Consider the following 57,444-nt stretch of genomic DNA (forward strand, 5'->3'; position numbering starts at 1 on the left):
ACCTGCACCTGCACCTGCACCTGCACCTGCACCTGCACCTGCACCAAGATCCGGGTGATCAGGGAGTTTTCACCACGACACACCGACGACACGCACGACTCAATCCCTGATCACGCGGATCTTGCCGGGGCGGGGCAGGGCGAGGAGCGGCGGGGCGGGGGCGGGGGCGGGGGGTTAGGGGAAGCGGGTTCTTACTTCGGTTTGGGTGGGCATGGCGGCGGCGCCGCCGGGAGACTCGCAGACCAGGCCGGCAACCCGCAGCGCGAAGTCGACCCGTACCCGCCAGCCGGCCAGGCCGGCCGGCAGCCCGTCGCGGAGCAACCCTTCGATCAGCGCCGCCATCACCGAGTCACCGGCACCGGTCGCGTCGACCGCGTCGACCACCGGGGCCGCCACGTCCACGGTCTCCGTCCCGTACGCGACCAGTGCTCCCGCCGCCCCGCGGGTGACGACGACCACCTCGGCGCCGAGCCCCAGCAACCGGGACGCGACCTGCCCCGGATCCTCGCCGTAGAGCGCGTCGGCGTCGGCGGCGCTGAGCTTGACCAGGTGGGCGGTGGCGGCGAATTCGGCGACGACGGCCCGCTGGTGGTCCCAGGCGGCCTGGTCGGGCAGCAGCCGGGGCCGGATGTTCGGGTCGAAGACGCGCAGTCCGCCGGTCAGCGCCCAGGCGCGCCGGGCGGCGGCCAGCGCCGGCGGTTGGAGCAGGACGATCGACCCGCAGTAGAGCACGGCCGCGCCGGTCACCAGGTCGGCGTCGAGCGCGTCGGCGTCGATCAGCCCGTACGAGGCGGGTTCGCCGTAGAAGCGGAAGTCGGGTTCGGCACCGGCGAAGGTGGCGACCGCGAGCGTGGTCGGCGCCGCGACGGTGACGGTGCCCCGCTGCCCGACTCCGGTGGCGGTGAGGAACTCGCGGATCCGGTCGGCGAGCACGTCGTCGCCGAGCGAGCCGGCGAACTCGACGGTGCCGCCGAGCCGGGCGACGCCGACCGCGACGTTGAGCGGCGCGCCTCCGATCACCCGCCGGTAGACCGGTTCCCCTTCGCATTCAGCTTCGAGCAGGTCGACCAGGGCCTCACCGAGCACCACCGCGTACCGCATGCGTCTCCTCACCGGTCGACCTGTCCACTATGACCGACGCGCCGGCCCGGCAGCCTACCGGCGCCGCGCCGGCACCGCACCGCCGGCCGAGCCCGCCCCGTCCACCGAGCCCGCCCCGTCCACCGAGCCCGCACCGCCGGCCGGCACCGCGCCGCCCACCGAGCCCGCACCGCCAGCCGAGCCCGCACCGCCAGCCGGCACCGCGCCGTCGACCGACACCACGCCGCCCACCGGCGCCGGGTCGGTACGGTGCGGGTCGAGGCGCCACTGCAACCGGCGCAGCGGGGCCGGCGCCCACCAGTTGGCCCGGCCGGCGAGACGCATGAAGGCCGGCACCAGGATCGCCCGGATGATGGTGGCGTCGACGAGGACGGCGATCGCGACGCCGATGCCGACCATCTGGAGGTACATGACCTCGCCGGTGGCGTACAGCGAGAACGACAAAGCGAGGATGACCGCGGCGGCGGTAACCAGCGGCGCGCTGCGCTGGATGCCTTCGAGGACGGCCCGCCGGTTGTCGCCGGTCGCCGCGTACCGCTCCTTGATCCGCGACAGCATGAAGACCTCGTAGTCCATGGACAGGCCGTATGCGACGCAGAAGATCAGGATCGGGAAGGTCGGGTCGACCGTACCGATCGGGGTGAAGCCGAGCAGGTCGGCCAGCGCCCCGTTCTGGAAGATCACGACGAGCGCGCCGAACATCACCGCCAGGCTCAGCAGGTTGAGGACGGTGGCCTTGACCGGGATGAGCAGGCTGCCGGACATCAGGAAGAGGATCACGAAGGTGACGACCAGGATGAGTACGCCGACCAGCGGCACCCGGTCCATCAGGGTGGCCCGGAAGTCGGTCAGCTCGGCCGGGTAGCCGCCGATCAGCAGCTCGCCGAACGGCGCCGGTACGGCACGCAGCCGCTCCATCAGCCCGGTGACGTCGGTGCCGGCGAGCACCTCGCGGGTCGGGATCGCCTCCAGCCGCTGGCCGTCGGCGCTGGTCAGCCGGTCGGCGGCGGGCTCGGCGGAGACCCGGTCGCCGGCGACGAAGACGCCGGCGGTGGAGTTGACCTGCCCGATCCCGGGCACCCGGGACAGTTCGCCGGCGTACCGGGCCACCGCGTCGGCGGGGGTGGCCCGGCCGGCCGGGGCGACGAAGTGGATCGCGTCGTTGGCCTCGTGGGCGAAGTTGGCCCGCAGCTCGTCGTACGCCTGCCGGGTCGAGGCGGTGGGTGGCAGGACCCGGTCGTCGGGCAGCCCGATCCGCAGGCCGAGCGCGGGTGCGCCGAGTGCGCCGACCAGCACCAGGCCGGCGGCGGCGAACAGGACGGGCCGCCGCATCACCCGGGCGCCGAGCCGGTACCAGAAGCCGCTTTCCTCGGCGGTCGCGGTGGCGGCCGGCCCGCGGCGCAGCGCGCGGGGTCCGAGCACGGCCAGTGCCGCCGGCAGCAGGACGAGGGCGCCGAGCACCGCCATGACCACGACGAGCACCCCGGCGTATGCGAACGAGCGCAGGAACGAGTACGGGAAGGCGAGCATCACCGACAGTGCGGCGGCGACGGTCAGCCCGCTGAAGATCACGGTACGGCCGGCGGTGCGTACCGTGGTCACCACGGCGTCGGTCACGGTGGCGCCGCGGGTGAGTTCCTCGCGGAACCGGGCGATGACGAACAGGCTGTAGTCGACGCCGAGCCCGATGCCCATGACCAGGGTGATGTTGGCGGCGAACGTGGAGATCTCGGTGATCTCGGCGAGTCCACGCAGCCCGGCGAGGGTGCCGAACACCGCGAACAGGCCGACGCCGAGGGTGAGCAGGGCCAGCCGTACCCGGCGGTAGAGCACGACCAGCAGCACCGCCATGAGCGGGATGATGAGCAGTTCGGCGCGGATGAAGTCGCGCGACGCCTGTTCGCTGACCTGGCTGGACACCGCTTCGGAGCCGGCGACCTGGACGCTGACCGGCCCGGACGTGCGGGTGTACGCCGGCAGCAGCTTCTCGCGGATCTCGGCCCGGGTGGTGGTCGCGTCGCCTTCGACGTACGCCAGGACGAGCGCGTGCCGCTGGTCGGTGCTGCGCAGTGTCGGGTCACCGGGCCGGGACCAGTACGACCAGACGTCGCCGACCATGGGTTCGGCGCGCAGTTCGTCGGCGAGGGCGGTGCCGGCGGCGGCGACCGGCGCCGTGTCGACGGTGCCGGTCTCGGCGGTGACCAGCAGGACGAGGTTGGCGTTGCTGGTGCCGAAGTCGCGTTCGAGCAGTTGGCGGGCCTGTACGGATTCGCTGCCCGGCGCCTCCCAGCGGTTGAGGACCAGGACTCCCATCGCGGTGGCGCCGACGCCGGCGAGGGCGAGGGCGAGCAGCAGTCCGGCGATCAGGACGCGGCGCCGGCGGTGGGCGGTGAACGCGCCGAGCCGGGCGAGTGGTGACATGGTGGTCCCCTTGTGTCGTCTGCTGTTAGCGTCAGAAACACGAGCAATCGCCCGCGTTTTGCAAGATACGAGTGATCGCTCGCATTAGTCAAGGAGGTAGGAGCGGTGGCCGAACCCCGCCCCGTCCGCCGGCAGGCCCGCGGCGAACGCCGGATCGCCGAGATCCTGGATGCCGCGCTGAGCCTGTTCGCCGAGGTCGGCTACGAGGCCGCCACGACCAACGCGATCGCCGCCCGGGCCGGGATCTCCCCCGGCTCGCTCTACCAGTTCTTCCGCAACAAGGAGGCGATCGCGCAGGCCCTGTCGGCCCGCCTGGTCGAGGGGACCCGGGACGCGCACGCCGCCGCCTTCGCCGACCGGCCGGTGGCCACCCTGCCGCTCGACGAACTCGTCGACCTGATGCTCGACCCGCTCATCGAGTTCAACGTGTCCAACCCGGGCGCCAAGTCCCTGTTCGGCAACACCGACATGCCGGCACAGCTCGCGGCGGCGACCCGGCCGCTGCACGAGGCGGTCACCCGGCGGGTCACCGCCGTGGTCACCGCCCGCGCCCCGCACCTGTCCGCCGTCGAGGCCGCCCGGACGGCGACCGTGGTCGTACAGATCGTCAAGGCCATGATGCCGCCCATCGTCGCGGCGGAAACCGAGGAGCGGGCCGCTCTGGTGACCGAACTCAAGCGGGCCATCCGCGGCTACCTGGCACCGCTCGAGGACGCCACCACCTGAAACATCGAAGTACGGCTATTGTGTCGGGCGCCGATCCGTGGTGCGATAGCCAGGCCGACACGGCGCGGGGGCTAACGCGCCGACAGGCGCCCTTGAGCCAGGCGCCGACAGGGCGCCCGCGAGCCGGGCGCCGACAGGTGTCCCGGCAGCCAGGCCCCGACAGGTGCCGGTGAACCGGGCGCCGACAGACCGGCACGCACGGAGCCACGCGAAGACCCAGGTCCGACACCGGGCCGCCGTTCGCGTGCCCGCCGAGCCGCCCCGCTTCCGACCTCCCCGGAGCAGCCGCTCGTCACCGCACACGACACCCGGTGCCGGTCCGCAGCACACCCGCGAACCGATGGAACCGTGCCGTCGGCCGTCCGGCCACCCCGCCGCGGTTCCGGCCTCGAAGGAGAACGTCGTGAGACTTCTACGCAAGGTGGCGGTGCTCTCCGCCGCCGCCATGCTGACCGCCGGCGTCGTGTCGGTCGTCAACCAGACCGCGGCCTGGTCGCACGGCGCCGCCATGGCGCCCGGCAGCCGCACCTACCTGTGCTGGAAGGACGGCCTCAGCCCGCAAGGCAACATCCAGCCGATCAACCCCGCCTGTACGGCCGCGGTGAACCAGGGCGGCGCCAACCCGCTCTACAACTGGTTCAGCGTGCTGCGCTCCGACGCGAACGGCCGGACCACCGGGTTCATCCCGGACGGCCAGCTGTGCAGCGGCGGCAACCCGGTGTTCTCGGCGTACGACGCGGCCCGCACCGACTGGCCGCTGACCCACCTGACCGCCGGCGCCAACTTCAACTTCCGGTACAGCAACTGGGCGCACCACCCGGGCACCTTCTACTTCTACGTGACGAAGAACAGCTGGAGCCCGACCCGGCCGCTGGCCTGGAGCGACCTGGAGGAGCAGCCGTTCCTCACGGTGACCAACCCGCCGCAGAACGGCGCGGTCGGCACCAACGAGGGCCACTACTACTTCAGCGGCAACCTGCCGTCGGGCAAGAGCGGCCGGCACATCATCTACTCGCGCTGGGTGCGCTCGGACAGCCAGGAGAACTTCTTCGGCTGCTCGGACGTGACCTTCGACGGCGGCAACGGCGAGGTCTCCGGCCTCGGCCGCGGCGGCAACGGCCCGAACCCCACCACCCCGCCGCCGAACCCGACCACTCCCCCGCCGAACCCGACCACCCCGCCGCCGGGCGGCTCCGGCTGCTCGGCGACGCACACGGTGGTCAGCTCCTGGAACGGCGGCTACCAGGGCGAAGTCAAGATCACCAACACCGGTGGTTCCACCATCGGCAACTGGACCGCGAAGTGGAACCTGGCGGCCGGCCAGAGCATCGGTTCACTCTGGAGCGGCTCACACACGGTGAGCGGTTCACAGGTGACGGTGACCAACGCGGCCTGGAACGGCAGCCTGGCACCGGGCGCCTCGACCACCTTCGGCTTCACCGCCGGCGGCAACGCCGGCTCACCGGCGGTGACCTGCACGGTGTGACCGTGACCGGATAAGGCGGCGGCCCGGACCGATTCGGTCCGGGCCGCCGTACGTTCCGAAGACGGGTCAGTGCACCATCGAGCCGACCACCGGCTTGGTCAGCAGCGCCGACTGGTTGCGCTGGATTCCGGGGTCGAGCGTGCGCGCCACGAAGATCGCGTGCCAGATGCAGAAGATCAGCACCGTCCACACCTTGCGGGAGTGGTCGGCCTCCTCCCGCTTGTGCTCCTCCAGCAGCCGCATCGCGTACGACAGGTCCAGCAGTTCGCCGGCGCCGGACGTGGCCAGCACGTGGCGGGCCCACTCGTACATCTCGCCGCGCAGCCACACCCGGGTCGGGGTCGGGAAGCCGAGCTTGCGCCGGTTGACGATCGCCGGCGGCACCACCCCCTGCAGGGCCTGGCGCATCGCGTACTTGGTGGCGTCGGAGCGCGGCGGCAGCTTCAGGTCGACCGGCACCGTCGCGGCGACCTCGAAGACCTCCTTGTCCAGGAACGGCACCCGGACCTCCAGCGAGTGCGCCATCGAGATCCGGTCGGCCTTGACCAGGATGTCGCCGCGCAGCCAGGTGTAGAGGTCGACGTACTGCATCTTGGTGACGTCGTCGAGTTCGGTGCACTCGGCGTAGATCGGGGCGGTCACGTCGGTGTAGCGCACGTTCGGGTCGTAGCGGCGCATCAGCTTCTGCTTCTCCGCCTCGGTGAACATCCGCGCGTTGCCGTAGTAGCGCTCCTCGATCGGCGTGGTGCCGCGCTCCAGGAAGCTCTTGCCCTTCACCCCCTGCGGGATGACCTTCGAGACCGCGCGCAGCCCCTTCTGCATCGGGTCCGGCAGCCCGTTGACGGTGCCGAGCGACAGCGGCTCGCGGTAGATCGTGTAGCCGCCGAAGAACTCGTCGGCGCCCTCGCCGGACAGCACCACGGTGACGTGCTCGGCCGCCTTCTTCGCCACGAAATAGAGCGGCACCAGCGCCGGGTCGGCCACCGGGTCGTCGAGATGCCACACGATCTTGGGCAGCGCGTCGATCATGTCCTGCGGACCGATCTTCGTCGGGATCGTGGTCACCTCGAGGTGCCGGGCCGACTCCTGGGCGACGTCGATCTCCGAGTAGCCGGGCACGTCGTAGCCGACCGTGAAGGTCAGGATGTTCGGGTTGAACTCCCGGGCCAGGGCCACCACCGCGGTCGAGTCGATGCCGCTGGACAGGAACGAGCCGACCGGCACGTCGGCCCGCATGTGCATCCGTACGCTCTCGCGCAGCACCTCACGGATCTCGTCGTAGAGCCGCTGCGGCTCGGGCTGCGGGGTGGGCCGGAACACCGGTTGGTACCAGCGGCGCACGTCGACGCTGCCGCCGCCCGTCACGCTCCAGGTCAGGCACTCCCCCGACCCGATCCGGTGGATGCCCTGGTGCAGGGTGCGCGGCTCGGGGACGTACTGCAACGTCAGGTAGTGCGACAGGTTGGCGGCGTCGACACCGGCGTCCCCGGCGTACGCCGAGTGCGCGAACGGCAGCAGCGCCTTCTTCTCCGACGCCAGGTAGATCCCGTCGGGAGTCTGCAGGTAGTGCAGCGGCTTGATCCCGAAGTGGTCCCGGGCGCCGAACGCCCTGCGCTCCAGCCGGTCCCAGATGACGAACGCGAACATGCCGCGCAGCTTGGTGAGCACCCGCTCACCCCAGAAGTGGTAGCCGGCGATGATCGCCTCACCGTCACCGAGGGTGCTGAACTGGGCACCGAACTCGCGGGCCAACTCCTCGCGCAGCTCGATGTAGTTGTAGATCTCACCGTTGAACGTCAACAGGTAGCGGCCACCCGCGTACGGCAACGGTTCCTGGCTGTGCGCCACGTCGATGATCGACAGCCGCTTGTGGGCGAACACCGCGTCGGCGAACTGGCCGGTGGCGTCACCGATGATCTCCACACCGGTCTCGTCGGGCCCCCGGTGGTGGAGGCATTCGAGGGCACCGGCGATCGCGTCGCGGTGGGCGGCGGCGTCGCCGCGCGCGCTGAAGAAGGCCAGAAGTCCGCACATGGCGGCCATCTTTCCACGGTCCCGCCCGCCGTACGCCGGCACCGGCCCGACACCTGACGTATATCGCCGGACACCGGCGACCCACCCCCACCCGCGCGCGGTACGGTCGTCTACTGCGGGGACGGACCGCAAGCAACGTAGTGGGGAGGCGTCATGGGCGACGACCGGGTCGAAAACACGCAGGCGACACGCACCGAGTCACACGACCCGGACTTTCCGGAGAAGCTCCTCCAGTTCATGCGCGAGGGCTGGCGGGACGACCCGCTGCACGCCGGCCCACGCCCGGAGGTGCCCAACTACGCCAAGCGCCGGGCCGCCCTGTCCGCCGCCTTCGCCGGCGAGACCCTGGTCATCCCGACCGGCCGGGACAAGGTACGCGCCAACGACACCGAGTACGCCTTCCGGCCCGGCAGCGACTTCGCCTACCTGACCGGCGACTACGACCCGGGCAGCGTGCTGGTGCTGCGCCCCAACGGCGGCGGCCACGACGCGATCCTCTACACCCGGCCGCAGGCGGCCCGCGACCGCGACGACGAGTTCTTCCGCAGCCGCGACGGCGAGCTGTGGGTCGGCCGCCGCCACACGCTGGCCGAGAAGGCCACCGAACTGGGCCTGGAGACCGCGCCGCTGACCGAGCTGGCGGCCGCGCTGGCCGACTGCGCGCCGGGGCGTACCCGGGTGCTGCGCGGGTTCGACGCTCGTGTCGACGCCACCGTCCGGCCGTACGACCCCAAGCGGGCCGGCGCCCGCGACCGGGAGCTGGCGGCGGTCCTGTCCGAGCTGAAGCTGGTCAAGGACGAGTGGGAGATCGCCCAGCTCCAGGACGCGATCGACGCCACCGTGCGCGGCTTCGAGGACGTGGCCCGGATCCTGCCCGCCGACCGGCCGGTCAGCGAGCGGCTGGTCGAGGGCGTCTTCGGGCTGCGCGCCCGGCACGACGGCAACGACGTCGGCTACGCCACGATCGTCGGCGCCGGCGCGCACGCCACGATCCTGCACTGGACCCGCAACACCGGCACCACCCGCCCCGGTGACCTGCTGCTGATGGACATGGGCGTGGAGAACCGGCACCTCTACACCGCCGACGTGACCCGCACCGTCCCGGTCAACGGCACGTTCACCCCGCTGCAGCGCCAGGTGTACGACGTCGTCTACGCCTCACAGCAGGCCGGCATGGACGCGATCAAGCCCGGTGTGAGGTTCCAGGACATCCACCTGACCTGCATGCGGGTCCTCGCCCAGGGCCTCGCCGACCTGGGCGTCCTGCCGGTCAGCGTCGACGAGGCGATGGAGTCCGACTCGTCGGTCTACCGCCGGTGGACGCTGCACGGCTTCGGCCACATGCTCGGCATCGACGTGCACGACTGCGCCAACGCCCGCAAGGAGCACTACCGCGACGGCACCCTCGCCGAGGGCAACGTGCTGACCGTGGAGCCCGGCCTCTACTTCCAGGCCGAGGACGACCTGGTGCCCGAGGAACTGCGCGGGGTCGGCGTACGCATCGAAGACGACGTGCTGGTGACCCCTGCCGGCGCGGTCAACCTCTCGGCGGGCCTGCCCCGGCGGTCCGACGAGGTGGAGAGCTGGCTCGCCACCCAGCGGGAGGCCGGTCACCGACTGCCCGGCTGACGCCCGTACCGAGCTCGAACGAGGCGCCCGGCGACCTGCCGGGCGCCGCACCGTGGTGCCCGGATGGATCCGTGCCACCGCGGTGCACGACCGTGCCGTCCCGCAGGGGGTGGGGCGGCACGACCACGAGGAGGTTTCATGCGGGTCCGCAGAGTCGCGGCCTGGACCACGGCGGCGCTGGTCGTCGCCTTCGGAGCCAGCGCCTGCACGGGCGGCGACGACGTGCCGGCGGACACGATCGTCGTCGGGCTGGCCGAGCCGGCGCACCTGATCCCGTCGAACACCGTCGAACCCAACGGGGCGCAGGTGCTGGCCGCGCTGTTCACCCCGCTGGTCGGCTTCGACGCCGAGCACCGGCCGGTGCCGCTCGCGGCCGAGTCGGTCGAGTCCGAGGACAACCTGGAATGGACGGTCCGGCTCAAGCCCGACTTCACCTTCCACAACGGCGAGAAGGTCACCGCCGACAGCTACGTCAACGCCTGGAACCACGCCGCGTACGGCCCGAACGGGCAGGCCGGCGGCTACCTGTTCGAGAAGGTCGACGGCTACGCCGACCTCCAGAAGATCGACCCGGACGGCCCGGACGGCGAACGACCGGCCGCCGAACCCAAGGCCCGTACGCTCACCGGCCTGGCCAAGGTCGACGACCTGACGTTCACCGTCCGGCTCTCGGCGCCGTTCGCCGAGTTCCCGTCGGTGCTCGGGCACCGCGCGTTCCTGCCGCTGCCGGCGTCGGCGTGGCAGGCCGAGGGGGTGCTGAAGCCCGACTTCGAGCAGGCCGTGGTCGGCCAGGGGCCGTTCCGGCTGAAGGGCACGTGGCAGCGCGGGGCGCCCATCGAGGTCGAGCGCTACGACGCCTACCCGGCGGAGAAGCCCCGGCTGCGCGGCGTGCAGTTCCGGGTCTACGACCAGCTCTCGGCCGGTCTCGCCGACGTCACCGACGGCGAGACCGACCTGATCCGCAACATCCCGGCCGCGAGCGTGGACGCGGCGCAGGAGGCGCTCGGCGACCGGCTGCGCAACGGCGCGAACTCCGCGTACCAGTTCCTGGCGTTCCCGACGTACGAGCCGGAGTTCGCCTCGCCGGAGGTGCGCCGGGCGATCTCGATGGCGATCGACCGGGACGCCGTCGACGGCTCTGGTGACCAGCAGGCGCCGGCCCGCTCGTTCGTCTCCCCGCTGGTGGCCGGGGCCCGGCCGGACACCTGCGGCGAGGCGTGCGTGTTCGACGCGGCCAAGGCCAGGGCGGCGTACGAGGCGGCGAAGGGTCCGGCGGCGCTGCGCATCACGTTCAACGACGACGGCGGCCACCGCGAGTGGGTCGACGCGGTCTGCGGCCAGTTGCGCACCAACCTCGGCGTGGAGTGCGAGGCGGTGGCCGAGCCGACGTACCGCGACGTGCTGCGCAAGGTCGACGCGCGGCAGCCGGTCGGCCTGTTCCGGCAGTCGTGGTCGATGGACTACCCGTCGATGGAGAACTACCTGGGCCCGCTGTACGCCAGCGGCGGCTCGTCGAACTACTCCGGGTTCAGCGACGCCGGCTTCGACGCGCTGCTGCGCGAGGGTGGCCGGGCCGCCGACCAGGCCGCCGCGATCACCAAGTACCAGGAGGCGGAGGCGCTGCTGGCCGAGCAGGTGCCGGTGCTGCCGCTGCGCTTCGGCCGGGAGAGCTACGGCCACTCCGAGCGGGTCCGCAACGTCGAGACCGACGCGTACGGCCAGATCGACCTGTTGAAGATCGAACTGACCGGCTGACGGCCCGGCCCGGTCTCGGGGCGCCCCACGGCCCGGGGACATGTTGCTGTTCGCGGCCACAGCGAATTCGATGTATCCACACCGAATTCGCTGTGGCCCGCGACAGCTACCCCTTCCCGGGGGCGCGGCCCGTCAGCGCTTGCGGGCGAACCAGACCTCTTCGCTCGGCCACCTACGCGCCCAGTCGAGGCCGACGAAGTCGTACGCGGTCTGCGCGCCCTCCGGCGCCCGCACCTCGATCAGGTCCTCGACCTCGAAGCCGCAGCGCCGCAGCAGCCGGATCATCTCGCCGTGCGGCAGGTGGAACTCGACCCCTTCGTCCGGCCACTCGAGACGGTGCATCCCGAACAGCGGGCGCAGCAGTGTCTCGCCGGCCGCGCCGACGTCGGGCATCGTCAGCATCAGCTGCACGGAGTTGGCCAGGAAGATCAGCCGGCCGCCGGGGCGCAGTAGCCGGGCCGCCTCGGGGATCCACCGGTACGGGTCGCACCAGATCGCCGCGCCGTACTCGCTGATCGCCAGGTCGGCGCAGGCGTCCGGGAGCGGCACCTCTTCGGCGTTGGCCAGGATCAGCGGGAAGTGCAGGTCGAAGCGTTCCTGCATGGCGCGGGCGGTGGCGAGCTGGCGGGGTGAGTTGTCGATGCCGATCGGGCGCGCGCCACGGCGGGCCAGCCAGGCGGAGACGTAGGCGGTGCCGCAGCCGAGTTCGACCGCGTCGAGTCCGTCGACGTCGGCGGGCAGGACCGGCAGCTCGGACTGCGGGATCTTCCAGATGCCCCAGTCGGGTTCGTCGGCCGCCCAGTTGGTGGGGGCCCGCTCGGCGTACCAGTCGGCGATGTTGTCCCAGACCTCACGGTTGGTCTGTACGTGGTCGGTGGTCACGGCTAATTGCACGCCGCGTGGCCCCGCCCCGGCAACGGATTTCACCGAACCCCCGCGATCTTGCACTTGTCGCCCCCCATAACAGACGAACGGAGGAGACAAGTGCAAGATCGCGGGGATGTCGGGGGTCAGCGTTCCACGTACACGGCCACGCTGCGGGCCGGAACGGTGAAGGTGCCGGACGCGCGGTCGAAGGACGCCGTACGCAGGACCGGGTCGGCCGAGCCGGCCAGCACCGGGTGCAGGGCGACGTTCGCGCCGCGCAGCCCGTCGACCTTCTGGGTGGCGGCCCCGGGGCCGGCGTTGAAGACGACGGTCACCGACTTCCACTGCCGGTCCAGGCCCCGGCCGTCGAGCCGCATGGTGATCACGCCCGGCGTCTCGGCGGTGCCGGAGAGCGGGAACGTCACCCGCTTCTGCACCTCGGCGGCGGTCGGCAGCCCGAACACCGGCGACGACTCCCGGATCCGCAGCAGTTCCCGGTAACGCGCGTCGGTCAGCCCGACCGCGGCACAGTCCGGCACCAGCGCCGCGTTCGCCAGCAGCGGCCGGGCGTACGACCACTTCTCCTGGTTGTCACCGGCCGGCGGCAGCCCGATGCCGAAGCCGTTGCCGTCGGCGCAGTCCCAGCGGATCTGGTTGAACCAGTCGCCGGAGTTGTAGGAGTTGCGATCGAGCGACTTCGACCGCAGCCGCTCGGTGCCGGTGGTGACGAACCCGGTCCCCTGCCCCATCACGACGGTGGCGAGGGCGAGGACCTGCATCCGGGCCCGGTCGGTCATCGAGGTGCCGGTCGGCAGCTTGTACACCAGCGCGTCGTACAGGATCTCGTTGTCGTGCGCGTCGACGTACGTGACCGCCTCGCCGGGCGCGGCGGTGTAGCCGGCCGGCGATCCGTTGTAGTCGACCTGCCGGCCGGTGACCGGGGTGCCGGCGGTGGAGGTGAACCGGTAGTCGGCGAGGTTGCCGGTCAGGCCCACCTTGATCTGGTCGTGCTGGTGCAGCAGCCGGGCCCGCTGCGCGGCCTCGTCACCGTTGACCGGGTCACCGTTCGGGTCGGTGAACAGGCCGCTGGCGAACCCCTGCACGCGCGGGTTCTCGTCGAACGGGCCGCCGCCGCGTACGGCGTCGCGGAGCCGGTCGTTGAAGGTGCCGATGCCGGTGCCGGCCATGTTGAACTGGGTGGCCTGGACGAAGCGGGCGTTGCCGGTGACCTCGCCGAAGTCCCAGCCCTCGCCGTAGAGCAGGATCGCCTTGCCGTCGACCCCGTCCTTGCGAACGGTCAGTTCGTCGAGGGCCTTGCGTACGGCGAGCATGTTGGCCTTCGGGTGGTGGCCCATCAGGTCGAACCGGAACCCGTCGACCTTGTACGCCCGGGCCCAGGTGACGACCGACTCGACGATCAGCTTGTCCATCATCGCGTGTTCGGGTGCGGTGTTGGCGCAGCAGGTGGAGTTGGCGACGGCGCCGTCGTCGAGCAGCCGGTGGTAGTAGCCGGGCACCACCTGGTCGAGGACCGACTTGGGGTCGGCGCCGGCGGCCGAGGTGTGGTTGTAGACGACGTCCATGACCACCCGCAGGCCGGAGTTGTTGACCCCGGCGACCATCTGCCGGAACTCCCGCGTGCGGGCGGCGCCGGCCGGGTCGACGGCGTACCCGCCCTCCGGGGTGGTGTAGTGCAGCGGGTCGTACCCCCAGTTGTAGCCGTCGGTGTCGGCGACGGCGGCGATGCACGCCTGCTGCTGCTCGGAGTCCGGCGGCAGGGCGGCCAGGTCGCAGTCCGGCTGCGCCTGGTCGGCGCGACGTTCGGGGATGGTGGCGAAGTCGAACGCCGGCAGCAGGTGCAGGTGGGTGACGCCGGCGTCGGCGATGCCCCGCAGGTGCGTCATGCCGGCGGTGTTCGGGTCGGTGAAGGCGAGGTAGGTGCCGCGCCGGTCGGCGGGCACGGTGTCGTCGGCGATGGAGAAGTCGCGTACGGACAGTTCGGTGATCTGGGTACGGCTGGACGGCACCGCGGCCGGCTTGCGCAGCTTGTCCCAGCCGGCCGGGGCGAGGCCGGGGTCGGCCAGGTCGACGATCTGGGTGTGGGTCGAGTCGGCGGCGAGCGCCACCGAGTACGGGTCGGTGACCGAGGCGGTGACGATCCGCTGCACGGCCGGCTGCCACGCCTCGATCCGGTAGCGGTAGTAGCGGCCGGTCCAGTTCTTCTCGCCGGTCACCGACCAGACGCCGGTGCGGTCGTCGCGGCGCATGGTGACCTGTCGCGGGGTGCCGGCCGGGGTGTCGAAGAGTTCGAGGCCGACGGTGCGGGCGGTCGGTGCCCAGACGGCGAGGGTGGGCCGGCCGCCGCGGAAGGTGGCGCCGAGGTCGGCGTCGGTGGCCTTGGCGTAGAGGTCGTCGAGGACGCCGGGGATCTGCACCCCGGTGGCGGAGATCAGGTTGCCCTCGTGGTCGCGTTCGGTGACGACGAGCTGCCCGCGTAGCGCGGCGGCGAGCTTGCCGTGGTCGCGCTTGTCGACCGCGAGTGCCTCGTACGCCCACAGGTGCGGGAACTTCGCGCGCTGCGCCTCGGTGAGCCCGTTGGGGGTGGCCCGCAGCGGGATCGTGGTGTGTTCGCCGACGAGTTCGTCATCCACGATGGACAGTCCGCCGGCCGGCGCGGAGACCAGGTCGTAGCGGCGGCCGTCGGTCGGGCCGACCTGCCAGGCGATCGTGGACCGGTCGATCCAGTGCGCCCGCTGCTTGCTGATGTCGAGGTCGCGGGTGGCGCCGGCGGACACCGGCAGCAGCCGGCCCGGGGTGGCGGCCAGCAGCCACGCCTCCCGCCCGGCGGTGGCGAAGTCGAGCCGCTGGTCCTCGGGCAGGTCCTTGGTGTCGCCCTTGTGGATGATGTAGCTCAGCCCGGTCGCGCCGGCGGACAGTGGCACCCGGAAGGTGACCCCGAAGGCGTCGGTCTGTGCCGGCGGCAGCGGCGCCGACCAGTCGGTGGGGTTGGCCGCGCCGTCCCAGACGTGCAGCCCCCAGCCGTCGTAGTCGCCGGCCGGCCGCCGGTAGTGCAGGACCGCGGTGTTCTCGTCGACGGGCGGATCCGGCTGCCCGGTGGCCGCCTGGCGGGTGGGATAGATGGTCGGGTCTCCCTGTTTGATCCAGATCTCGCCGGTCTGGCTCACGTCGATGGTCCGGTCGGCGTCGACGTCCTTGACGCCGTCGTCGTCGACCACGATGAAGCCGACCTGCTTGGCACCGGGCTTCAGTTTGACCCAGGCGAAGCGGCCGTACGGATCCTCCCCGGCGAACGGCTGCCCGGCCGGCCACTGCGTGACGTACGCCGGGTCGATGTCGCCCCAGGCGTAGAGGTTCCAGTCGTCGTAGCCGCCTTCCGGCCGCTGGTAGTGCACGACCGCCCAGTCCCGGGACTCCGCGACCGGCGGGGTGCCGACGGTGACGACGCGCTTGGCGGCGGCGGTGCGGCCCCGGCTGTCGCGTACCGCGGCCTTGTATTCGACGCGGGTGCCGGCGGCCAGGCCGTCGAGGTCGTGGTGGACGGTGTACGGGGCCCGGTCGGCGGTGCCGACCAGCGTCCATTTCCCGTCGCCGACCTTGGCGGCGACGGTGACCGTGGACAGCGGGTCGCCGGTGACGTCGGCGACGACGGCGGCGCGGGTGGCCACGGCGGCGTCGGCGGCCGGGGCGCTGATCGTCACGGCCGGCTTGGCGCCGGGCTGCGGGACGGCCTTGTCGGCGCGCAGGGCGACGGCGGACAGCGGCGGCACGGTAATGGTGAGCCTGCCGTCGGCGCTGGCCCGGGTGGTGACGTCCGTGCCGTAGACGCCGTGGAAGTTCGCCCCGGCCGACCAGGTGTCGACGGTGACGGTCTGCGCGGTGCCGGCGTTGTTGACCGCGGCGACGTACTCGATCCGCTGCTTCGGGTCGACGCGGGAGAAGGCGAAGACGCCGGGCCCGTCGGCGGCGTACCGGGTGACCTGGATTCCGTCCCGCAGCGCCGGGTGGTCGCGGCGCAGCTTGCCGAGGTCGCCGATGGTCCGGTAGAGCGGGTGGCGGGTGTCGTAGTTGTCGGTGGCGTGGGTGGCGTCGGTGCCGATCAGGTCGTCGTCGAGGTAGTCCGGCGTACGGCTGGCGAACTGGGTCTGCCGGGCGTCCTTGTCGCCGCCGGGGCCGGTGAAGCCCTGCTCGTCGCCGGCGTAGACGACCGGCTGGCCGCGGGTGAGGAACATCAGCTCGTGGGCGAGCTGGTCGCGGCGTAGGTGGGTGGCCGGGTCGGTGGAACCGCCGGCGATGAAGGAGCCGATCCGGCCGACGTCGTGGTTGCCGAGGAAGGTCGGCAGCCGGCCGGCGCCGGTGTCGCGGGCGGCGTAGAGGTCGTCGCGGGCGTAGAGGTCGGCGAGCGTACGCGCCGACGCGTCGGCGGCGACGTAGCCGCGGGTGGTCTCCTGGAAGGCGAAGTCGAGGGTGGCTTGCAGCTCGCCCTGCCGGACGTAGGTGGAGGTGACCTCGGGGTCGCCGCTGTAGACCTCGCCGAACATGAAGAAGTCGGGCTTGCCGGCGCGCTTCGCGGCCTGCTCGATGCCGCGGCTGAACTGCGGCCAGAAGTCGAGGTTGGTGTGCTTGACGGTGTCGAGCCGGTAGCCGTCGACGCCGGTCTCGGCGATCCAGTCGGCGAAGATCTTCGTCATGCCGCGGACCACCTCGGGACGCTCGGTCCACAGGTCGTCGAGGCCGTAGAAGTCGCCGTACTCGCTGTTCTCGCCGGCGAAGGTGCTGTCGCCGCGGTTGTGGTACATCGTCGGGTCGTTGAGCCACGCCGGCACCTTGACCCGGGCGTCGGCGGGGGTGGCGAAGGCCGGCGTGTACGGGAACGAGTCGGTGTTCACCTTCGGGAAGTCGCGGCTGCCGTCGGCGTAGTTGCGGTCGTCGAACGGCCGGCCCTGGGCGTCGCGGTACGGCGCGGTGGCCTTGTCGACGTAGGTGTACTGGTCCTCTTCGTACCTGATGACGTCGGCGGTGTGGTTGACGATCACGTCGAGGTAGATCTTGATGCCGCGCTGGTGGGCCAGCCTCACCAGCCTCTTCAGGTCGGCGGTCGTGCCGAAGTGCGGGTCGACCTGGGTGAAGTCGGTGATCCAGTAGCCGTGGTAGCCGGCCGACACGTCGGCGCCGGTGCCCTGCACGGGCCGGTTCTTGAAGACCGGGGCGAGCCAGATGGCGGTGGTGCCCAGACCCTGGATGTAGTCGAGCCGGTCCATGACGCCCTTGAGGTCGCCGCCGTGGTAGAAGCCCTTGTCGGTCGGGTCGTAGCCGGTGCCGAGCCGGTCGCCGGACAGGCCGCCGCGGTCGTTGCGCGGGTCGCCGTTGGCGAACCGGTCGGGCAGTACGAAGTAGAACTGCTCGGCGCGGGTGGCGCCGGGGCGGGCCTTGGCGAGTACGTCCGCCGACGGTTCGCTGTTCCACTGCTGGGCGCCGGCGGGGGCGGCGGCGTGCGCGGGGCGGGCGCCGGTCGGGTACACCGCGACCGGGGTGCCGACGAGGGCGAGCGCGAGAAGGGCGACGAGGGCGAGCGGGGCTGGGCGCGTGCGTGGCGGGGGTTTCATCGACGGCCTTCCTAGGGTCGCGGATTCGCACGCACGCTAGCCTTTGCGGAAACCTTCTGCAAGACCTTGCAGACCCCAGCGTTCGCCATGCATCATCTTGCGCAAGTAACACCCCCGAAACACGCCCGCGATCTTGCAGTTATCTCCCCCCTTTGCCCTTTATGGGGGGCGACAAGTGCAAGATCGCGGGAAAGCGCCGGGCGAGCAGCGCGGCGAGGCAGGGCGGAGCGGGCGGGTCAGCCGGCGCGGATCACGGTGCAGATGACCGGACCGCTGGGTGTGGTCCGCAGCAGGTACTGGTAGGACTCGCCGGGCACCGCGCGGCCGGCGCTGTCGAGGTATTCCCACTCGACCGCGACCAGGGTCAGCGCCCCCGACAGCCACTGCACGTCGCGGATCTGCGCGTGCGCGGCGACCAGTTGGCGTTCCCGGTAGTCGGGCGCGGCGCCGACGAACGACAGCGCGACCGCCGCCGGCGAGGTGAAGGAGAAGCTGTAGGAGTCGGCGACGACCAGCCCCGGCAGCGCGTAGCAGGCGGCGATCGCGGGTACGTCGGCAGCGGTCAACGCGGCGCCGTACCGGTCGAAGAAGTCGGTCAGCGTGTCCAGATCGATCGAGGCGCTCACGAGGATGAGGATTTCCTGCCCGGAAGGTCGGCAAACCCCCCGACCCCGGTCGACTCGCGCCGCCCCGGCCCGGCCGTACGCCGGTCGACCGCGGTGGTGACCCGCCAGAAGACGAGGTTGACCCCGACCAGCACCAGGAGCAGCCCGCCCTTGCCGGCCAGCGGCCGGTCGACGGAGAACGCGGCGGTGCCCAGCGCCAGCGCGAGCAGCCCGACGAGCAGCCAGGGCGTACGCCTGCGTGGGGAACCCTCGCCGACCATGCCCGCCATCCTGACCGGTCGCGGCCCGATCGACCACCGGGTCACAGGTCCGTCTCAGCGATCATGGCCCGCCTCGACGGCCGGCGCCCGTCGCGACGGTCACGGTCCGTCCCGACGGTCACGGCAGCGGGGCGAGGAACTCCAGCCGGTTGCCGTGCACGTCGTGGGTGTGGAAGCGACGCATGCCGGGCAGCTCGCCGTCGCCCCAGGTCACCCCATGGCCGGCCGCCTCGAGCCGGGCCGCGAGGTCGTCGAGGTCGGGCCACAGCAGCCCGGGGTGCGCCTTGCGGGCCGGCCGGAAGTCGTCCTCGACGCCGAGGTGCAGCTCGATGCCGTACCCGGTGAACCAGCAACCGCCGCGGGCCGCGAGGGCCGGCGGCTTGGGCTTCTCGACCATGCCGAGCACGCCGGCGTAGAAGGCGCGCGACAGGTCCTCGCTGCGCGGCGGGCAGGCGAGCTGCACGTGATGGATCATGGCCGGACCTCCTCGTCCCAGAGCCTGGCACGAGGTTGCGACTTTAACAAGACGGACGTACGGTTTTGTTGAAACCGGAGCAGCGACAGAGGTAAGTGTTACCTAACCGGCCAGGTGCGGTAACGGGTAGGAAAGACTGCTGCTCAGGTCCTAGACGGTCGCTGGTGTAAGGGAGTACGGACGTGGCGAGCCTCGACACCTTCGGTGCGAAGAGCCAGCTACGCGTCGCTGACGCGAGCTACGAGATTTTCAAGATCAGCCAGGTCGACGGGCATGACCGCCTGCCGTACAGCCTGAAGATCCTGCTGGAGAACCTGCTGCGCACCGAGGACGGCGCGAACATCACCGCCGACCACATCCGCCAGCTCGGCCAGTGGGACCCCGACGCCGACCCGAGCGTGGAGATCCAGTTCACCCCGGCCCGGGTCCTCATGCAGGACTTCACCGGCGTGCCCTGCGTGGTCGACCTGGCCACCATGCGCGAGGCCGTACGCGACCTCGGCGGCGACCCGACCAAGGTCAACCCGCTCGCCCCCGCCGAACTGGTCATCGACCACTCCGTGATCGCCGACCTCTTCGGCCGCGAGGACGCCTTCGAGCGCAACGTCGAGCTGGAGTACGGCCGCAACAAGGAGCGCTACCAGTTCCTGCGCTGGGGCCAGACCGCGTTCAACGAGTTCAAGGTCGTCCCGCCGGGCACCGGCATCGTGCACCAGGTCAACATCGAATACCTGGCCCGCACGATCATGGAGCGCAACGGTCAGGCCTACCCGGACACCGTCGTCGGCACCGACTCGCACACCACGATGGTCAACGGCCTGGGCGTGCTCGGCTGGGGCGTCGGCGGCATCGAGGCCGAGGCCGCCATGCTCGGCCAGCCGGTCAGCATGCTGATCCCCCGGGTCGTCGGCTTCAAGCTGCACGGCGAGATGCCGACCGGCACCACCGCCACCGACCTGGTGCTGACCATCACCGAGATGCTGCGCAAGCACGGCGTCGTCGGCAAGTTCGTCGAGTTCTACGGCCCCGGCGTGAGCGCCGTACCGCTGGCCAACCGGGCCACCATCGGCAACATGAGCCCCGAGTACGGCTCCACCGTCGCGATCTTCCCGATCGACGCCGAGACGATCAACTACCTCCAGCTGACCGGCCGCGACGAGAAGCAGGTCGCGCTCGTCGAGGCGTACGCCAAGGAGCAGGGTCTCTGGCACGACCCGGCCGCCGAGCCCAACTACTCCGAGCGGCTCGAACTCGACCTGTCCACCATCGAGCCGTCGCTGGCCGGCCCGAAGCGCCCGCAGGACCGGGTGCCGCTGGACAGCGCCAAGACCCTCTTCCGCTCCGCGCTGACCGACTACGTCGCCGACGTCACGCCGGCCCTCGGCGGCCCCGCCGACGAGGCCAGCGCCGAGTCGTTCCCGGCCAGCGACCCGCCGGCCGCCGACGGCCTCAACGATCCCGCCGACAAGCCGCGTGACCTGGTCACCGCGGCGGTGGGCGCCGGCGGCCGGGCGTCCAACCCGATCCGGGTCACCGGCGACGACGGCACCGAGTTCGAACTCGACCACGGCGCGGTCGTCATCGCCGCCATCACCTCGTGCACCAACACCTCCAACCCGCAGGTGATGATCGGTGCGGCACTGCTGGCCCGCAACGCCGTCGAGAAGGGGCTGTCCCGCAAGCCGTGGGTCAAGACCACCCTCGCCCCCGGCTCCAAGGTGGTCATGGACTACTACGAGCGGGCCGGCCTGACCCCCTACCTGGAGAAGCTCGGCTTCCACCTGGTCGGCTACGGCTGCACCACCTGCATCGGCAACTCCGGCCCGCTGCCCGAGGCGGTCTCCGCCGCCGTCAACGAGGCCGACCTCGCCGTCGTCTCGGTGCTGTCCGGCAACCGCAACTTCGAGGGCCGGATCAACCCCGACGTCAAGATGAACTACCTGGCGTCGCCGCCGCTGGTGGTCGCGTACGCGCTCGCCGGCACGATGGACATCGACGTCGCCAACGAGCCGCTCGGCGAGGGTGCCGACGGGCAGCCGGTGTTCCTGCGCGACATCTGGCCCAGCGCCGCCGAGATCGAAGAGGTCATCGCGGCGTCGGTGGCCAGCGAGATGTTCAGCCGCGACTACGCCGACGTCTTCGCCGGCGACCAGCGCTGGCAGTCGCTGCCCACCCCGACCGGCGACACGTTCGCCTGGGAGAACGAGTCGACGTACGTCCGCAAGCCCCCGTACTTCGAGGGCATGGCGCAGGAGCCGGCCCCGGTGGGCGACATCTCCGGCGCCCGGGTCCTGGCCCGGCTCGGCGACTCGGTCACCACCGACCACATCTCGCCGGCCGGCTCGATCAAGGCCGACTCCCCCGCCGGGAAGTACCTCGCCGAGCACGGCGTGCCCAAGCACGAGTTCAACTCGTACGGCTCCCGCCGGGGCAACCACGAGGTGATGATCCGCGGCACGTTCGCCAACATCCGGCTGCGCAACCAGCTCGTGCCGGGCGTCGAGGGCGGCTTCACGGTCAACCACCTCACCGGTGAGCAGACCAGCATCTACGACGCCTCGGTCGCCTACCAGGAGGCCGGCGTGCCGCTGGTCATCCTGGCCGGCAAGGAGTACGGCTCGGGCTCGTCGCGGGACTGGGCGGCCAAGGGCACGATGCTGCTCGGCGTCAAGGCGGTCGTCGCCGAGTCGTACGAGCGTATCCACCGCTCCAACCTGATCGGCATGGGCGTGCTGCCGCTGCAGTTCCCCCAGGGCGAGACGGCGGAGTCGCTGGGGCTGACCGGCACCGAGACGTTCTCGATCAGCGGGGTGACCGCGCTCAACGAGGGCAGCACCCCGCGCACCGTCAAGGTCACCACGGACAGCGGCGTCGAGTTCGACGCGGTGGTCCGGATCGACACCCCGGGTGAGGCCGACTACTACCGGCACGGCGGCATCCTGCAGTACGTGCTGCGTCGCATGATCGCGAGCTGATCCGAGGTTCGCGCCGCAGGGGCGGGCTCCCGACCGGGGCCCGCCCCTCGCCGTGTCCGGGCCGGGTGCCCGGCCGGCAACGTGGCCGGCGTGGGGCGAAGGCGGACGGCGGGCGGCGGACGGCCCGGTGTGACAGGCTCTCAGACATGGACGACAGGACGATTCTGGGCCGGATCAACGAGCTGGTCGACGAGGAGCACCGCCTGCGTACACAGGTACAGGCGGGCGGCATCTCCTCGGAGGAGGAGCAGACCCGGCTACGCGAGCTGGAGGAGTCCCTCGACCAGTGCTGGGACCTGCTGCGCCGGCGCCGGGCCGCCCGCGACTCCGGCGGCGACCCCGACGCCACCAGCCCCGCCAGCCGCAACCAGGTCGAGCGCTACCTCCAGTAGCCGTTCCCCACGCCGCACCCCTCCCGCGATCTTGCACATATCTCCCCCTTTCGCCTGGATTGCCGGGCGACAAGTGCAAGATCGCGGGCAACGACGGGGCCGGTCAGCGCATCCCCGCCTCGGACAGCAGGCGGGCCGTCAGGGCGGCCGGGTCGGCCAGGTCCGTCGACAGGCCCTTGGCGGCGAACCAGGTGCTGACCACCCGTACGTCACGGGCCAGGAACTCCGGCCCCTGCGGGTTGGCGACCACGTCGACCACCTGCGGCAGGTCGATCAACACCAGCCGTCCATCGTGGACCAGCAGGTTGTACGGCGACAGGTCGCCGTGCGCCAGGCCCGACCGGGCCAGCACCATCAGGGCGTCGACGAGCTGCCCCCAGAGGCGCTCCAGGGCCGCCGGTTCGGGGCGTACCTGCGCCAGCCGGGGCGCCGCCGTACCCGACTCGGCGTCGCCGACGAACTCCAGCATCACCTCGGTGCCGCGCAACTGCACCGGATACGGCACCGCGACCGCCCCCAACTCCACCCCGACCTGCCACAGCCGGGTCAGCGCGGAGAACTCGGCGGCGGCCCACTGACCGGCGATCATCTCCCGGCCGAACGCCGTACGGGCCGCCATCGCCCGGTTCTCCCGCGAGCGGCGGACCCGGCGACCTTCGAGGTATCCGGCGTCGCGGTGGAAGAGCCGGTGCTCCGGGGCCCGGTACCGCTTCGCGGCGAGCAGGCAGGACCGGTCGGTGTCGGGTACGCCCCGACGCACGAGGTGCACGTCGGCTTCCTTGCCGGTCTTCAGCACACCGAGTTCGGTGTCGACGGCGGCCAGTTCGGTGACCAGCCAGGCCGGATGCGGCTCCGGGCCGCGTTCGGCGTCGTCCCAACTGGACCAGCGGTCACCGGTCTCCGGCTCGTCGGTGTCCGTGTTGGTGTCGAAGCCGCCCGGCGAATGCCGGGAGCGCTTCAGGAACTGCGGCTCGTCGTCGTCGAAGCGACGGTTGCCGCGGGTGCGGCGCTCGCGCGCCGATGGTGCGTATTCGTGCTCGCGCACAGCAGGGATCCTTTGGTCGAGGTGAAAGAAGGCGGCATGAGGCGCACAGCGATGACAGCCATCTGCTCAACTCCCTCCACTCGACCGGGCACACCCGGTGCTCACACGACGCGGGAAGTCTGCCGCCGGACCCGCCGGGGCGTCAACCCATTTCTTACCGGCCTCAGGCCCCCAGTACGGCGGCCAGTGCCGGCAGCAACCCGCCGACCGTACGGGTCGGGCTGAACCTCGGCTCCAACCAGTTGCGCCCCCGGTGCAACCAGACACTGGGCAGGCCCATCGCGGCCGCCCCGGCGATGTCGGCCTCCGGGCTGTCACCGACGACCCAGGCCCCGGCCAGCCGCATCCGCACCCGCTGCGCGGCCATCGCGAAGATCCGCGGATTGGGTTTGCTCACCCCGACCTCGTCGGCGACCACCCAGTCGGCGACGTAGCGGTCCAGCCCGGTCCGCCGGATCTTGGCATCCTCCTGCCGGCTGGTCCCGTTGGTCACCACGACCGGCACCCAGCCGGCGTCGTCGGCGATCCGCAGCGCGCAGGCGACCAGCGGATCGAGCCGGATGCGCTCCATCACGCCCTCGTGCAACGCGTCGACCAGGTCGATCGACGGGGTCCGCAACTGGTAGCGGGACCGGATCGCGTCGGCGACGTCCCAGCGGTCGGTCAGACCGTCCGCATCGACGGACAGTAGCCATTCGATGTCTTTGGGCGGTGCACCGACAGCCGCCAGGAACCCCTCGGCCCACGCGCGAAACGGCCCGCCGCGATCGAGCAGAGTGTCGTCCAGATCGAGGAACAGGAGTGGCACCCGCGCACCTTATGTGATGTCGACCATCCGACAAAACCCCTGTCCCGTAAACATTATTTGCCGTTGAACAAATGGCGTCGACCGATTCGCGACTCAGGCGGCGATCGATGCCCGCGGTCCACCCTGGTCGGACAGCCGGTCGGCGAGCATCGAGTGGGTGGCCCGCACCCGGACCAGCTCCGCGGGGTCGCAGGCGGTGACCACGACCGCCTCCCCGTCGTCAGCGGCCCGCACCAGCGGCCGGCCCTGCGGATCGTAGACGGCGGCACCGCCGTTGAACCGCCACCGGGTGGCGGCACCGACCGGATTGGCGAAGACCACGTACATGCCGTTGTCCAGCGCCCGGGCCGGATAGTAAAGATCACGGCGGTGCTCCGAACCGCGTTCGTATCCACTCGGGCAGAGATAGGCGTGGGCACCGTCGGCCGCCGCCGCCCGGCCGTGCTCGGGAAAACAGCCGTCGTAACAGATGCCGAGCCCGAGCCGCCAGCCGTCGACGGTCAGCGTCGCGCCGCGTACGCCCGGGGTGAACAGCGCCTTCTCGTACGGGCCGCACAGATGCTGCTTGTCGTAGCCGGCGTTGACCGTCCCGGCCCGGTCCACGACCAGCGCCGAGCAGGTACGCCGGTCGTCGGGGTGCCGTACCGCCGCCCCGACCACGACCACCGCGCTCCCGTCCCGGGCGGCCGAACGCAGCGGCTCCAGCCGGGCGTCGTCGACCAGCCCGACACCGTCGGCGGCGACATCGGTCGCCGGATCGGCCAGCGTCGGCGGATGGTAGGCGGGCAGGAAAAGCTCGGGGAGTACGACGACCGTCGCGCCCCGCGCGGTCGCCTCCCGGACCAGCCGGGCCGCGGTGGCGGCGTTGCCGGCCAGGTCGCCGGGCACCGCCTCGGCCTGCCCGGCCGCCACGGTCAACGCCTCGGCCGGCACCGGATGAGCGGGGGCGCCCATCGGCGCGGAGGCGGTCACGCCGACAGGATATCGACGCAGGTCCGCCGCGCCGCGCCCGCGCTGCCAAGCCGTACGTACGGATTGCATGGTGACCCACCGGCGTGACACGATCGTCGCGTGCCCAGGGTGAGCCAGGACCAGCTCGACGCGCGCCGCCAGGAGATCCTCGCCGCGGCCCGGGCCTGTTTCGCCCGCCTCGGCTACGAGGGCGCGACGGTGCGCCGGCTCGAAGAGCAGACCGGGCTCTCCCGCGGTGCCATCTTCCACCACTTCCGGGACAAGGACTCGCTCTTCCTCGCCGTCGCCGAGGACGACGCCGCCGAGATGGCCGAGACGGTCGCCCGCAACGGTTTGGTGCAGGTGATGCGCGACCTCCTCGACCGGGCCCAGTCACCGGACACGACCGGCTGGCTCGGCACCCAGCTCGAGGTGTCGAGGCGGCTGCGCACCGATCCGGCCTTCGCCCGGCGGTGGGCCGAACGCTCGGCCAGCATCGCCGGCGCCACCCGCGAAAGGCTCGCCCGCCAGCGCGACGCCGGCGTGCTCCGCGACGACGTGTCGATCGAGGTGCTGGCCCAGTTCCTCGAGCTGGCGTACGACGGGCTGGTGCTGCACCTGGCGATGGGCCGGCCGGCCGGCGACCTCGGCGCGGTCCTCGACCTCGTCGAGGAGGCCGTCCGCCGGGCGTCGGTGAAGGGCTGACCCGGACCGGGGTGGCACGGGCCGGACACAATGAGGCCGCGGACCCCTGACGCGACTGGAGTTGCACGATGGAAGTTCCAGCCACCCCTGCTGACACCTGGGGCATCCCGAGTACCACCTTCCTGCTGATCTTCTTCTTCACCGCGACCACGCTGGTCACGCTCGCCGTCGTACACCGGCTGATCCTCTTCGCCGGCCGCCGGGACGTGCCGCCCGCGCAGCTCGGTCCGCAGCAGGCGGCCTACCTCAACGGCGGCGACCGGCTCGCCGTCTACTCGTCGCTCGCCGCCCTGCGCAGCGCCGGCGTGATCGGGGTGGCGAAGGACCGCACCCTCGCCGTCGGCGGCCAGCTACCGCTCGGCGCCACGCCGCTGGACACCGCCGTCTACAACGCCGCCCAGAAGCGGATCAAGTCCCGGCAGCTGCTGGCCGACAGCTTCGTCGCCCGGGCCCTCGACCAGCTCCGCGAGTCGCTGGAGCAGCAGGGGCTGGCGCCGAGCGCGGGCACCCGCCGGGCCGCCCGGATCGTTCCGGCGGTCATGCTGGCCCTGGTCCTCGTGGGCGTCGTCCGGATCTTCGCCGGTCTCGCCAACGACCGTCCGGTCGGCTTCCTCATCCTGTTGACGGTGCTCTACGCGCCGGTCGCGATCGTCTTCCTCAGCGTCGTACCGCGCCGCACCCGGGCCGCCCGGGCCGCGCTGAGCCAACTGCGGGTCCAGCACGTGCACCTCTCGCCCAGGACCGCCCCCGCCTACGCCACGTACGGCGCGGCCGGCGCCGCGATGGGGGTCGCCCTCTTCGGGGCGGCGTCACTGTGGGCACTCGACCCGGCATTCGCCGCCGACGCGGAGATCCAGCGCAACTACGCCAGCGCCGGAGGTGGCAGTGGCTCCTCGTGCAGCGGCGGGTCCTCTTCGGACGGTGGTGGCGGCGGCTCGTGCGGCGGCGGGGGTGGCTGTGGCGGATGCGGAGGCTGCGGCGGATGACCGGGGCGTACGGCGTCGGCATCGGCTGGCGGCCGGAGATATCCGGGTTCGTCGCCGGCCTGCCCGGCCTGCGGTTCGTCGAGGTCGTCGCCGAGTCGCTGCCCCACAGCGGACCGGCCCCGGCCGCGCTCGCCGACCTGCGGGCCCGTGACGTCGCCGTCGTCCCGCACGGCGTACGACTCTCCCTCGGCGGCGCCGAACCCGTCGATCCGGCCCGGGTCGCCCACCTCGCCCACGCCGCCGCCCTCGTCGACGCACCACTGGTCAGCGAACACATCGCCTTCGTCCGGGCCGGCGACGTTGAGGCCGGTCACCTGCTGCCGCTGCCCCGCAGCCGGGAGGCCGTCGCCGCGGTGGTCGGCAACGTCCGCCGTACGCAGGCCGAACTTCCCGTACCCATCGCCCTCGAACCGATCGCCGCCATCTTCGACTGGCCCGACGACGAGCTGACCGAGGCGCAGTTCATCACCGAGATCCTCGACCAGACCGGCGCCCTGCTGCTGCTCGACATCGCCAACGTCTACGCCAACGCCCGCAACCGGGACACCGACCCGGTGGACCTGCTCGACCGGCTGCCGCTGGACCGGGTCGCGTACGTGCACGTCGCCGGGGGCGCCGACCACGGCGGCGTCTACCACGACACGCACACCGATCCGATCCCGGCCGAGGTGCTCGATCTGATCGGCGAACTCTGCGCCCGGCACCGGCCGCCCGCGCTGCTGCTCGAACGCGACGGCAACTACCCGGCCGGTGACGTGCTACGCGCCGAACTCGACGCCGTCGCCACCGCCTCCGGCTATCCCACCGTCACATGACCGCCGGCTCCGTCCAGCCGGGTGGCGGCCCCGCGCCGCTGCCGCCACCCGCGCCGGCAGCGTCCCACCCACCGGGATCGGTCCAGCACGGCGACCTGGCCGCCCGGCAGGCCGAACTGGTGGCGGCTCTGGTCGCCGGGGCGCCCGTACCGGCGGGGTTCGACGAACGGCTCGTCGGCATCGCCCGCGGCGCGCTGCTGCGCAAGCGGGCCGGCGACGTCGCCCGGCACTGGCCGCTGCTCGCCGCCGGGCTCGGCACCGACTGGACGGCGACGTTCGCCCGCTTCGCCGCCACCCGGCCGACCCGGGGCTCGTTGCGCGACGGCTGGGACCTGGCCCGGGACCTGCACGCCGCCGCTCGGCTCACCGGGCCGGCCCGGGACGAGTTGGCCGCCCGCGAGGCGACCTGGCACTACCGCGGGACCGACGCCCCCCGCCCGCGCCGGCTTCCGGCGCTGCGCCGCGGCGACGGCACCGTCGTAATCCAGTTCGCCGGTCGGGTGCACACCCTGACACTGCCCGGCGCAACGGATCGGTCGTCATGATCGTCTGCTGTTCAGGCACCTCCGGGGCGGCGTGTCGACTGTCTGAACAGCAGACGATCGAGGCCACCCGGCCGCCGGGTGGCGCAGCGGGTCCGGCCACCGGGTGCGCGGTCAGCCCGGCCGTCAGCCGCCGGGGCAGCGGTTATCGCTGCCGCTGAGCGGCACGCAGTGACCGGGCGGCGGAGGCGGTGCCTGCGGGCCGGGATCGGCGTCCCGCACGGTCAGGGCACAGCCGGCCAGGGCCAGCCCGGCGAGCGGCACCGCGACGACGCCGTACCCGATGGCGGTGCGGCGCAGCCCACCGACCGCCGCCACGACCGCGGTGAGGACGGGCCCCACGAAGAGGGTGAGACAGAAGTACATGGCGAGCGTGTAGCTGCGCTGGACACGGTCCGCGGCGGCGGCTTCGTCGGCGTCGTTGTAGCTGGCCGCCCAGGACTCCAAGCCGACCCCGATGTACAGGTAGGCGACCAGCACCAGCGCGGCCAGCCAGGCCAGGGTCAGGAGCAGTACGGCGGCGCCCGGCCATCCCGGACGCTGCCGTACCCCCGTCGGCATCCCATCCATGCCGCCGACGCTATGTGGTGCCCGCCGACCGGCACCGCCGCACCGCGCCCCGGCGGCACCGGGTACGCGTACTCTTGCCCGGCCCGGCGGCTACGAGGTCGGGCCGAGGGCGTCGCCGGACACGTAGTCGCGGGTCGGGACGGTGACCACCGGCTCGGGGTCGTCGACGTAGCGCGGCGGCGAGTCGGCGACCGCGAACTGGGTCCGGTAAAGCTCGGCGTACAGGCCGCCAGCGGCCACGAGTTCATCGTGCCGGCCACGCTCCACGATCCGGCCCCCGTCGAGCACCAGGATCTCGTCGGCCTCGCGCACCGTCGACAGCCGGTGTGCGATCACCAGCGCCGTACGCCCCGACAGCGCGGTCGTCAGCGCCCGCTGCACGGCCGCCTCGGACTCCGAGTCGAGGTGTGCGGTTGCCTCGTCGAGGATCACGATCGACGGGGCCTTGAGCAGCATCCGGGCGATCGCGATGCGCTGCTTCTCGCCGCCGGAGAACCGGTAGCCGCGCTCCCCCACGGTCGTCTCGAGGCCGTCGGGCAGGGAGCGGACGAGGTCGGCGACCTGGGCGCCACGTAGGGCGGCCCACATCTCGTCCTCGGTGGCGTCGGGTTTGGCGTAGCGCAGGTTCTCGGCGATCGACTCGTGGAAGAGGTGCGCGTCCTGGGTGACGACGCCGATGGTGTCGCGCAGCGAGTCGAGCGTGGCGTCGCGCACGTCGACCCCGCCGACCAGGACGGCACCGTCGGTGACGTCGTAGACCCGGGAGACGAGCATCGAGGTGGTCGACTTGCCGGCGCCGGACGGGCCGACCAGGGCGACCATCCGGCCGGGCCGGACGGTGAAGCTGACCCCGCGCAGCACCGGGTCGGACTCGGTACGGTCCAGCGCCGCGACGCTCTCCAGCGAGGCGAGCGAGACCTCGGCCGCGCTCGGGTAGCGGAACCAAACGTCGCGGAACTCCAGATGCCCGGATCCGGCCGGGATCTCGGCGGCGTCGGCCCTCTCGGCGATGGCCGGCTTCAGGTCGAGCACCTCGAAGACCCGGTCGAACGAGACGAGCGCGCTCATCACGTCGACGCGCACGTTCGACAGCGCGGTCAGCGGCCCGTAGAGGCGGGTGAGCAGGAGGGCGAGGGTCACCACGGTGCCGGCGCTGACCGAGCCGGTGACGGCGAGCCAGCCGCCGAGGCCGTAGGTGAGCGCCTGCGCCAGCGAGGCGACCAGCAGCATGGCGACGAAGAAGGTGCGGGAGTACATCGCCGACTGGATGCCGATGTCGCGGACCCGTTCGGCGCGCTGCTCGAAGCGTCGCGCCTCGATCTCGGGCCGGGCGAAGAGCTTGACCAGCAGCGCGCCGGCGACGCCGAACCGCTCGGTCATCGTGGCGTTCATCTTCGCGTCCAGGTCGTAAGACTCCCGGGTGATCTCGGCCAGCCGGCGCCCGACCCGGCGCGCGGGCAGGATGAAGATCGGCAGGAGGACCAGGGACAACGCGGTGATCTGCCACGACAGGGTGAACATGACCGCGGCGGTCAGCACGAGCTGGATGACGTTGCTGACCACGCCGGACAGGGTCGAGGTGAAGGCCCGCTGGGCCCCCAGTACGTCGTTGTTGAGCCGGCTGACCAGGGCGCCGGTCTGGGTGCGGTTGAAGAACTGCAACGGCATCCGCTGCACGTGGTCGTAGACCCGGCTGCGCAGGTCGAGGATGATGCCCTCGCCGATCCGGGCGGAGAACCAGCGCTGCACCAGTTGCAGGACCGCGTCGGCGATCGCCAGGCCGGCGATGAACAGCGCGAGCCGGACGACCGTGGCCCCGGCCTCCGGGCCGCCGCCGGTGATGGTGTTGATGACGTCGCCGGCGAGGACCGGGGTGGCGACCCCGATGACGGCGGCGATGACCACGGTGACCAGGAAGACGGTGATGTCGACCCGGTAGGGCCGGGCGAAGGCGACAATGCGTCGGGCGGTCCCCCGGGTCAGCCGGTGCTTGTCGACCGCGTCCTTGTCGCGCATCGAGCGCAGCATGTTCCAACCGCCCATGCCGCCGCCCGCCCCGGACATCGCGTGGGTCACCGGCACCTCCGTCGTCTGTGGGTCGGGTCCAGTTTTCCCGACACCTACGACAACCCGGGAAACAACCCGTTCCTTCCGCATCCGCCCTGTCGGCATGATCACGCACCGCTGTCCGGCCGTGGCTAGACTTGCCACCCGCCCGAGCCATCGCCCTGATCCCGTTGGAGACCCCGTGACCGACCGCGCCGCCGGTCTGGGCGCGCTGTGCGTCCTGGCGGCCTCGCTGCTGTGGGGCACCACCGGCACCGCGGCGAGCCTCGCCCCGGCGGTCGGGTCGCTGGCCATCGGTGCCGCGGCGATGGGCGTCGGTGGCCTGCTCCAGGCTCTCGTCGCCGCCGGTCACCTGCGTCGCGACCGGATGCGGCTGCGCGCCCGGTGGCCGGTCGTGCTGGCCGGTGCGGTGTCGGTCGCCGTCTACCCGCTGGCCTTCTACACCTCGATGCGGCTGGCCGGCGTGGCGGTGGGCACCGTCGTCTCGATCGGCTCCGCGCCGCTGGCCTCGGCCCTGATCGAGCGGGTCGCCGACGGCCGCCGGCTCTCCGCGCGCTGGCTGGCCGGGGCCGGGCTGGGCCTGGCCGGAACGGTGCTGCTCTGCGTGGCCCGGGCGGCGGGCGGCGCGGACGCGACGGCTCCCCGGCCGGTGGCCGGGACCGTACTCGGCCTGCTCGCCGGGCTCACCTACGCGCTCTACTCGTGGACCGCGCACCGGCTGATGGCCGGCGGCCTCTCCTCGCGGGCCGCGATGGGGTCGACCTTCGGCCTCGGTGGGCTGCTGCTGATGCCGGTCCTGGTCGCGACCGGTGGCCCGTTCCTCGACTCGGGTCGGCACCTGGCGGTCGGCGCCTATCTGGCGGTCGTGCCGATGTTCGCCGGCTATCTGCTCTTCGGCTGGGGGCTGGCGCGCGTACCGGCCAGCGCCGCGACGACCCTGTCGCTCTTCGAACCGGCGGTCGCGGCCGTGCTCGCGGTGCTCGTCGTCGGCGAGCGGCTGCCGGGCCCGGGCTGGTTCGGTGTCGGCCTGGTCGGCGCCTGCCTGGCCGTGCTCACCGTCCCGGTCCGCCGGCGGCGGGTCACCGGTACGGCCGCTCCGGCGGTGGAGCCGGATTCCCGGCCGGAACCGGTCCGCTGAGGGCCGGGGCGCACCCGCTAGTCGGCGGTGCCGGCGAGATCGCGCAGGCGACGGGTCTGTGCCTCCCGTTCGGCCCGCTGCTGGTCGGCGGGTGACCGGCCGGCCGCGCCGGCGAGCAGTGCCTTGATCTCGACGACCGCGTCCCGGTTGCCGGCGAGGATCGCCGCGGTCAGGTCGCGTACGGCGGCGTCGAGGTCGGCGCGGGGCACGACCACGTTGGCCAGGCCGAGCCGGTCGGCCTCGGCGGCGTCGATCCGCCGCCCGGTCACGCAGATCTCCAGGGCACGGGCATAGCCGACCAGGTCGACCAGTCGCTTCGTGCCGGCCAGGTCGGGTACGAGCCCGAGGGTGACCTCGGCCATCGAGAGCTTCGCGTCGTCGGCGAGGACCCGCAGGTCGCAGGCGAGCGCGAGCTGGAATCCGGCGCCGATGGCGTGCCCCTGGACCGCCGCGACCGAGATCAGGTCAGGGCGGTGCAGCCAGGTGAACCCGGCCTGTAGTTCGGCGATGCGGTCGGCGCACGCCTCGGGCGACATCCGGGCCAGTTCGGCGAACGAGCCGCCACCGGAATCAGGGTCGGCGCCGCCGGCCACCGACAGGTCGAGGCCCGCGGAGAAGGCCCGGCCCTCGCCGCGGACCACGACCACGCGTACGTCGCCGGCGAGCTGCCGGGAGAATTCGCGCAGCGTCTCCCACATCGCGGGCGTCTGCGCGTTGAGCACGTCGGGCCGGCACAACGTCACTGTCGCGACCGGCCCGTCGCGGTCGAGTCGCACTCCGCTCGCTGTGCTCACCGGGGGATCCTGGCGTGGGCGGAGGCGGGAGAGGCTGAAGAGCTGGTCACGCCTTCTTACGACGACGGGCGCCGCCGCGCTGACGCAACTGCACTCCGGACTCGGTGAGCACCCGGTGCACGAACCCGTAGGAGCGGCCCGTGGAGACCGCCAGGGCACGAATGCTCTCTCCCGAGGTGTACCGCTTTACAAGGTCCTTGGCGAGCGTCTGACGCTCGGCCCCGACGATCCGGCGACCCTTCTCAGTGCTGGTGGCTGTGCCAGTGGCTGCCATGTTGGAATCCTCACGTCCCAGACTGTGCGGTTCGATGCGGTCCCACCTATTAGACCGCCTCGAACGATCATGCGCCAGATACCATCTGTTCGCCAACCGACACGCGCGTCACTGTCGGCTACCCGATACCTGTATCGCAGTGAGCGCAAGTGTGCCCACCCCACTGAAATTTCACCAGACACACGGTGGTCACCCACATCCCGTACGCGGAACGCTCCGGTCAGGCCAGCTCCACCAGTTCCAGCAGGTCGTCGCTCCAGGCGTCCTCGTCACCGTCGGGCAGCAGGATGGCCCGGTCGGGCTTGAGCGCCGTCACCGCGCCCGGATCGTGGGTGACCAGCACGATCGCCCCCGGATAGTTGGCGATCGCGTCCAGCACCTGTTCCCGGCTGACCGGGTCGAGGTTGTTGGTCGGCTCGTCGAGCAGCAGCACGTTGGCGCCCGAGCAGACGAGCGTGGCCAGTGCCAGCCGGGTCTTCTCACCGCCGGACAGCACCCCGGCGGGCTTGTCGACGTCCTCGCCGGAGAACAGGAACGCACCGAGGATCTTGCGAAGTTCGGTGTCGGTCTGCTCCAGCGCCGCGCTGCGCATGTGGTCGAGCACCGTACGGTCGACGTCGAGCGTCTCGTGTTCCTGCGCGTAGTAGCCCAGCCGTAGGCCGTGCCCGGCCCGTACCTCACCGGTGTCGGGCTCCAGCAGGCCGCCGAGCATCCGCAGCAGGGTGGTCTTGCCGGCACCGTTGAGCCCCAGGATGGCGACCCGGGAGCCGCGGTCGACCGCGACGTTGACGTCGGTGAAGATCTCCAACGAGCCGTACGACTTCGACAGGCCGGTCGCGGTCAGCGGGGTCTTGCCGCAGGCGGCCGGGGACGGGAACCGTACCTTGGCGACCTTGTCGGAGACCCGGACCTCCTCCAGCCCGGACAGCAGCCGCTCGGCGCGCCGGGCCATGTTCTGCGCGGCGACGGTCTTGGTGGCCTTGGCCCGCATCTTGTCGGCCTGCGCCATCAGCGCGCCGGCCTTCTTCTCGGCGTTGGCCCGCTCGCGGCGGCGCCGCCGCTCGTCGGTGTCGCGCTGCTCCAGGTAGGTCTTCCAGCCGACGTTGTAGGTGTCGACCACCGACCGGGTCGCGTCGAGATACCAGACCCGGTTGACCACCGCGTCCAGCAGCGACACGTCGTGGCTGATCACCACCAGGCCGCCCTTGTGCCCGGCGAGGAAGCCGCGCAGCCAGGTGATCGAGTCGGCATCGAGGTGGTTGGTCGGCTCGTCGAGCAGCAGGATGCCGCCGCCGTTCTCGCCGGCGTCGCGGAAGAGGATCCGGGCCAGCTCGATGCGCCGGCGCTGACCGCCGGACAGGGTGCCGATGGTCTGGGCGAGGACCCGGTCGGGCAGGCCGAGGTTGGCGCAGATCCGGGCCGCCTCGGCCTCGGCGGCGTACCCGCCGAGCGAGGCGAACTGGTCCTCCAGCGCCCCGTAGCGGCGGACGAGCCGGTCGTCGCCGCCGTCGGCGAGCTGCTGCTCGACCTCCTTCATCCGGGCCATCAGCACGTCGAGGCCACGGGCGGACAGCACCCGGTCGCGCGCGGTGACCTCGAGATCACCGGTACGCGGGTCCTGCGGCAGGTAGCCGATCGCGCTGCGCCGGTCGATCTGGCCGGCGTACGGGGTGCCCTCACCGGCGAGCACCTTCAGGGTGGTGGTCTTGCCGGCGCCGTTGCGGCCCACGAGGCCGATCCGGTCACCGGGTTGCACGCGCAGCGTGGTGTCGGACAGCAGGATGCGGGAGCCGGCGCGCAGTTCCAGACCGGTTGCAGTGATCATTTCGAAGGGCTCGCTCTCGATGGCGCGGAAAGGCTGACTCGGGCACGCGGAAGCGCCGGCGGGTATTTGACCCGTCGGCGCGGGGCGGTTCAGCCTTGGCAGAGCAGCACGGCGAAAAGTGTACCGGGTGGCGGGAGCGCCCTCCCAGCGGATTGTCAGGCAAGATCATCGGGTAGTGGGCGAAGCAGTGGCACCATGACGATTCGAACGGTGCCGGGATTGGCTGGAGTCGTCATGAGCGACTGCGGACGGAGTGGGCGATCGTCATGAGCCAGGACAACGAGCGAATCATCAGACTCAGTCGACGACATGGCGACTGCGAGCGGAGCGAGCAGGCGTCGTGGAGCTGAACGAGAACGCGCGGATCGACACCAGCCAGATCGAGGACCGGCGGGGCGCTGGCGGGGGCGGAGGCGGCGGGGGCATCGGCGGCCTGCCGATCCCGCTGCCGGGCGGCGGTGGCGGCAAGGGCGGCCTGGTCGTTCTCATCGCCGTCGTCGTGTTCACGCTCATCGGCGGCGGCTTCGGCCTCAACGCGCTGACCGGTGGCGAGGAGCAGGGCGACAACGCGGCCATCGACCAGCGGTGCGCGGCCGACGACGCGCTACGCCAGCTCGACTGCCGCAACACCCTCTACGTCAACTCGGTGCAGGCGTACTGGCGTACCGCGCTGCCGCAGCACTTCGGCCGGCAGTACCAGCCGGCGGACACCGTCTTCTTCGAGCGGGCGGTCAACACCGGCTGCGGCACCGCGGACTCCGGCGTCGGCCCGTTCTACTGCCCCGCCGACCGCAAGGTCTTCATCGACCTGACCTTTTACCGGGTGCTCGCCGACCAGCTCGGCGCCGGCGGCGAGTTCGCGCAGCCGTACGTCGTCGCCCACGAGTACGGCCACCACGTGCAGACCCTGCTCGGCACCGAGGCGCAGATGCGCCGCCAGCAGCAGCGTGACCCGCGCAACGCCAACGAGCTGTCGGTGCGCCTGGAGCTGCAGGCCGACTGCTACGCCGGCGCGTGGGCGAAGAACGCGACCGGCACCGCCGACGCGCAGGGGCAGCGGATCTTCACCAGCATCACCGACCAGGACATCCGTGAGGGTCTGGACACCGCGGCCGCGATCGGCGACGACACGATCCAGGGGCGGTCCGGCGGGCGGATCGACGAGTCGTCGTTCACCCACGGCACGGCGGCGCAGCGGCAGGAGTGGTTCGGCCGCGGCTACCAGACCGGCGACCCGACCTCCTGCGACACCTTCGGCGGGGCCATCTGACGGGCCGCGCCCCGCGCGGAAGGCCGTGCCAGGTCGCGGGCCGCGCCCCGCGCGGAAGGCCGTGCCAGGTCGCGGGCCGCGGCACCCGTCACGGGTCGCGGACGAGGACGCGTACCGCGCGGGCGGCGGCCACCGCGTCGACCAGCACCGCGCGCCGGGGCTCGGGTACGTCGAGCAGCCGGTCGGACCGCAGCGGCAGCAGCGGCGCCAGCCGCCGGTCTTCGAGGATCGTGTCGACCGTACGCCGGTCGCCGCCGCAGACGAGCGCGGCCAGCGTGCCGGCGGCCGGCAGGAGCAGCCGTACGGCGATGTCGCTCGCCCCGGCCGCGGCCGCCTTCGCCTGGTTGTCGCGGCGGCGGGCGAACCGCTGCTGCGACCAGCCGCCGGCGGCGGTGCGGCTCTGCACGTAGCTGGTGTCGACCTTCGACTCGACCAGCCGGGTGCCGTCGGCGACGCCGACCGCCACCGCCGCTTTGCGGGCGAGCAGCAGGCCGATCCGGCGGGCCGCCCCGGCCTCGGCCACGAACCCCGGCAGGTCGGCGGTGCCGGCCGCGCCGGGCGGCGGGTGCAGTTCGGCGGTGGCGCCGTCCGGGGCGGTCAGCAGCAGGCCGTACCCGGTGGGTTCGGCGGCGGGCGGACCGTGCCGGGCGGTGAAGTTCTCCAGCCAGCGGGCCAGCCGGCCGGGGTCGACGTCGACCCAGCGGCCGCCGCCGGCGGCCGGCCGGGCGGTCACCCGGCCCCCTCGCCCCGCGCGGTGCCGGCCCGACCCGGCCGGCGCGCGCCGGTCCGTACGGTCATGTCCACCTCCGGATGATCGTCCATCCGGTCGACGGTACCGGGCCGCCCGGATGGCAGGATCTAGCCATGGTCAACGCGGCACCACCCCTGGCCAGCGAGGTGCTGGCCCGGCTGACGACGGTGTACGCCGCTGCCGCCGATCCGGCCCGCGGGGCGCAGATGGCCGCGTACATGCGTGACCGGTTCCCCTTCCTGGGCATCCAGGCGCCGGCCCGGGCGGTTCTGGGCCGGCAGGTCCTGGCCGGGCTCGGCCGGCCGGACGAGGCTGACCTGCGGGCGGTCGCCGTCGGCTGCTGGGCGCTGCCGGAACGCGAGTACCAGTACTTCGCCTGCGACTGGCTGCGCCGGCACGCCCGGGTCTGCTCGGCCGGGTTCCTGTCGACCGCCCGCGAACTGATCACCACGAGGTCGTGGTGGGACACCATCGACCCGCTGGCGGTGCACCTGGTCGGGCCACTTGTCGCCGCGCATCCGGAGCTGGTGCCGGCGATGGACGGCTGGATCGGCGACGACGATCCGTGGCTGGTGCGTACGGCGGTCCTGCACCAACTGGGCTACCGGGAGGCGACCGACGCCGGGCGGCTGTTCCGGTACTGCGTACGGCAGGCCGGCCACCCCGACTTCTTCGTCCGCAAGGCGATCGGCTGGGCGCTGCGCGAATACGCCCGCACCGACCCGGAGGCGGTCCGCGCCTTCGTGGTCGCCCACCGGTCGCGGCTGGCGCCGCTGTCGGCGCGTGAGGCGCTGAGGAACATCGGCTGAACGCCGCCGGGCCGGATGATCCAGTTCGTGCCGGCGCGCAGCGACGCTGAGCCGGGCAGGTCTGCTGTCGCGGCCGACAGCGATACCCGTCCCCGGCGGTCGACGCCGGCCAGGCTGGTCACCGCCGGCCCGTCACGGCCCGGCCCGTCGCCGCCGACCCGGGACCGGTCCGCGTCGGCGGGGTGATCACGCCGCGGATGCTGGCCGGGGTGCCGTGGCCGGCCAGCACCGAAAAATCGATCGGGCGCCGGGCAGGCTCGCCCGGCGCCCGATCGCTATACGTCAGACGTTGAAGCCGAGAGCCCGCAGCTGGTCGCGGCCCTCGTCGGTGATCTTGTCGGGCCCCCACGGCGGCAGCCACACCCAGTTGATCCGGAAGTCCTGCACCAGGCCGCCACCCGGACCGGTGGTCAGCGCCTGCCGGGTCTGGTCCTCGATCACGTCGGTCAGCGGGCAGGCCGCCGACGTCAGCGTCATGTCCAGGGTCGCCACGTTCTCGTCGTCGACGTGCACCCCGTAGACAAGGCCGAGGTCGACGACGTTGATGCCGAGCTCGGGGTCGACGACGTCCTTCATCGCCTCTTCGACATCGGCGATCGCCGCTTTCGAAACCTCCGCCGGGGCGGTCGCCACCCCCGGCGTCTCCGCCGGCGTCGTGGCGCCGGTTTCGTCCGTGCTCATGCTTTCACCTCCGGGCTCGCGCCCACACCGGCGCGCGCCGCCGCGTCCTTGAACGCCATCCACGGCAGCAGCGCGCATTTGACCCGGGCCGGGTAGCGGGCAACGCCCGCGAACGCCACCCCGTCGCCCAGTACTTCCTCGTCGGGGGTGACCTGGCCACGCCCGGACAGCAGCTCCACGAACGCCTCGTGGACCGCGAACGCGTCGGCGGCGCCCCGGCCGGAGAGCAGCTCGTGCAGCACGCTCGCCGAAGCCTGGCTGATCGAGCAGCCCATGCCGTCGTACGAGATGTCGCCGAGCACGTCGCCGTCGACGGCGACCCGGATTGTCACCTCGTCGCCGCAGGTCGGGTTGACGTGGTGCGCCTCGCCACCGTACGGCTCGCGCAGGCCGCGCCCGTGCGGGTGCTTGTAGTGGTCCAGGATGATCTCCTGGTAGAGCTGGTCGAGCTGCATCAGCCGAACACCTTCCGCACCTGGTCGAGGCCGCGCACCAGGGCGTCGACCTCGTCCGTGGTCGTGTAGAGGTAGAACGACGCGCGGGTCATCGCCGGTACCCCGTAGCGCACGCACAGCGGTCGGGCGCAGTGGTGGCCGACCCGGACCTCGATCCCGTGCGCGTCGAGCACCTGGCCGACGTCGTGCGGGTGCACCCCGTCGAAGCCGAACGACAGCGTGCCGCCCCGCCCGACCGGGACCTTCGGCCCGAAGATCCGCAGGCCGGGCACGGTCGACAGCGCGTCGAGCGCGTACGCGGTCAGCTCCTTCTCGTGCCACTGGACCGCCCGCATCCCGACCGCGGACAGGTAGTCGACGGCCGCGCCGAGACCGACCGCCTCGGCGATCGGCGGGGTGCCGGCCTCGAACTTCGCCGGTGCCGCCGCGAACGTCGACCGCTCCAGCGTCACCGTCTCGATCATCGACCCGCCGCCGAGGAACGGCGGCATCGCGTCGAGCAGTTCCGCCCTCCCCCACAGCGCGCCGATGCCGGTCGGCCCGCACATCTTGTGCCCGGTGAAGGCCAGGAAGTCGACGCCGAGGTCGGCGACGTCGACCGGCAGGTGCGGCACCGCCTGCGACGCGTCGAGCATCACCAGGGCGCCGACCTCGCGGGCCCGGGCGGTGATCGCCGACGTCGGGTTGACCGTGCCGAGCACGTTGGAGACCAGCGCGTACGACACCAGCCTGGTGCGCTCGTTGACCAGCTCCTCGAGCTGGGTCAGGTCGAGCCGGCCGGCCTCGGTGACCCGGAACCAGCGCAGCGTCGCTCCGGTGCGCTGGCACAGCAACTGCCACGGCACGATGTTGGAGTGGTGCTCCATCTCGGAGATCACCACCTCGTCGCCGGGGCCGAGCCGGAACCGCGGGTCGGCGGCCGGGTCGACCGAGGCGTTGGAGAAGGCGTACGCCACCAGGTTGATCGACTCGGTGGCGTTCTTGGTGAACACCACCTCGTCGGGGCTGGCGGCGCCGATGAACGTCGCCACCTTCGCCCGGGCGCCCTCGTACGCCTCGGTCGCCTCGGTGCCGACGGTGTGCACCGACCGGGACACGTTGCCGTTGTGCCGCTCGTTGTGCCCGCGGATCGCGTCGAGCACCTGGCGGGGCCGCTGCGAGGTGGCCCCGCTGTCCAGGTAGACCAGCTTGTGCCCGTTGACCTGGCGGTCCAGGATCGGGAAGTCGGCGCGGATCTTCTCGACGTCGAAGCGCGGCACGTCGTCGTGCTGCGGCATGCCCGGCGGGATGGCGATGACGGTCATCGGGACTTCTCGCGGACCGGCGCTCAGGCCGCCGCGCCGGCGCCGGCGACGTAGCGCTCGTAGCCCTCGGCCTCGAGCTTCTCGGCCAGCTCCGGGCCGCCCTCCTCGACGATCCGGCCGGCGACGAAGACGTGCACGAAGTCCGGCTTGATGTAGCGCAGGATCCGGGTGTAGTGCGTGATCAGCAGCAGGCCGGTGTCACCGGTCGACCGCACCCGGTTGACGCCCTCGCTGACCACCCGCAGGGCGTCGATGTCGAGGCCGGAGTCGGTCTCGTCGAGGATCGCCACCTTCGGCTTGAGGAGTTCGAGCTGCACGATCTCGTGCCGCTTCTTCTCGCCGCCGGAGAAGCCCTCGTTGACGTTGCGCTGGGCGAACGACGGGTCCATCTGCAGGCGCTCCATGGCGCCACGCAGCTCACCGGCCCAGGTGCGCAGCTTCGGCGCCTCGCCGTCGACCGCGGTCTTCGCCGTACGCAGGAAGTTGGCGACCGAGACGCCGGGCACCTCGACCGGGTACTGCATGGCCAGGAAGAGGCCGGCGCGGGCCCGCTCGTCGACGGTCATCGCCAGGACGTCGTCGCCGTCGAGGGTCACCGTGCCGCCGGTGATCTCGTACTTGGGGTGGCCGGCGATCGAGTAGGCCAGCGTCGACTTGCCGGACCCGTTCGGGCCCATGATGGCGTGGGTCTCCCCCGCCTTCACGGTCAGGTTCACCCCGGCCAGGATCGGCTTCAGCTCGCCCTCGGGCAGCTTGACCGACACCTGTAGGTCACGAATCTCCAGAACGCTCATGGTGCCGTTACTCCATTGGTGGGCGTGAGACTGACGTAGATGTCGCCGTCGCGTACGTCGACGGGATAGACGGGTACGGGTTCGGTGGCGGGCAGCCCGGTGGGCTCGCCGGTACGCAGGTCGAAGCGCGAGCCGTGCAGCCAGCACTCGATCGTGCAGCCGTCGATCTCCCCCTCGGACAGCGCGACCGCGGCGTGCGAGCACTCGTCGTACACCGCGTGGAACTCGCCGTCCTCGGTGTGCACGACGGCGATCTCGGTGCCGTCGACGTCGGCGCGTACGGCGCTGGCCTTCGGAATGTCCTCGACGGCGCAGATCCGGATGAAGTCCGACATCAGGCTCCCGCCCGCGCCAGCCGGTCCTCGATCGCCTGGCCGAGCCGCTCGCGCAGCTCCTCGACCGGAATCTTGTTGATCAGCTCGGCGAAGAAGCCGCGGACCACGAGCTTGCGGGCCTCGGCCTCCGGAATGCCCCGGGCCATCAGGTAGAACAGGTGCTCGTCGTCGAACCGGCCGGTCGCGCTGGCGTGTCCGGCGCCGGCGACCTCACCGGTCTCGATCTCCAGGTTGGGCACCGAGTCGGCCCGCGCCCCGTCGGTGAGCAGCAGGTTCCGGTTGATCTCGTACGTCTCGGTGCCGGTCGCCTCGGCCTGGATCAGCACGTCGCCGACCCAGACGGTGTGCGCCCCGTCGCCCTGCAACGCCCCGCGGTAGCCCACGTCGCTGCGGCAGTCGGGCACCGTGTGGTCGACCAGCTGCCGGTGCTCCAGGTGCTGGCCGGCGTCGGCGAAGTAGAGGCCGTACAGCTCGGCCTCACCGCCGCGACCGGTGTATTCGACGCTGGTGAACTGCCGGACCAGGTCGCCGCCGAGGGTCACCTGCACGTGCGTCACCCGCGCGTCGCGGCCGAGCCGGACCTTGACGTGCTGGGCCTGGACCGAGTCGGCGGCCCAGTCGGTGACCGTCACCAGGGTGAGCTTCGCCCCGTCGGCGACCGCCACCTCGACGTTGTCGGCCAGCGTCGCCGAACCGACGTGCTCCAGCACGAGCGTGACCTCGGCGAACCGGCCGACCTCGACGAACGTGTGCCCGAAGGCGACGCCTTCGGCGCCGCCGCCGACCACCTTGACCAGTGCCGGCTCGGTGACGACCGCGTCGGCGTCGACGGTGACCAGCAGCGCCTGACCGGCGCCGCCGTGGGCGAGCGCGCTGATCCGGTCGAACGGTGTCAGCACGCTGCCGATCCGCGGGTCGGTCCGGTCGACGGTGGACACGCCGACCCCCGCCGGCAACTGGCCGTACTCGTGCTCGACCTTCACGGTCGCCGCCGGCACCCCGGTGGCCAGGCCGCGCAGGCGCTTGAGCGGCGTGAACCGCCACTCCTCCTCCAGGCCGGTCAGGGCCGGGAAGTCCGCGACGTCGTACGAACGCAGCGCCTGCGACTTGGTCTTGGGCGGCGCGATGGCTTCGGTTGTCATCTCGTCCTTGGTCTCGTCTCGCGAAAGGTGACCGGTGCGGGCGGCGTCAGCCGACCGCGCCCTCCATCTGCAGCTCGATCAGACGGTTGAGCTCCAGGGCGTATTCCATCGGCAGTTCCTTGGCGATCGGCTCGATGAAGCCACGCACGATCATCGCCATCGCCTCGTCCTCGCTCAGGCCACGGCTCATCAGGTAGAAGAGCTGGTCGTCGCTGACCTTGGAGACGGTCGCCTCGTGTCCCATCGCCACGTCGTCCTCGCGGATGTCGACGTAGGGGTAGGTGTCGGACCGGGAGATGGTGTCGACCAGGAGCGCGTCGCACTTCACCGTCGACCGGCTGTGGTGCGAGCCCTCCAGGACCTGGATCAGACCCCGGTACGACGTGCGGCCACCGCCGCGGGCGATCGACTTGGACACGATCGTGCTGGAGGTGTGCGGGGCGGCGTGCACCATCTTGGCGCCGGCGTCCTGATGCTGGCCCTCGCCGGCCATCGCCACGGAAAGCACCTCGCCCTTGGCGTGCGGGCCGGTCATGTAGACGGCGGGGTACTTCATGGTCACCTTGGACCCGATGTTGCCGTCGATCCACTCCATGGTCGCGCCCTCGTGGCAGACCGCCCGCTTGGTGACCAGGTTGTAGACGTTGTTCGACCAGTTCTGGATGGTCGTGTAACGGCAGCGGGCGTTCTTCTTCACGATGATCTCGACGACCGCGCTGTGCAGCGAGTCGGACGAGTAGATCGGCGCGGTGCAGCCCTCGACGTAGTGCACGTAGGCACCCTCGTCGACGATGATCAGGGTCCGCTCGAACTGGCCCATGTTCTCGGTGTTGATCCGGAAGTACGCCTGCAGCGGGATCTCGACGTGCACGCCCTTCGGCACGTAGATGAACGAGCCGCCGGACCACACCGAGGTGTTCAGCGCGGCGAACTTGTTGTCGCCGACCGGGATCACGGTGCCGAAGTATTCCTTGAAGATGTCCTCGTGCTCCTTGAGGGCGGTGTCGGTGTCGAGGAACACCACACCCTGCTCCTCGAGGTCCTCGCGGATCTTGTGGTAGACGACCTCGGACTCGTACTGCGCCGCGACACCGGCGACCAGGCGCTGCTTCTCGGCCTCGGGGATGCCCAGCCGGTCGTACGTCGCCTTGATGTCCTCGGGCAGGTCCTCCCAGCTGGCGGCCTGCTTCTCGGTGGAGCGGACGAAGTACTTGATGTTGTCGAAGTCGATGCCGGACAGGTCGGCGCCCCAGTGCGGCATCGGCTTGCGGCCGAAGAGCCGAAGCCCCTTCAGGCGCAGGTCGAGCATCCAGGCGGGCTCGTTCTTCTTGGCGGAGATGTCACGCACCACCGCCTCGTTGAGGCCACGCTGGGCGGATGCCCCGGCCACGTCGGAGTCGGCCCAGCCGTATTCGTACTTGCCCAGGGCGGCGAGGTGCTCCTCCTGGGTGACGACGGGCTGGACGATCTGCTCGGTCATCTATCTGTCCTCACAGGGTTGGCAGTGGTGTGCGGTCCACCCGGCTGGGCCGGGATGTGCGTCGTGCACACCCCGTCGCCGTGGGCGATCGTGGCAAGGCGCTGCACGTGGGAACCGATCAGGCGGGAGATGACCGCGGTCTCGGCCTCGCACAACTGGGGAAACTCGGCGGCCACATGGGCCACCGGGCAGTGGTGCTGGCACAACTGGCCGCCCGAGGCGATCGTGGACGCGTTGGCAGCGTAGCCCTCGGCGGTCAGCACCGTGGCGAGGGCCTCGGCCCGGGCCAGCGGGTCGTCGCCGGCGTCCTCCATCGCCGTGCGGCAGCGTGCCTCCAGGTCGGCGACCTGCTCGGCGGCGAACGAGTCGACGGCCTCGGCGCCCCCGGTGCGGGCGATCCAGCGCAGCGCCGCGGTGGCCATCCCGTCGTAGGTGTGCCGGCCGCAACGCAGCCGCGCCGCGTCGGTCAGCACGAAGACCTTGGCCGGGCGGCCCCGGCCCCGGTGCCCGCGCACCGACTGCTCGCGGGCGACGACGTCGCCGTCGGCGAGCAGGGCGTCGAGGTGCCGGCGGATCGCGGCCGGGCTGAGTCCCAGCTCGGCGCCGAGCTGGGCGGCGGTGGCCGCGCCGTGGGCCAGCAGGAGCTGGAGGACCCGGTCGCGGGTGCGCCCGTCGGCGGTCGGCGCGGATGCGGCGGCGCCGGCGGCCGGCTCGGCCGTCGGGATGTGCGCCCCTGAGGCGCTCGCGGACACCGCCACCGCGTTTTTCACAACGGCAACGTTACGTAATTCGCCCCGGACCCGCAACCGACTGCCGGTGATCCACACCACCCTGGCCACCGGGCCGCGCGGAGGACCGAAAACTACAGAACGTAGGATTGCCGCCGTGACCCAATCCGCCCGGTTTACGGTGCGCCCGTCGCTGGTCCGGCGGATCGCGCTGGCCTCGATCATCGCCAACGTCGGAATCGTCGTCACCGGCGGGGCCGTCCGGCTGACCGCGTCGGGGCTCGGCTGCCCGACCTGGCCACGCTGCACCGACGAGTCGTACGTCTCCACCGCCGAGATGGGCATCCACGGCGTCATCGAGTTCGGCAACCGGCTGCTCAGCTTCGCGGTCGGCTTCGTGGCCCTGGCCGCGCTGATCGCCGTGCTGCTGCACCGGCCGCGCCGGCGCTCGCTGGTGCTGCTCGCCCTGGCCGTGCTCGTCGGCATCGTCGTACAGGCGGTCATCGGCGGCATCACCGTGCACACCGACCTGCACCCGATGATCGTCGGCATCCACTTCGTGGGCTCGATGGCGCTGCTGGTGCTGACGTACGCGCTGTGGCGGCGGATCGGCGAGTCCGACGGGCCGAAGGTACGCACCGTACCCGGGCCGATGTACGCGCTGGTCTGGATCACCACGGCGGTCAGCGCCGCGGTGATCGTGATCGGCACGCTGGTCACCGGCAGCGGACCGCACGCCGGCGACGCCGACGCGCAACGCAACGGCCTGGACCCGGAGACGATCTCGCAGGTCCACGCCGACCTGGTGTTCCTGCTCATCGGCCTCACGGTGGCGCTGTGGCTGGCCCTGAAGGCCGTCGGCGCCCCGCCGGGGGCCGTCCGGGCGGCCGCGATGCTGCTGGTCGTCGAACTCGCGCAGGGTGTGCTCGGCTTCGTGCAGTACCTCACCGACCTGCCGGTGCTGCTGGTCGGACTGCACATGCTCGGGGCCTGCCTGGTCTGGCTGGCCACCCTGGCGGTGCTCTGGTCGACCCGGGAACGCCCGCCGGTCGGGCCGGTCACCGCCCCGCCGGCCGGCCCCGGCGACCCGGCGGCCCGGGCCGACCGGGAACTCGCACCGGCCGGCTGACCGGCCCTCCCGGTACACGGGCGCGGCCGGTCGCTCCGACGGTGCGTCAACCCGGCCGCCACCCCCGCGCCCTTCGTGACGTGGCGGTGGTGATCGTCAGCTGTTCCGCCGTGGTCCGTACGGCGGGTCGAGCTGCTGGGCAGCAGATGATCACAGGTGCCCAGGCGGTCAGCCGGCCGGTCAGCCCAGCCGGCCGACGACCGCGTCGGCGAAGCGCTCGGCGGCGCCGTCGGCGTACGGGAAGAACAGCGACGGCTCGGTCAGCTCCAACTCGACCAGCAGCGGGCTGCCGTCGGCGTCGGGAATCAGGTCGACCCGGGCGTAGAGCAGCCGGTCCGGCCCACCCGGCACCAGGTCGAGCACCCGGGCGGCGACGGCCAGTTCGGCCGCGGTGGCGGTACGCGCCGAGATCTTCTCCTCCTTGTACAGCTCGTCGCCGCCGAGGTCGGGTCCGGTCAGCATCGCCCCCTTGCGGATGCTGTGGCTGAACGTGAGCCCGTCCGGCCCGTTCAGGAACACCAGTGCCGCCTCACCGACCGTGTCGACCGCCGACAGGTAGGGCTGCACCATGGTGAGCCGTCCGGCCGCGCCGAGGCGGGCGGCGTGCGCCGCCGCGAGCCGCCGGTGCTCGGCGTCGCCGAGCAGGTAGCGGCCGGTGTCCCGGCTGCCGGCGCTGACCGCCGGCTTGACGACGTATTCCCCGGTGGACGGGGGCGACCAGGTGTCGGCGGGTTCCAGCCAGGTGGTGGCGACCACCGGTGCCCCACCGGCGGCCAGCTCGCGCAGGTAGCGCTTGTCGGTGTTCCAGGCCACGACGTCGGCCGGGTTGGCCAGTCCGGGCACGGTGGCCGCCCAGGCGACGAACTCGTCGCGGCGCGCGACGTAGTCCCACGGCGAACGCAGTACGGCGAGGCCGTAGCCGGCCCAGTCGACGTCGGCGTCCCAGGACACCATGTCGACGGCCACGCCCCGCCGGACCAGGGCGTCGTACGCCGGGCGGTCGTCGGGGTCCAGGTCGGGAAGTTCGGCGCAGGTGACGAAGGCGACCCGGGAGTCCCGGGCCGCCTTCAGCGGAGTATCAGATTGGATCATGGTCCCTAGCGTGACATGGCCCGGCGGCCCATCGAACGCCACAGGTCGTTGCTGGGGCGCATCTGGTCCATCAGCTCCCGCTCCCACTCGTTCTCCACCTCGACGCCAGCGGTCGCGCACGCCTGCCGGGCGACATTCGTGTCGGTGGCGAACTGGTCCCCCCAGACCCCGTCCTGCCCCACCAGCACGATCCGTGCCCCGCGCTTGCCCACGTACTCGATGACCGCCTTCGCCCCGCCGTGCTCGGCGACGAATGACTTCAAACCGGTGACGAGGCCCGCGGGGGTCTGGATCGGAGCGGTCGTCAGGGTCGTATCGGAACCATCTGCCATGACGCGAGCGTAAGCAGACCGGCAACGACACGCGCAGAAACGAGGCGGTGTTTGTGATGCCCATTACCTCGATGTTTAGGACGCCACGCCGCTGTTCTGGGTGGATTTTTCGTGACAAACCGGTTGATACCGAGTGACCAAAACGGGCACTGATTAACTCGTGTCACATGTTGGACAAGCGGGCGGAACAATCAGGCGGTTCAGCGCCGGACAGTGGCAGAACGGACAGCCTCAGAGCAGGGCGTCGAGGGCCACCGCGATGAACAACACCGTCAGGTAGGTCGTCGACCAGTGGAACAGCCGCATCGGCCGCAACGGCTCGCCCCGCCGGGAACGACCGACCAGGCGGTGCGCCTCGAGCAGGAAGATGCCGCCGAGCACCACCGCGGTCGCGCCGTAGATCGGCGACATCCCGAGCGGCCAGACGACCAGTGAGGCGGCCACGGTGAGCCAGGAGAAGAGCAGGATCTCGGCGTTGACCCGGCGGGCCGAGGCGACCACCGGCAGCATCGGGATGCTGGCCCGCGCGTAGTCGTCCTTGTATTTGATGGCCAGGGCGTAGAAGTGCGGCATCTGCCAGAAGAACACCACCGCGAACAGCGCCCACGCCGCCGGCGACAGCGACCCGGTCACCGCCGCCCAGCCGATCAGCACCGGCGCCGACCCGCACACCCCGCCCCAGAACGTGTTCATCGGCGTGGTGCGCTTGAGCCACATCGTGTAGACGAGGTCGTAGTAGGCGATCGCGCCGAGCGTCAGCAGCGTCGCCAGCCAGTTGGTGAAGACCGCCATGATCGTCACCGACACCGCGGCGAGCACCAGCCCGAAGACCAGCGCCTGCTTCGGCGCCACCACGTGGGTCGGCAGCGGCCGGCGCTTCGTCCGCCGCATCAGCTGGTCGATGTCCCGGTCGATGTAGCAGTTGAGCGCGTTGGCCGCGCCCGCCGCGAGCGAGCCGCCGACCAGCACGACGGCGACCAGCCACAGCGACGGCAGGCCACCGGCCGCCAGCATCATCGCCGGCACGGTGGTCACCAGGAGCAGTTCGACGATGCGGGGCTTGGTCAGCGAGACGTACGCCCGGACCACCCCGGCGACGTCGCGGCCCCGCGCCCGACCGGCGGGAGTGCCGTCGACGGCCGCCCCCTCCCCCGTGACCGGCCCGGCGCCGATCTGGGCACCAGACGCCCTACCGTGGACAGGGCGCTCGGTGATCATGCTCACGGATTGCCACCTTCCGGCATCGGCGCGGGAGTTCGGGGCGGCGGGGTGACCCGCAAGGTCACCGTGCCGACCGACAGCGTACGCGCCACCGTTTGCGCAGCTTGGGCCACCCGGTATAGGTGCGGCCGGTCACACCGTGTTAGGGCGTGTCGCGGCGGCGCGGCCCGCCCCGACGCGCCGGACAGGCGAGTTCGGCGTACGGATGTTTAGCCTCGCTCGATAGGGTCACGAAAGAGGGTTCCGCCCACCTGCCGAGGAGCACAAATCATCGTGGCTGCCAACCGATCCGAGCCTGCCCCACTCAACTGGTCCGAGCTGGACCGCCGGGCCGTCGACACCGCGCGGGTGTTGGCCGTCGACGCCGTCGAGAAATCCGGCAACGGCCACCCGGGCACGGCGATGAGCCTGGCACCCGTCGCATACCTGCTGTTCAACCGCGTCATGCGGCACAACCCGGCCGATCCGCACTGGGCGGGCCGGGACCGGTTCGTGCTGTCGGCCGGCCACTCCAGCCTCACCCTCTACGTCCAGCTCTTCCTCAACGGCTTCGGGCTCGGCCTGGAGGACCTCCAGTCGCTTCGGCAGTGGGGTTCACTCACCCCCGGTCACCCCGAACACGGCCACACCAACGGCGTCGAGACCACCACCGGTCCGCTCGGGCAGGGCGTCGGGAACGCGGTCGGCATGGCGATGGCGGCCCGCCGCGAACGCGGCCTGTTCGACCCCGACGCCCCGGCCGGGCAGTCCCTCTTCGACCACCACATCTGGTGCATCGCCTCCGACGGCGACATCGAGGAGGGCATCAGCCACGAGGCGAGCGCCCTCGCCGCCCACCAGCAGCTCGGCAACCTCGTCCTGATCTACGACGACAACGAGATCTCGATCGAGGACGACACCCGGATCGCCAAGAGCGAGGACGTCGCCGCCCGCTACGCGGCGTACGGCTGGCACGTGCAGACCGTCGACTGGCGGCGCGGCGACGCCGACCAGGACGACTACCACGAGGACGTCGAGGCGCTGTACGCCGCGCTGCTGGCCGCCAAGGCCGACACCGACCGGCCGTCGTTCATCGCGCTGCGCACCATCATCGGCTGGCCGGCTCCCAACAAGCGGAACACCGGCAAGATCCACGGATCGGCGCTCGGCGCCGACGAGGTCGCCGCCACCAAGAAGCTGCTCGGCTTCGACCCGGCGCAGACCTTCGCCGTCGACGACAAGGTGCTCGCCCACGCCCGCGAGGCCCTCGACCGCGGCCGGGCCGCCGCCGCGAAGTGGCAGACCGAATTCGACGCCTGGAAGAAGGCCGACGCCGAGCGGGCCGCGCTCTACCAGCGGATGTCGACGCGTACGCTGCCGGCGGGCTGGACCGACGCGCTGCCGACGTGGCCGGCGGACGCCAAGCCGATCGCCACCCGGGCCGCCTCCGGCCAGGTCCTCAACGCCCTCGCCCCGGTGCTGCCCGAGCTGTGGGGCGGCTCCGCCGACCTGGCGGAGAGCAACAACACCACCATGAAGGGCGAGCCGTCGTTCGTGCCGGCCGAGCACGCGACCAGGGAGTTCCCCGGCAACCCGTACGGCCGCACCCTGCACTTCGGCATCCGTGAGCACGCCATGGGCGCCATCCTCAACGGCATCACGCTGCACGGCGGCACCCGCCCCTACGGCGGCACCTTCCTGGTGTTCAGCGACTACATGCGCCCCGCCGTCCGGCTCGCGGCGCTGATGAAGCTGCCGGTCGTCTACGTCTGGACCCACGACTCGATCGGCCTGGGCGAGGACGGCCCGACCCACCAGCCGGTGGAGCACCTGTCGGCGCTGCGCGCGATCCCCGGCCTCGACGTGGTCCGCCCCGCCGACGCCAACGAGACCGCCTGGGCCTGGCGGCAGGCTCTCGAACACACCGACCGTCCCACCGCCCTCGCCCTCACCAGGCAGAACCTGCCGGTGCTGGACCGCACGTCGCTCGCCGGGCCGGAGGGAACCGCCAAGGGCGGCTACGTCCTGGCCGACGCGTCGAACGCCCAGCCCCAGGTCATCCTGATCGGCACCGGCTCCGAGGTCGAGCTCTGTCTCGCCGCCCGCGAGCGGCTGGAGGCCGACGGCACCCCGACCCGGGTCGTGTCGATGCCGTGCCAGGAGTGGTTCCGGGCCCAGGACGAGGCCTACCGGGAGTCGGTCCTGCCCCGCGGGGTAAAGGCACGGGTGAGCGTGGAGGCCGGGATCGCCATGTCGTGGCGGGACCTGGTCGGCGACTGCGGTGAAACGGTCAGCCTGGAGCACTACGGGGCGAGCGCGCCGTACAAGGTGCTCTACGAGCAGTTCGGGTTCACCGCCGACAACGTCGTCGCGGCCGCCCACGCGTCGCTGACCCGGGTGGGCGCCATCACCGGCACCACCACCGGCAACTGAGGGGACTGTCATGACGGACCGGCTTGCTGAACTCACCGCCACGGGCGTGGCGATCTGGCTCGACGACCTCTCCCGCAACCGGCTCAGCTCCGGGGGGCTGGACCAGCTCCGGCGCGAGAAGCACGTGGTCGGGGTCACCACCAATCCGACGATCTTCGCCAAGGCACTGGGCGACGCCGACGAGTACAACTGGCAACTGCACGACCTGGCCACCCGCGGCGTGACGGTCGAGGAGGCCGCCCGCATGCTCACCACGTACGACGTGCGGTGGGCGTGCGACGTGATGCGCCCGTCGTACGACGCGACGAACGGCGTCGACGGCCGGGTGTCGATCGAGGTGGACCCGCGGCTGGCGCACGAGACGGACAAGACCGTCGCCGAGGCCAAGGCGCTGTGGTGGCTGGTCGACCGGCCCAACCTGTTCATCAAGATCCCGGCGACCGCCGCGGGCCTGCCGGCGATCACCGCGACCCTGGCCGAGGGGATCAGCGTCAACGTCACGCTGATCTTCTCGCTCGAGCGGTACGCCGAGGTGATGGACGCCTTCCTCGCCGGCCTGGAGCAGGCGAAGGCCAACGGCCACGACCTGGCCAAGATCGGCTCGGTCGCGTCGTTCTTCGTCTCCCGGGTCGACACCGAAGTGGACAAGAGGCTCGACAAGCTCGGCTCCGACGAGGCCAAGGCGCTGAAGGGCAAGGCCGCGATCGCCAACGCCCAGCTCGCCTACCAGCGCTACAGCGAGGTCTTCTCCTCGGCCCGCTGGCAGGCGCTCGCCGACGCCGGCGCGCACCCGCAGCGTCCGCTCTGGGCCTCCACGTCGACGAAGAACCCCGACTTCCGCGACGTCATCTACGTCGAGGAACTCATCGCCCCGGGCACCGTCAACACCATGCCCGAAGCCGTCATCCACGCGTACGCCGACCACGGCGAGACCCGCGGCGACACCGTCACCGGCGCCTACGACGACGCCCGCGGCGTGCTCGACGCGCTCACCGCGAACGGCATCGACCTCGCCGACGTGGTCGCCGTACTCGAACGCGAGGGCGTGGAGAAGTTCGAGGCCAGCTGGAACGAACTGCTCGACGGCGTACGCAAGTCGCTGGACTCGGCGGCGCAGGGCGCGGCCACCCCCAACAAGGCAGCCGGAGGCAACTCGTGAGTGATCTGCTGGACGGTGGCGTCGAGGCGGCGGCGGGGCTCGCCGTCTACGGCGCCGACGCGGTCGACAAGGAGGCGCCCGCCTCCACCCGGGCCGCGCTGGTCGCCGACGGCGTACCGGGCAAGCTCGCCGCCAAGGACCCCACGCTGTGGGGCCCGGAGGCCGAGGAGGAGGCGAAGATCCGCCTCGGCTGGATCGACACCTTCAAGCGCAGCCGGGAACTGCTCCCCCAGCTCGCCGAACTACGCGCGGAACTGGGCGACCTCGACCACGTCGTACTCGCCGGGATGGGCGGGTCGTCGCTGGCGCCCGAGGTCATCGCCCGCACCCTGGGCAGGTCGCTGACCGTCCTCGACACCACCGACCCGCACCAGGTCGGCGCCGCGCTGCGCGAGCGCCTGGACCGCACCGTCGTGGTCGTCGCCAGCAAGTCCGGCTCCACCGTGGAGACCGACAGCCACCGGCGCGCCTACTGGCAGGCGTTCCTCGACGCCGGCCTGACCGAGGCCGAGGCCGGCCGGCACTTCGTCGTCGTCACCGACCCCGGCTCGCCGCTGGAGGCGACCGCGGCGCAGATGGGCGCCCACGTCGTCCTCGCCGACCCCGAGGTCGGCGGCCGCTACTCGGCGCTGACCGCGTTCGGCCTGGTCCCGTCGGCGCTGGCCGGGGTCGCCGTCGCCGACCTGCTCGACGAGGCCGACGAGTTCGCCCGCTCGCTGGCCGGCGACACCGACAACCCCGGCCTCGCCCTCGGCGCGGCACTCGGCACCGCCGCCACCGTCGGCCGCGACAAGGTCGCGCTGGTCTCCGACGGCACCGGCATCGAAGGACTCGGTGACTGGATCGAGCAACTCGTCGCCGAGTCGACCGGCAAGAGCGGCATCGGCATCCTGCCGGTCGTCGTCGAGGCCCCGGAGAGCCCGGGCGCCACCGGCGACGACGTACTCACCGTCACCACCGGCGGCGCCTGCCCGCCCGGCACCGTGCCCGGCGGCGGCGTACGCCCGCACCTGGCCGTCAACGGCCCGCTCGGCGCCCAGTTCCTGGTCTGGGAGTACGCCACCGCGGTCGCCGGCCGGGTGCTCGGCATCGACCCGTTCGACCAGCCGAACGTCACCGAGTCCAAGGACAACACCAACCGGCTGCTCGCCGCCGGCCTGCCCACCGAGACGCCCGCGTTCAGCGAGGGCGCCGTCGAGGTGTACGGCGGCACCGGCGGCACCCTCGCCGAGGTGTTGCGCGGGCTGGTCGACGGCGTCGTCGGCGACGGCTACCTCGCCGTGATGGCCTACCTCGACCGGTTCGGCGACGCCGCCGCGGCCGACGTACGCCCGCTGCTCGCCGCCGCGTCCGGCCGGCCGGTCACCTTCGGCTGGGGACCCCGGTTCCTGCACTCCACCGGGCAGTACCACAAGGGTGGGCCGCAGGTCGGGTCGTACCTCCAGATCACCGGTGCGGTCACCGACGACCTGCCGGTGCCGGGCAAGCCGTACAGCTTCGGGACGTTGCAGGCGGCGCAGGCCGCCGGCGACCGGGAGGCCCTCGCCGGCCGCGACCGGCCGCTCGTCCGGCTGCACCTGACCGACCGGGCCGCCGGCGTGGCGCAGCTCCTCGACGCCGTTCGTAACCTGCGGGGCTGACAATGGCCGGCGTGAACCCGCTACGTGATCCGCAGGATCGGCGGCTGCCGCGGATCCCCGAACCATGTGCGCTGGTCATCTTCGGGGTGACCGGCGACCTGTCCCGTAAGAAGCTCCTCCCGGCGGTCTACGACCTGGCCAACCGCGGCCTGCTGCCGCCCGGCTTCGTGGTCGCCGGCTTCGCCCGCCGCGACTGGGGCGACGGCGACTTCGAGTCGATGGCATACGAGTCGGCGAAGAAGCACGCCCGGACCCCGTGGCGGGAGGAGGTGTGGGCCCGGCTCGTCGGCAACATCAAGTTCGTCGGCGGGTCGTTCGACGACGACGCCGCGTTCGACCACCTCGTCGAAACCCTCGACGAGCTGCGCGAGACGCACGGCATCCCGGGCAACGCGGCGTTCTACTTCTCCATCCCGCCGGCCGCGTTCCCGGTCGTGCTCAAGCAGCTCGCCCGCACCGGCCTGGCCGACAACGCCAAGTCCGGCGGCTGGCGGCGGGTCGTGGTGGAGAAGCCGTTCGGGTTCGACCTGCCGTCGGCGAAGGCCCTCAACGACCTGGTCGACGACGTCTTCACCCGCGACGACGTCTTCCGGATCGACCACTACCTGGGCAAGGAGACGGTGCAGAACATCCTTGCGCTGCGCTTCGCCAACAACCTCTTCGAGCCGCTGTGGAACTCCCGGCACGTCGACTCGGTGCAGATCACCATGGCCGAGGACGTCGGGATCGGCACCCGGGCCGGGTTCTACGACACCGCGGGTGCCGCCCGCGACGTGCTCCAGAACCACCTGCTCCAGCTGCTGGCCCTGGTCGCGATGGAGGAGCCGACCAGCTTCGACGCCGCCGAGATCAGGACCGAGAAGCTGAAGGTGCTGAAGGCGATCGCGCTGCCCGAGGACGTCGCCACCGGCACCGTACGCGGCCAGTACCTGCCCGGCTGGGTCGCCGGTGAACGGGCCGTCGGCTACCTCGACGAGAACGACGTGCCGAAGGACTCCACCACCGAGACGTACGTCGCGGTACGGCTCGGCATCCAGAACCGGCGCTGGGCCGGGGTGCCGTTCTACATCCGGTGCGGCAAGCGGCTCCCCCGCCGCGTCACCGAGGTCGCCATCATGTTCAAGAAGGCGCCCCACCTGCCGTTCAACCCGGCCGACGTCGAACTGCTCGGGCACAACCAGCTCGTCATCCGGGTCCAGCCCGACGAGGGTGTCGTGCTCAAGTTCGGTTCCAAGGTGCCGGGCACCACGATGGAGCTGCGCGACATCGCCATGGACTTCCAGTACGGCGAGGCGTTCACCGAACAGAGCCCGGAGGCGTACGAGCGGCTGGTGCTCGACGTGCTGATCGGCGACCGCACCCTGTTCCCGGACGCCGCCGAGGTCGAGCAGAGCTGGGCCGTGGTCGACCCGCTGGAGCAGGCGTGGGAGGGCACCAAGCCGGAGCCGTACCGGTCCGGCGAGTGGGGGCCGCGGGCCGCCGACGAGATGCTGGCCCGCGACGGCCGGTCCTGGCGGCGGGCATGACCGGCCGGGCGTCGGACGTGACCGGGCCGGTGTCGGGCGTGACCGAGGCGACCTGGAGGAACCCGTGATCGGGCTGTGGGACACCACCGGCAACGAGGTGGTGAAGGCGCTCGCCGCCGAACGGCGCAGCGCGGGCGGCGTCGCCAGCGGCATGGCGCTGACCCTGATCGTGGTCGTCGACGAGAAGCGGGTCCGCGAGGCGGAGGCGGCGGCGACCATCGCCGCCGCCGCCCACCCGTGCCGGCTGCTGGTCGTCGTCCGCTCCGACATCAACGGCGAACGGAACCGGCTCGACGCCGAGATCGTCGTCGGCGGCCGTCTCGGCCCCTGCGAGGCCGTCGTCATGCGGATGTCCGGCCGGCTGGCCCTGCACGCCGAGTCGGTCGTGATGCCGCTGCTGGTGCCGGACGTACCGGTGGTCACCTGGTGGCACAGCGAGCCGCCGGACGAGATCGCCACCGACTTCCTCGGCATCGTCGCCGACCGGCGGATCACCGACACGGCGCAGGCGGTGAACCCGGTCGAGGCGCTGCACCGGCGGGCGGCCGACTACGCGCCGGGCGACACCGACCTGGCCTGGACCCGGATCACGCCGTGGCGCACCCTGGTCGCCGGGGCGTTCGACACGACCGCGGCCGAGGTGACCGAGGCCACCATCACCGCACCGCCGACCGACCCGACGGCGGCGCTGATGTCCGGCTGGCTGAAGGCCCGGCTGGGCATCTCCCCCACGTTGCGGGAGACGACGGAGTTTCCCCGCATGCGCTCGGTCGAGCTGCGCTGCGCCAACGGCGACGAGCTGGAACTGGTCCGCGACGGCGGCATGGCGACGTTCCGGCGTACCGGCCAGAACGAGCGGCAACTTCCGCTGGTCCGTCGCCCGCTCGGCGACGAACTGGCCGAGGAACTGCGCCGGCTCGACGCCGACCAGATCTACTCGCAGTCGCTGGAGGCGATGGCCGGCGAATCGGGCCTCGAGGAGCGGCCGGCGCAGCGGGTGCACGTGTGGCGCGATCCGATCACCGCGAAGCGGGCCGAGGCGCAGATGGGTGCGCACGCCGGTCCGGGTGGGTCGGCCGGGTGAGCGGGCCGGAGCCGGAGGTGCCGATGGCCGGCGTACGCCGGAACGTGCTCGGCGACCGGGACGAACTGGTCCGGGTCGTCGCCACGCGGCTGGTCGAGACGCTGGCCGGGGCGCAGGCGGCCCGGGGCGCGGCGTCGGTGGTGCTCACCGGCGGCCGGGTCGCCGCCGACATCTACCGCACGGTCCGTGACCTGTCCGACCGGGACCGCGTCGACTGGTCCAGGGTCGACGTGTGGTGGGGCGACGAGCGCTTCCTGCCGGCCGGCCACCCCGACCGCAACGAGACCCAGGCCCGGGCGGCGCTGCTCGACGCGCTGCCCCTCGACCCGGCCCGGGTGCATCCGATGCCCGCCGACGACGGGCCGGACGGACCCGACCCGCAGGCGGCGGCCCAGCGGTACGGGCAGGCCCTCGCCGCGGCCGCCGGTCCGGACGGCGACCTGCCACGGTTCGACGTACTGCTGCTCGGGGTCGGTGAGGACGGGCACGTCGCGTCGGTGTTCCCCGGCCATCCGGTCACCGGTGCGACCGAGCCGGTGGCCGCCGTCCGGGACAGCCCGAAGCCGCCGCCGGTGCGGATCACCCTCACCCTGCCGGCGATCAACACCGCCGGCGAGGTGTGGCTGGTCGCGGCCGGTGCCGACAAGGCCGGCGCGGTACGGCTGGCCCTGACCGAGTCCGGCACCGCCGCGCCCCCGGCCGACGCCGGGCCGGACGGCTGGGCGGGGCCGGCGGGGCCGCTGCCCGCGGCGGCCGTCCACGGCGTCGACCGCACCCGCTGGTTCCTGGACGCCGAAGCGGCCCCGTCCACCGGCTGACGGGGCGGAGTGGATCAGGCTTCGCCGCGGCGTCGGCGCAGGGCGGCCAGGGCCTCGGCGAGGATCGCCGCGCCGTCGGCTTCGCTGCGCCGCTCCTTCACGTATGCCAGGTGCGACTTGTAGGGCTCGGGCCGCGCCGGCCCCGGCGGGTTGTCGGCGTCGAGGCCGCCCGGCTGCCCGCAGCGGGGGCAGTCCCAGGTGGCCGGCGGCGGCACGTCGGCCGCGAGCAGGATCGGGTTGGCGTGCCCGCCGGCACACCAGTAGGTGACCGACCGGCGGGGTGCGGGTTCACCGCGCTCGATCGGTCGCATCGGACCGGATCCGATCCGGACACCCCGGATGGCGCTGCCACTGGCCACGGTCGTTCGCTCCTGTCGTCGGGTGCGGTGCC

General features: G+C 72.0%; 49 protein-coding genes. 20 read left to right on the forward strand and 29 right to left on the reverse strand.

Annotated features, from left to right (window positions below):
• Nucleotides 1–174: 174 nt before the first annotated feature.
• Nucleotides 175–1,101 (reverse strand): carbohydrate kinase, encoded by a 927-nt coding sequence (locus tag AB0M79_RS19315; protein WP_364215213.1) that lies wholly within the window; start codon nt 1,099–1,101, stop codon nt 175–177.
• Nucleotides 1,102–1,155: 54 nt separating this feature from the next.
• Nucleotides 1,156–3,522: an MMPL family transporter gene (locus tag AB0M79_RS19320; RefSeq protein WP_364215216.1), complete on the reverse strand. Its 2,367-nt coding sequence runs from the start codon at nt 3,520–3,522 to the stop codon at nt 1,156–1,158.
• 105 nt (nt 3,523–3,627) lie between these two features.
• Between AB0M79_RS19320 and AB0M79_RS19325 the strand changes: the two genes are divergently transcribed.
• Nucleotides 3,628–4,248, forward strand: coding sequence for a TetR/AcrR family transcriptional regulator (locus AB0M79_RS19325; RefSeq protein WP_364215219.1), 621 nt, complete (start codon nt 3,628–3,630; stop codon nt 4,246–4,248).
• Nucleotides 4,249–4,693: 445 nt separating this feature from the next.
• Nucleotides 4,694–5,734 carry a lytic polysaccharide monooxygenase gene (locus AB0M79_RS19330; RefSeq protein ID WP_364215604.1) on the forward strand — a complete coding sequence of 347 codons (1,041 nt, stop codon included), beginning with the start codon at nt 4,694–4,696 and terminating at the stop codon, nt 5,732–5,734.
• Between the two features lie 66 nt (nt 5,735–5,800).
• On the opposite strand, the gene asnB is transcribed toward AB0M79_RS19330, so the two are convergent.
• Nucleotides 5,801–7,768: an asparagine synthase (glutamine-hydrolyzing) gene (gene asnB, locus AB0M79_RS19335; protein WP_364215222.1), complete on the reverse strand. Its 1,968-nt coding sequence runs from the start codon at nt 7,766–7,768 to the stop codon at nt 5,801–5,803.
• A gap of 153 nt (nt 7,769–7,921) precedes the next feature.
• On the opposite strand from asnB, the gene AB0M79_RS19340 reads away from it, so the two are divergent.
• Nucleotides 7,922–9,397, forward strand: coding sequence for an aminopeptidase P family protein (locus AB0M79_RS19340; RefSeq protein ID WP_364215225.1), 1,476 nt, complete (start codon nt 7,922–7,924; stop codon nt 9,395–9,397).
• Nucleotides 9,398–9,535: 138 nt separating this feature from the next.
• Nucleotides 9,536–11,152 carry an ABC transporter substrate-binding protein gene (locus AB0M79_RS19345; protein WP_364215228.1) on the forward strand — a complete coding sequence of 539 codons (1,617 nt, stop codon included), beginning with the start codon at nt 9,536–9,538 and terminating at the stop codon, nt 11,150–11,152.
• 132 nt (nt 11,153–11,284) lie between these two features.
• Here AB0M79_RS19345 and AB0M79_RS19350 read toward each other — a convergent pair whose 3' ends face one another.
• The 5 genes from AB0M79_RS19350 to AB0M79_RS19370 all read right to left on the reverse strand — a co-directional run bounded on the left by AB0M79_RS19350 (nt 11,285) and on the right by AB0M79_RS19370 (nt 19,004).
• Entirely contained in the window at nt 11,285–12,034 is a 750-nt protein-coding gene (locus AB0M79_RS19350; RefSeq protein ID WP_364215231.1) for a class I SAM-dependent methyltransferase, read from the reverse strand.
• Between the two features lie 128 nt (nt 12,035–12,162).
• Complete coding sequence (gene pulA, locus AB0M79_RS19355) at nt 12,163–17,643, reverse strand: pullulanase-type alpha-1,6-glucosidase (RefSeq protein ID WP_364215234.1); 5,481 nt, start codon at nt 17,641–17,643, stop codon at nt 12,163–12,165.
• 236 nt (nt 17,644–17,879) lie between these two features.
• Complete coding sequence (locus AB0M79_RS19360) at nt 17,880–18,269, reverse strand: hypothetical protein (protein ID WP_364215237.1); 390 nt, start codon at nt 18,267–18,269, stop codon at nt 17,880–17,882.
• Complete coding sequence (locus AB0M79_RS19365; protein ID WP_364215240.1) at nt 18,266–18,529, reverse strand: hypothetical protein; 264 nt, start codon at nt 18,527–18,529, stop codon at nt 18,266–18,268. Before AB0M79_RS19365 ends, AB0M79_RS19360 begins: the two co-directional genes overlap by 4 nt.
• A gap of 118 nt (nt 18,530–18,647) precedes the next feature.
• A complete protein-coding gene (locus tag AB0M79_RS19370) occupies nt 18,648–19,004 on the reverse strand; it encodes a glyoxalase (protein ID WP_364215243.1) in 357 nt (118 codons plus the stop codon).
• A gap of 182 nt (nt 19,005–19,186) precedes the next feature.
• Between AB0M79_RS19370 and AB0M79_RS19375 the strand changes: the two genes are divergently transcribed.
• A complete protein-coding gene (locus AB0M79_RS19375; RefSeq protein ID WP_364215246.1) occupies nt 19,187–21,979 on the forward strand; it encodes an aconitate hydratase in 2,793 nt (930 codons plus the stop codon).
• A gap of 146 nt (nt 21,980–22,125) precedes the next feature.
• The gene (locus AB0M79_RS19380; RefSeq protein WP_364215249.1) at nt 22,126–22,371 is read left to right on the forward strand and encodes a DUF2630 family protein; all 246 of its coding nucleotides are present in this window, start codon (nt 22,126–22,128) and stop codon (nt 22,369–22,371) included.
• A 103-nt stretch (nt 22,372–22,474) separates the two neighbouring features.
• Here the strand turns inward: AB0M79_RS19380 and AB0M79_RS19385 are convergent, their stop codons facing one another.
• The 3 genes from AB0M79_RS19385 to AB0M79_RS19395 form a co-directional block, all read right to left on the reverse strand.
• Nucleotides 22,475–23,416, reverse strand: coding sequence for an RIO1 family regulatory kinase/ATPase (locus tag AB0M79_RS19385; RefSeq protein ID WP_364215252.1), 942 nt, complete (start codon nt 23,414–23,416; stop codon nt 22,475–22,477).
• Between the two features lie 163 nt (nt 23,417–23,579).
• Nucleotides 23,580–24,224, reverse strand: coding sequence for an HAD-IA family hydrolase (locus AB0M79_RS19390; protein WP_364215255.1), 645 nt, complete (start codon nt 24,222–24,224; stop codon nt 23,580–23,582).
• Nucleotides 24,225–24,317: 93 nt separating this feature from the next.
• Nucleotides 24,318–25,196, reverse strand: a complete 879-nt coding sequence (locus AB0M79_RS19395) for a carbon-nitrogen hydrolase family protein (protein ID WP_364215258.1) — start codon at nt 25,194–25,196, stop codon at nt 24,318–24,320.
• A gap of 99 nt (nt 25,197–25,295) precedes the next feature.
• Here AB0M79_RS19395 and AB0M79_RS19400 point away from each other — a divergent pair, with 99 nt between their 5' ends.
• The 4 genes from AB0M79_RS19400 (at nt 25,296) to AB0M79_RS19415 (ending at nt 28,226) form a co-directional block, all read left to right on the forward strand.
• Nucleotides 25,296–25,880: a helix-turn-helix domain-containing protein gene (locus AB0M79_RS19400; protein ID WP_357539621.1), complete on the forward strand. Its 585-nt coding sequence runs from the start codon at nt 25,296–25,298 to the stop codon at nt 25,878–25,880.
• 68 nt (nt 25,881–25,948) lie between these two features.
• The gene (locus tag AB0M79_RS19405) at nt 25,949–26,866 is read left to right on the forward strand and encodes a TIGR04222 domain-containing membrane protein (RefSeq protein WP_364215262.1); all 918 of its coding nucleotides are present in this window, start codon (nt 25,949–25,951) and stop codon (nt 26,864–26,866) included.
• Complete coding sequence (locus AB0M79_RS19410; RefSeq protein WP_364215265.1) at nt 26,863–27,681, forward strand: DUF692 domain-containing protein; 819 nt, start codon at nt 26,863–26,865, stop codon at nt 27,679–27,681. The genes AB0M79_RS19405 and AB0M79_RS19410 overlap by 4 nt, the downstream gene beginning before the upstream one ends.
• The gene (locus AB0M79_RS19415; RefSeq protein WP_364215268.1) at nt 27,678–28,226 is read left to right on the forward strand and encodes a hypothetical protein; all 549 of its coding nucleotides are present in this window, start codon (nt 27,678–27,680) and stop codon (nt 28,224–28,226) included. Before AB0M79_RS19410 ends, AB0M79_RS19415 begins: the two co-directional genes overlap by 4 nt.
• Before the next feature lie 123 nt (nt 28,227–28,349).
• Here AB0M79_RS19415 and AB0M79_RS19420 read toward each other — a convergent pair whose 3' ends face one another.
• Nucleotides 28,350–28,793 carry a DUF6234 family protein gene (locus tag AB0M79_RS19420; protein ID WP_364215271.1) on the reverse strand — a complete coding sequence of 148 codons (444 nt, stop codon included), beginning with the start codon at nt 28,791–28,793 and terminating at the stop codon, nt 28,350–28,352.
• A 90-nt stretch (nt 28,794–28,883) separates the two neighbouring features.
• On the reverse strand, nt 28,884–30,857 hold the full coding sequence (locus AB0M79_RS19425; protein ID WP_364215607.1) for an ABC transporter ATP-binding protein: 1,974 nt from the start codon (nt 30,855–30,857) through the stop codon (nt 28,884–28,886).
• Nucleotides 30,858–31,041: 184 nt separating this feature from the next.
• On the opposite strand from AB0M79_RS19425, the gene AB0M79_RS19430 reads away from it, so the two are divergent.
• A complete protein-coding gene (locus tag AB0M79_RS19430) occupies nt 31,042–31,998 on the forward strand; it encodes an EamA family transporter (protein WP_364215274.1) in 957 nt (318 codons plus the stop codon).
• A 17-nt stretch (nt 31,999–32,015) separates the two neighbouring features.
• Here AB0M79_RS19430 and AB0M79_RS19435 read toward each other — a convergent pair whose 3' ends face one another.
• The 3 genes from AB0M79_RS19435 to AB0M79_RS19445 all read right to left on the reverse strand — a co-directional run bounded on the left by AB0M79_RS19435 (nt 32,016) and on the right by AB0M79_RS19445 (nt 34,891).
• Nucleotides 32,016–32,792, reverse strand: coding sequence for an enoyl-CoA hydratase/isomerase family protein (locus AB0M79_RS19435; RefSeq protein ID WP_357539634.1), 777 nt, complete (start codon nt 32,790–32,792; stop codon nt 32,016–32,018).
• A 46-nt stretch (nt 32,793–32,838) separates the two neighbouring features.
• Nucleotides 32,839–33,066, reverse strand: coding sequence for a helix-turn-helix domain-containing protein (locus AB0M79_RS19440; protein WP_212820725.1), 228 nt, complete (start codon nt 33,064–33,066; stop codon nt 32,839–32,841).
• A 220-nt stretch (nt 33,067–33,286) separates the two neighbouring features.
• A complete protein-coding gene (locus AB0M79_RS19445) occupies nt 33,287–34,891 on the reverse strand; it encodes an ABC-F family ATP-binding cassette domain-containing protein (protein ID WP_364215279.1) in 1,605 nt (534 codons plus the stop codon).
• Between the two features lie 340 nt (nt 34,892–35,231).
• Here AB0M79_RS19445 and AB0M79_RS19450 point away from each other — a divergent pair, with 340 nt between their 5' ends.
• On the forward strand, nt 35,232–36,161 hold the full coding sequence (locus AB0M79_RS19450) for a neutral zinc metallopeptidase (RefSeq protein ID WP_364215282.1): 930 nt from the start codon (nt 35,232–35,234) through the stop codon (nt 36,159–36,161).
• An 88-nt stretch (nt 36,162–36,249) separates the two neighbouring features.
• Here AB0M79_RS19450 and AB0M79_RS19455 read toward each other — a convergent pair whose 3' ends face one another.
• The gene (locus AB0M79_RS19455; RefSeq protein WP_364215285.1) at nt 36,250–36,894 is read right to left on the reverse strand and encodes an acVLRF1 family peptidyl-tRNA hydrolase; all 645 of its coding nucleotides are present in this window, start codon (nt 36,892–36,894) and stop codon (nt 36,250–36,252) included.
• Between the two features lie 131 nt (nt 36,895–37,025).
• On the opposite strand from AB0M79_RS19455, the gene AB0M79_RS19460 reads away from it, so the two are divergent.
• Complete coding sequence (locus AB0M79_RS19460; protein WP_364215288.1) at nt 37,026–37,721, forward strand: DNA alkylation repair protein; 696 nt, start codon at nt 37,026–37,028, stop codon at nt 37,719–37,721.
• A gap of 282 nt (nt 37,722–38,003) precedes the next feature.
• On the opposite strand, the gene AB0M79_RS19465 is transcribed toward AB0M79_RS19460, so the two are convergent.
• Genes AB0M79_RS19465 through AB0M79_RS19500 form a run of 8 tightly spaced genes read right to left on the reverse strand, consistent with a single transcriptional unit; the run spans nt 38,004 to nt 44,637 of the window.
• Nucleotides 38,004–38,402 carry a metal-sulfur cluster assembly factor gene (locus AB0M79_RS19465; RefSeq protein WP_357539644.1) on the reverse strand — a complete coding sequence of 133 codons (399 nt, stop codon included), beginning with the start codon at nt 38,400–38,402 and terminating at the stop codon, nt 38,004–38,006.
• The gene (sufU, locus tag AB0M79_RS19470; protein ID WP_364215292.1) at nt 38,399–38,857 is read right to left on the reverse strand and encodes a Fe-S cluster assembly sulfur transfer protein SufU; all 459 of its coding nucleotides are present in this window, start codon (nt 38,855–38,857) and stop codon (nt 38,399–38,401) included. Before sufU ends, AB0M79_RS19465 begins: the two co-directional genes overlap by 4 nt.
• Entirely contained in the window at nt 38,857–40,161 is a 1,305-nt protein-coding gene (locus tag AB0M79_RS19475) for a cysteine desulfurase (protein ID WP_364215295.1), read from the reverse strand. Before AB0M79_RS19475 ends, sufU begins: the two co-directional genes overlap by 1 nt.
• Nucleotides 40,162–40,184: 23 nt before the next feature.
• Nucleotides 40,185–40,955 carry a Fe-S cluster assembly ATPase SufC gene (gene sufC, locus AB0M79_RS19480; protein WP_212820745.1) on the reverse strand — a complete coding sequence of 257 codons (771 nt, stop codon included), beginning with the start codon at nt 40,953–40,955 and terminating at the stop codon, nt 40,185–40,187.
• Nucleotides 40,952–41,290 carry a non-heme iron oxygenase ferredoxin subunit gene (locus tag AB0M79_RS19485; protein WP_357539652.1) on the reverse strand — a complete coding sequence of 113 codons (339 nt, stop codon included), beginning with the start codon at nt 41,288–41,290 and terminating at the stop codon, nt 40,952–40,954. Before AB0M79_RS19485 ends, sufC begins: the two co-directional genes overlap by 4 nt.
• Complete coding sequence (sufD, locus tag AB0M79_RS19490) at nt 41,290–42,432, reverse strand: Fe-S cluster assembly protein SufD (RefSeq protein ID WP_364215299.1); 1,143 nt, start codon at nt 42,430–42,432, stop codon at nt 41,290–41,292. The genes AB0M79_RS19485 and sufD overlap by 1 nt, the downstream gene beginning before the upstream one ends.
• Nucleotides 42,433–42,478: 46 nt before the next feature.
• On the reverse strand, nt 42,479–43,912 hold the full coding sequence (sufB, locus tag AB0M79_RS19495) for a Fe-S cluster assembly protein SufB (RefSeq protein ID WP_357539656.1): 1,434 nt from the start codon (nt 43,910–43,912) through the stop codon (nt 42,479–42,481).
• Nucleotides 43,909–44,637: a metalloregulator ArsR/SmtB family transcription factor gene (locus tag AB0M79_RS19500; RefSeq protein ID WP_364215610.1), complete on the reverse strand. Its 729-nt coding sequence runs from the start codon at nt 44,635–44,637 to the stop codon at nt 43,909–43,911. The genes sufB and AB0M79_RS19500 overlap by 4 nt, the downstream gene beginning before the upstream one ends.
• 160 nt (nt 44,638–44,797) lie before the next feature.
• Here AB0M79_RS19500 and AB0M79_RS19505 point away from each other — a divergent pair, with 160 nt between their 5' ends.
• Complete coding sequence (locus tag AB0M79_RS19505; protein ID WP_364215302.1) at nt 44,798–45,769, forward strand: COX15/CtaA family protein; 972 nt, start codon at nt 44,798–44,800, stop codon at nt 45,767–45,769.
• A 180-nt stretch (nt 45,770–45,949) separates the two neighbouring features.
• Here the strand turns inward: AB0M79_RS19505 and AB0M79_RS19510 are convergent, their stop codons facing one another.
• The 3 genes from AB0M79_RS19510 to AB0M79_RS19520 form a co-directional block, all read right to left on the reverse strand.
• Nucleotides 45,950–46,861, reverse strand: a complete 912-nt coding sequence (locus AB0M79_RS19510) for a hypothetical protein (protein WP_364215305.1) — start codon at nt 46,859–46,861, stop codon at nt 45,950–45,952.
• A gap of 5 nt (nt 46,862–46,866) precedes the next feature.
• A complete protein-coding gene (locus AB0M79_RS19515) occupies nt 46,867–47,193 on the reverse strand; it encodes a hypothetical protein (RefSeq protein WP_364215308.1) in 327 nt (108 codons plus the stop codon).
• Nucleotides 47,194–47,424: 231 nt separating this feature from the next.
• On the reverse strand, nt 47,425–48,366 hold the full coding sequence (locus tag AB0M79_RS19520) for a heme o synthase (RefSeq protein WP_364215612.1): 942 nt from the start codon (nt 48,364–48,366) through the stop codon (nt 47,425–47,427).
• 321 nt (nt 48,367–48,687) lie between these two features.
• Here AB0M79_RS19520 and tkt point away from each other — a divergent pair, with 321 nt between their 5' ends.
• The 6 genes from tkt (at nt 48,688) to pgl (ending at nt 57,053) form a co-directional block, all read left to right on the forward strand.
• Nucleotides 48,688–50,826 (forward strand): transketolase, encoded by a 2,139-nt coding sequence (tkt, locus tag AB0M79_RS19525; RefSeq protein ID WP_364215311.1) that lies wholly within the window; start codon nt 48,688–48,690, stop codon nt 50,824–50,826.
• Between the two features lie 10 nt (nt 50,827–50,836).
• Complete coding sequence (gene tal, locus AB0M79_RS19530) at nt 50,837–51,985, forward strand: transaldolase (protein ID WP_364215314.1); 1,149 nt, start codon at nt 50,837–50,839, stop codon at nt 51,983–51,985.
• The gene (locus tag AB0M79_RS19535) at nt 51,982–53,625 is read left to right on the forward strand and encodes a glucose-6-phosphate isomerase (protein WP_364215317.1); all 1,644 of its coding nucleotides are present in this window, start codon (nt 51,982–51,984) and stop codon (nt 53,623–53,625) included. Before tal ends, AB0M79_RS19535 begins: the two co-directional genes overlap by 4 nt.
• A gap of 2 nt (nt 53,626–53,627) precedes the next feature.
• On the forward strand, nt 53,628–55,151 hold the full coding sequence (zwf, locus tag AB0M79_RS19540; RefSeq protein ID WP_364215320.1) for a glucose-6-phosphate dehydrogenase: 1,524 nt from the start codon (nt 53,628–53,630) through the stop codon (nt 55,149–55,151).
• 64 nt (nt 55,152–55,215) lie between these two features.
• Complete coding sequence (locus AB0M79_RS19545) at nt 55,216–56,235, forward strand: glucose-6-phosphate dehydrogenase assembly protein OpcA (RefSeq protein ID WP_357539672.1); 1,020 nt, start codon at nt 55,216–55,218, stop codon at nt 56,233–56,235.
• 23 nt (nt 56,236–56,258) lie between these two features.
• Nucleotides 56,259–57,053 (forward strand): 6-phosphogluconolactonase, encoded by a 795-nt coding sequence (gene pgl, locus AB0M79_RS19550; RefSeq protein WP_364215615.1) that lies wholly within the window; start codon nt 56,259–56,261, stop codon nt 57,051–57,053.
• Between the two features lie 14 nt (nt 57,054–57,067).
• On the opposite strand, the gene AB0M79_RS19555 is transcribed toward pgl, so the two are convergent.
• Nucleotides 57,068–57,412: an RNA polymerase-binding protein RbpA gene (locus AB0M79_RS19555; RefSeq protein WP_364215324.1), complete on the reverse strand. Its 345-nt coding sequence runs from the start codon at nt 57,410–57,412 to the stop codon at nt 57,068–57,070.
• Between the last annotated feature and the right edge of the window lie 32 nt (nt 57,413–57,444).

The sequence above is a fragment of the Polymorphospora sp. NPDC051019 genome (assembly GCF_040683055.1).
Lineage (GTDB): Bacteria > Actinomycetota > Actinomycetes > Mycobacteriales > Micromonosporaceae > Polymorphospora > Polymorphospora lycopeni.

Excerpts from the sequence above, each read along its gene's own strand:
- AB0M79_RS19315 (WP_364215213.1), bottom strand. The coding sequence starts at position 1,101 with ATGCGGTACGCGGTGGTGCTCGGTGAGGCCCTGGTCGACCTGCTCGAA.
- AB0M79_RS19320 (WP_364215216.1), bottom strand. The coding sequence starts at position 3,522 with ATGTCACCACTCGCCCGGCTCGGCGCGTTCACCGCCCACCGCCGGCGC.
- AB0M79_RS19330 (WP_364215604.1), top strand. The coding sequence starts at position 4,694 with ATGCTGACCGCCGGCGTCGTGTCGGTCGTCAACCAGACCGCGGCCTGG.
- asnB (WP_364215222.1), bottom strand. The coding sequence starts at position 7,768 with ATGTGCGGACTTCTGGCCTTCTTCAGCGCGCGCGGCGACGCCGCCGCC.
- AB0M79_RS19340 (WP_364215225.1), top strand. The coding sequence starts at position 7,922 with ATGGGCGACGACCGGGTCGAAAACACGCAGGCGACACGCACCGAGTCA.
- AB0M79_RS19345 (WP_364215228.1), top strand. The coding sequence starts at position 9,536 with ATGCGGGTCCGCAGAGTCGCGGCCTGGACCACGGCGGCGCTGGTCGTC.
- pulA (WP_364215234.1), bottom strand. The coding sequence starts at position 17,643 with ATGAAACCCCCGCCACGCACGCGCCCAGCCCCGCTCGCCCTCGTCGCC.
- AB0M79_RS19365 (WP_364215240.1), bottom strand. The coding sequence starts at position 18,529 with ATGGTCGGCGAGGGTTCCCCACGCAGGCGTACGCCCTGGCTGCTCGTC.
- AB0M79_RS19370 (WP_364215243.1), bottom strand. The coding sequence starts at position 19,004 with ATGATCCATCACGTGCAGCTCGCCTGCCCGCCGCGCAGCGAGGACCTG.
- AB0M79_RS19380 (WP_364215249.1), top strand. The coding sequence starts at position 22,126 with ATGGACGACAGGACGATTCTGGGCCGGATCAACGAGCTGGTCGACGAG.
- AB0M79_RS19405 (WP_364215262.1), top strand. The coding sequence starts at position 25,949 with ATGGAAGTTCCAGCCACCCCTGCTGACACCTGGGGCATCCCGAGTACC.
- AB0M79_RS19410 (WP_364215265.1), top strand. The coding sequence starts at position 26,863 with ATGACCGGGGCGTACGGCGTCGGCATCGGCTGGCGGCCGGAGATATCC.
- AB0M79_RS19415 (WP_364215268.1), top strand. The coding sequence starts at position 27,678 with ATGACCGCCGGCTCCGTCCAGCCGGGTGGCGGCCCCGCGCCGCTGCCG.
- AB0M79_RS19420 (WP_364215271.1), bottom strand. The coding sequence starts at position 28,793 with ATGGATGGGATGCCGACGGGGGTACGGCAGCGTCCGGGATGGCCGGGC.
- AB0M79_RS19425 (WP_364215607.1), bottom strand. The coding sequence starts at position 30,857 with ATGTCCGGGGCGGGCGGCGGCATGGGCGGTTGGAACATGCTGCGCTCG.
- AB0M79_RS19440 (WP_212820725.1), bottom strand. The coding sequence starts at position 33,066 with ATGGCAGCCACTGGCACAGCCACCAGCACTGAGAAGGGTCGCCGGATC.
- AB0M79_RS19445 (WP_364215279.1), bottom strand. The coding sequence starts at position 34,891 with ATGATCACTGCAACCGGTCTGGAACTGCGCGCCGGCTCCCGCATCCTG.
- AB0M79_RS19460 (WP_364215288.1), top strand. The coding sequence starts at position 37,026 with ATGGTCAACGCGGCACCACCCCTGGCCAGCGAGGTGCTGGCCCGGCTG.
- AB0M79_RS19465 (WP_357539644.1), bottom strand. The coding sequence starts at position 38,402 with ATGAGCACGGACGAAACCGGCGCCACGACGCCGGCGGAGACGCCGGGG.
- sufU (WP_364215292.1), bottom strand. The coding sequence starts at position 38,857 with ATGCAGCTCGACCAGCTCTACCAGGAGATCATCCTGGACCACTACAAG.
- AB0M79_RS19475 (WP_364215295.1), bottom strand. The coding sequence starts at position 40,161 with ATGACCGTCATCGCCATCCCGCCGGGCATGCCGCAGCACGACGACGTG.
- sufC (WP_212820745.1), bottom strand. The coding sequence starts at position 40,955 with ATGAGCGTTCTGGAGATTCGTGACCTACAGGTGTCGGTCAAGCTGCCC.
- AB0M79_RS19485 (WP_357539652.1), bottom strand. The coding sequence starts at position 41,290 with ATGTCGGACTTCATCCGGATCTGCGCCGTCGAGGACATTCCGAAGGCC.
- sufD (WP_364215299.1), bottom strand. The coding sequence starts at position 42,432 with ATGACAACCGAAGCCATCGCGCCGCCCAAGACCAAGTCGCAGGCGCTG.
- sufB (WP_357539656.1), bottom strand. The coding sequence starts at position 43,912 with ATGACCGAGCAGATCGTCCAGCCCGTCGTCACCCAGGAGGAGCACCTC.
- AB0M79_RS19510 (WP_364215305.1), bottom strand. The coding sequence starts at position 46,861 with ATGATCCAATCTGATACTCCGCTGAAGGCGGCCCGGGACTCCCGGGTC.
- AB0M79_RS19515 (WP_364215308.1), bottom strand. The coding sequence starts at position 47,193 with ATGGCAGATGGTTCCGATACGACCCTGACGACCGCTCCGATCCAGACC.
- tal (WP_364215314.1), top strand. The coding sequence starts at position 50,837 with ATGACGGACCGGCTTGCTGAACTCACCGCCACGGGCGTGGCGATCTGG.
- zwf (WP_364215320.1), top strand. The coding sequence starts at position 53,628 with ATGGCCGGCGTGAACCCGCTACGTGATCCGCAGGATCGGCGGCTGCCG.
- pgl (WP_364215615.1), top strand. The coding sequence starts at position 56,259 with ATGGCCGGCGTACGCCGGAACGTGCTCGGCGACCGGGACGAACTGGTC.